General features: G+C 67.2%; 49 protein-coding genes (2 of these 49 running past the window's edge). 31 read left to right on the plus strand and 18 right to left on the minus strand.

Going from position 1 to position 57,671, the window contains the following annotated elements; all coding sequences use genetic code 11:
* From ACQ5DX_RS02975 to ACQ5DX_RS03040, 14 genes are all read left to right on the plus strand, one after another.
* On the plus strand, positions 1 to 1,384 hold the 3' portion of the coding sequence (locus tag ACQ5DX_RS02975) for an HAD-IC family P-type ATPase (RefSeq protein ID WP_430331202.1). 1,088 nt of this gene lie to the left of the window's left edge; the window shows 1,384 of its 2,472 coding nt (coding positions 1,089-2,472); its start codon lies off the left edge, out of view; it ends in the stop codon at positions 1,382 to 1,384.
* A 170-nt stretch (positions 1,385 to 1,554) separates the two neighbouring features.
* Positions 1,555 to 2,706: a globin domain-containing protein gene (locus ACQ5DX_RS02980; RefSeq protein WP_430331203.1), complete on the plus strand. Its 1,152-nt coding sequence runs from the start codon at positions 1,555 to 1,557 to the stop codon at positions 2,704 to 2,706.
* Between the two features lie 121 nt (positions 2,707 to 2,827).
* Entirely contained in the window at positions 2,828 to 3,235 is a 408-nt protein-coding gene (locus ACQ5DX_RS02985) for a hypothetical protein (RefSeq protein WP_430331204.1), read from the plus strand.
* An 80-nt stretch (positions 3,236 to 3,315) separates the two neighbouring features.
* Positions 3,316 to 4,434: a globin domain-containing protein gene (locus ACQ5DX_RS02990; RefSeq protein WP_430331205.1), complete on the plus strand. Its 1,119-nt coding sequence runs from the start codon at positions 3,316 to 3,318 to the stop codon at positions 4,432 to 4,434.
* A gap of 43 nt (positions 4,435 to 4,477) precedes the next feature.
* On the plus strand, positions 4,478 to 5,131 hold the full coding sequence (locus ACQ5DX_RS02995; RefSeq protein ID WP_430331206.1) for a ScbR family autoregulator-binding transcription factor: 654 nt from the start codon (positions 4,478 to 4,480) through the stop codon (positions 5,129 to 5,131).
* A 66-nt stretch (positions 5,132 to 5,197) separates the two neighbouring features.
* Positions 5,198 to 5,884: a PaaI family thioesterase gene (locus tag ACQ5DX_RS03000; RefSeq protein ID WP_430331207.1), complete on the plus strand. Its 687-nt coding sequence runs from the start codon at positions 5,198 to 5,200 to the stop codon at positions 5,882 to 5,884.
* 101 nt (positions 5,885 to 5,985) lie between these two features.
* Entirely contained in the window at positions 5,986 to 6,177 is a 192-nt protein-coding gene (locus ACQ5DX_RS03005) for an antitoxin (protein ID WP_430335530.1), read from the plus strand.
* Between the two features lie 49 nt (positions 6,178 to 6,226).
* Positions 6,227 to 7,855 (plus strand): Na+/H+ antiporter, encoded by a 1,629-nt coding sequence (locus ACQ5DX_RS03010; protein ID WP_430331208.1) that lies wholly within the window; start codon positions 6,227 to 6,229, stop codon positions 7,853 to 7,855.
* Entirely contained in the window at positions 7,852 to 9,093 is a 1,242-nt protein-coding gene (locus ACQ5DX_RS03015; RefSeq protein WP_430331209.1) for a lipase family protein, read from the plus strand. Before ACQ5DX_RS03010 ends, ACQ5DX_RS03015 begins: the two co-directional genes overlap by 4 nt.
* A complete protein-coding gene (locus tag ACQ5DX_RS03020; protein WP_430331210.1) occupies positions 9,069 to 10,313 on the plus strand; it encodes a sensor histidine kinase in 1,245 nt (414 codons plus the stop codon). The genes ACQ5DX_RS03015 and ACQ5DX_RS03020 overlap by 25 nt, the downstream gene beginning before the upstream one ends.
* A 61-nt stretch (positions 10,314 to 10,374) precedes the next feature.
* Positions 10,375 to 11,172 carry a LytR/AlgR family response regulator transcription factor gene (locus tag ACQ5DX_RS03025; protein ID WP_430331211.1) on the plus strand — a complete coding sequence of 266 codons (798 nt, stop codon included), beginning with the start codon at positions 10,375 to 10,377 and terminating at the stop codon, positions 11,170 to 11,172.
* Positions 11,169 to 11,567, plus strand: a complete 399-nt coding sequence (locus ACQ5DX_RS03030; protein ID WP_430331212.1) for a hypothetical protein — start codon at positions 11,169 to 11,171, stop codon at positions 11,565 to 11,567. The genes ACQ5DX_RS03025 and ACQ5DX_RS03030 overlap by 4 nt, the downstream gene beginning before the upstream one ends.
* Before the next feature lie 25 nt (positions 11,568 to 11,592).
* On the plus strand, positions 11,593 to 13,347 hold the full coding sequence (locus ACQ5DX_RS03035) for a cation acetate symporter (RefSeq protein WP_430331213.1): 1,755 nt from the start codon (positions 11,593 to 11,595) through the stop codon (positions 13,345 to 13,347).
* A gap of 112 nt (positions 13,348 to 13,459) precedes the next feature.
* Positions 13,460 to 13,822: a Rieske 2Fe-2S domain-containing protein gene (locus ACQ5DX_RS03040; protein WP_430331214.1), complete on the plus strand. Its 363-nt coding sequence runs from the start codon at positions 13,460 to 13,462 to the stop codon at positions 13,820 to 13,822.
* Between the two features lie 30 nt (positions 13,823 to 13,852).
* Here the strand turns inward: ACQ5DX_RS03040 and ACQ5DX_RS03045 are convergent, their stop codons facing one another.
* Positions 13,853 to 15,589 carry an N-acyl-D-amino-acid deacylase family protein gene (locus tag ACQ5DX_RS03045; RefSeq protein ID WP_430331215.1) on the minus strand — a complete coding sequence of 579 codons (1,737 nt, stop codon included), beginning with the start codon at positions 15,587 to 15,589 and terminating at the stop codon, positions 13,853 to 13,855.
* Positions 15,590 to 15,880: 291 nt separating this feature from the next.
* On the opposite strand from ACQ5DX_RS03045, the gene ACQ5DX_RS03050 reads away from it, so the two are divergent.
* Both ACQ5DX_RS03050 and ACQ5DX_RS03055 read left to right on the plus strand, forming a co-directional pair.
* Positions 15,881 to 16,243 (plus strand): DUF485 domain-containing protein, encoded by a 363-nt coding sequence (locus tag ACQ5DX_RS03050; RefSeq protein WP_430331216.1) that lies wholly within the window; start codon positions 15,881 to 15,883, stop codon positions 16,241 to 16,243.
* Complete coding sequence (locus tag ACQ5DX_RS03055) at positions 16,240 to 17,883, plus strand: solute symporter family protein (protein ID WP_430331217.1); 1,644 nt, start codon at positions 16,240 to 16,242, stop codon at positions 17,881 to 17,883. Before ACQ5DX_RS03050 ends, ACQ5DX_RS03055 begins: the two co-directional genes overlap by 4 nt.
* Positions 17,884 to 18,130: 247 nt before the next feature.
* Here the strand turns inward: ACQ5DX_RS03055 and ACQ5DX_RS03060 are convergent, their stop codons facing one another.
* From ACQ5DX_RS03060 to ACQ5DX_RS03070, 3 genes are all read right to left on the minus strand, one after another.
* Positions 18,131 to 18,910, minus strand: coding sequence for a 3-hydroxyacyl-CoA dehydrogenase (locus ACQ5DX_RS03060; protein ID WP_430331218.1), 780 nt, complete (start codon positions 18,908 to 18,910; stop codon positions 18,131 to 18,133).
* Positions 18,911 to 18,938: 28 nt separating this feature from the next.
* Complete coding sequence (locus tag ACQ5DX_RS03065; protein ID WP_430335531.1) at positions 18,939 to 20,576, minus strand: acyl-CoA synthetase; 1,638 nt, start codon at positions 20,574 to 20,576, stop codon at positions 18,939 to 18,941.
* 216 nt (positions 20,577 to 20,792) lie between these two features.
* Entirely contained in the window at positions 20,793 to 21,653 is an 861-nt protein-coding gene (locus ACQ5DX_RS03070) for an SDR family NAD(P)-dependent oxidoreductase (protein ID WP_430331219.1), read from the minus strand.
* Between the two features lie 917 nt (positions 21,654 to 22,570).
* Between ACQ5DX_RS03070 and ACQ5DX_RS03075 the strand changes: the two genes are divergently transcribed.
* A complete protein-coding gene (locus ACQ5DX_RS03075; protein WP_430331220.1) occupies positions 22,571 to 23,377 on the plus strand; it encodes an IclR family transcriptional regulator in 807 nt (268 codons plus the stop codon).
* Positions 23,378 to 23,568: 191 nt separating this feature from the next.
* Here ACQ5DX_RS03075 and ACQ5DX_RS03080 read toward each other — a convergent pair whose 3' ends face one another.
* Genes ACQ5DX_RS03080 through ACQ5DX_RS03105 form a run of 6 tightly spaced genes read right to left on the minus strand, consistent with a single transcriptional unit; the run spans position 23,569 to position 30,981 of the window.
* Positions 23,569 to 25,179, minus strand: coding sequence for an ABC transporter substrate-binding protein (locus tag ACQ5DX_RS03080; RefSeq protein ID WP_430331221.1), 1,611 nt, complete (start codon positions 25,177 to 25,179; stop codon positions 23,569 to 23,571).
* 47 nt (positions 25,180 to 25,226) lie between these two features.
* Entirely contained in the window at positions 25,227 to 26,276 is a 1,050-nt protein-coding gene (locus ACQ5DX_RS03085) for a hypothetical protein (protein ID WP_430331222.1), read from the minus strand.
* A 47-nt stretch (positions 26,277 to 26,323) separates the two neighbouring features.
* Complete coding sequence (locus ACQ5DX_RS03090) at positions 26,324 to 27,469, minus strand: phosphotransferase family protein (RefSeq protein ID WP_430331223.1); 1,146 nt, start codon at positions 27,467 to 27,469, stop codon at positions 26,324 to 26,326.
* A gap of 53 nt (positions 27,470 to 27,522) precedes the next feature.
* Entirely contained in the window at positions 27,523 to 28,893 is a 1,371-nt protein-coding gene (locus ACQ5DX_RS03095) for an aldehyde dehydrogenase family protein (RefSeq protein WP_430331224.1), read from the minus strand.
* Positions 28,894 to 28,901: 8 nt separating this feature from the next.
* Complete coding sequence (locus ACQ5DX_RS03100) at positions 28,902 to 29,720, minus strand: SDR family oxidoreductase (RefSeq protein WP_430331225.1); 819 nt, start codon at positions 29,718 to 29,720, stop codon at positions 28,902 to 28,904.
* A gap of 25 nt (positions 29,721 to 29,745) precedes the next feature.
* The gene (locus ACQ5DX_RS03105) at positions 29,746 to 30,981 is read right to left on the minus strand and encodes a cytochrome P450 (protein WP_430331226.1); all 1,236 of its coding nucleotides are present in this window, start codon (positions 30,979 to 30,981) and stop codon (positions 29,746 to 29,748) included.
* 163 nt (positions 30,982 to 31,144) lie between these two features.
* Between ACQ5DX_RS03105 and ACQ5DX_RS03110 the strand changes: the two genes are divergently transcribed.
* Positions 31,145 to 31,804, plus strand: a complete 660-nt coding sequence (locus ACQ5DX_RS03110) for a TetR family transcriptional regulator (protein ID WP_430331227.1) — start codon at positions 31,145 to 31,147, stop codon at positions 31,802 to 31,804.
* A 174-nt stretch (positions 31,805 to 31,978) separates the two neighbouring features.
* Here ACQ5DX_RS03110 and ACQ5DX_RS03115 read toward each other — a convergent pair whose 3' ends face one another.
* On the minus strand, positions 31,979 to 32,944 hold the full coding sequence (locus ACQ5DX_RS03115) for an alpha/beta hydrolase fold domain-containing protein (protein WP_430331228.1): 966 nt from the start codon (positions 32,942 to 32,944) through the stop codon (positions 31,979 to 31,981).
* Positions 32,945 to 33,214: 270 nt separating this feature from the next.
* Positions 33,215 to 33,958: a class I SAM-dependent methyltransferase gene (locus ACQ5DX_RS03120; protein WP_430331229.1), complete on the minus strand. Its 744-nt coding sequence runs from the start codon at positions 33,956 to 33,958 to the stop codon at positions 33,215 to 33,217.
* A gap of 109 nt (positions 33,959 to 34,067) precedes the next feature.
* Here ACQ5DX_RS03120 and ACQ5DX_RS03125 point away from each other — a divergent pair, with 109 nt between their 5' ends.
* Together ACQ5DX_RS03125 and ACQ5DX_RS03130 are read left to right on the plus strand one after the other, a co-directional pair.
* Positions 34,068 to 34,499 carry a type II toxin-antitoxin system Rv0910 family toxin gene (locus ACQ5DX_RS03125; RefSeq protein WP_430331230.1) on the plus strand — a complete coding sequence of 144 codons (432 nt, stop codon included), beginning with the start codon at positions 34,068 to 34,070 and terminating at the stop codon, positions 34,497 to 34,499.
* A gap of 69 nt (positions 34,500 to 34,568) precedes the next feature.
* Positions 34,569 to 36,194 carry a substrate-binding domain-containing protein gene (locus ACQ5DX_RS03130; protein WP_430331231.1) on the plus strand — a complete coding sequence of 542 codons (1,626 nt, stop codon included), beginning with the start codon at positions 34,569 to 34,571 and terminating at the stop codon, positions 36,192 to 36,194.
* A gap of 59 nt (positions 36,195 to 36,253) precedes the next feature.
* Here the strand turns inward: ACQ5DX_RS03130 and ACQ5DX_RS03135 are convergent, their stop codons facing one another.
* From ACQ5DX_RS03135 to ACQ5DX_RS03150, 4 genes are all read right to left on the minus strand, one after another.
* Positions 36,254 to 36,901: a CoA transferase subunit B gene (locus ACQ5DX_RS03135; protein ID WP_430331232.1), complete on the minus strand. Its 648-nt coding sequence runs from the start codon at positions 36,899 to 36,901 to the stop codon at positions 36,254 to 36,256.
* Positions 36,898 to 37,662: a CoA transferase subunit A gene (locus ACQ5DX_RS03140; protein WP_430331233.1), complete on the minus strand. Its 765-nt coding sequence runs from the start codon at positions 37,660 to 37,662 to the stop codon at positions 36,898 to 36,900. The genes ACQ5DX_RS03135 and ACQ5DX_RS03140 overlap by 4 nt, the downstream gene beginning before the upstream one ends.
* Positions 37,663 to 37,701: 39 nt before the next feature.
* Positions 37,702 to 39,066: an MFS transporter gene (locus ACQ5DX_RS03145; protein WP_430331234.1), complete on the minus strand. Its 1,365-nt coding sequence runs from the start codon at positions 39,064 to 39,066 to the stop codon at positions 37,702 to 37,704.
* 158 nt (positions 39,067 to 39,224) lie between these two features.
* A complete protein-coding gene (locus tag ACQ5DX_RS03150; RefSeq protein ID WP_430331235.1) occupies positions 39,225 to 40,304 on the minus strand; it encodes an AraC family transcriptional regulator in 1,080 nt (359 codons plus the stop codon).
* 358 nt (positions 40,305 to 40,662) lie between these two features.
* On the opposite strand from ACQ5DX_RS03150, the gene ACQ5DX_RS03155 reads away from it, so the two are divergent.
* From ACQ5DX_RS03155 to ACQ5DX_RS03175, 5 genes are all read left to right on the plus strand, one after another.
* Positions 40,663 to 41,640 carry a quinone oxidoreductase family protein gene (locus ACQ5DX_RS03155; RefSeq protein WP_430331236.1) on the plus strand — a complete coding sequence of 326 codons (978 nt, stop codon included), beginning with the start codon at positions 40,663 to 40,665 and terminating at the stop codon, positions 41,638 to 41,640.
* Between the two features lie 95 nt (positions 41,641 to 41,735).
* The gene (locus ACQ5DX_RS03160; protein ID WP_430331237.1) at positions 41,736 to 42,629 is read left to right on the plus strand and encodes a TauD/TfdA dioxygenase family protein; all 894 of its coding nucleotides are present in this window, start codon (positions 41,736 to 41,738) and stop codon (positions 42,627 to 42,629) included.
* 52 nt (positions 42,630 to 42,681) lie between these two features.
* Positions 42,682 to 43,737 (plus strand): 3-keto-5-aminohexanoate cleavage protein, encoded by a 1,056-nt coding sequence (locus tag ACQ5DX_RS03165; protein WP_430331238.1) that lies wholly within the window; start codon positions 42,682 to 42,684, stop codon positions 43,735 to 43,737.
* A 95-nt stretch (positions 43,738 to 43,832) separates the two neighbouring features.
* Positions 43,833 to 44,426 (plus strand): RBBP9/YdeN family alpha/beta hydrolase, encoded by a 594-nt coding sequence (locus ACQ5DX_RS03170; RefSeq protein WP_430331239.1) that lies wholly within the window; start codon positions 43,833 to 43,835, stop codon positions 44,424 to 44,426.
* Positions 44,427 to 44,463: 37 nt separating this feature from the next.
* On the plus strand, positions 44,464 to 46,008 hold the full coding sequence (locus ACQ5DX_RS03175) for a long-chain-fatty-acid--CoA ligase (protein WP_430331240.1): 1,545 nt from the start codon (positions 44,464 to 44,466) through the stop codon (positions 46,006 to 46,008).
* 7 nt (positions 46,009 to 46,015) lie between these two features.
* Here the strand turns inward: ACQ5DX_RS03175 and ACQ5DX_RS03180 are convergent, their stop codons facing one another.
* On the minus strand, positions 46,016 to 48,754 hold the full coding sequence (locus ACQ5DX_RS03180; protein ID WP_430331241.1) for a cation-translocating P-type ATPase: 2,739 nt from the start codon (positions 48,752 to 48,754) through the stop codon (positions 46,016 to 46,018).
* Between the two features lie 250 nt (positions 48,755 to 49,004).
* Between ACQ5DX_RS03180 and ACQ5DX_RS03185 the strand changes: the two genes are divergently transcribed.
* The 5 genes from ACQ5DX_RS03185 (at position 49,005) to ACQ5DX_RS03205 (ending at position 56,777) form a co-directional block, all read left to right on the plus strand.
* Positions 49,005 to 50,465 carry a glycoside hydrolase family 5 protein gene (locus ACQ5DX_RS03185; protein WP_430331242.1) on the plus strand — a complete coding sequence of 487 codons (1,461 nt, stop codon included), beginning with the start codon at positions 49,005 to 49,007 and terminating at the stop codon, positions 50,463 to 50,465.
* A gap of 143 nt (positions 50,466 to 50,608) precedes the next feature.
* The gene (locus ACQ5DX_RS03190) at positions 50,609 to 52,090 is read left to right on the plus strand and encodes a class I adenylate-forming enzyme family protein (RefSeq protein ID WP_430331243.1); all 1,482 of its coding nucleotides are present in this window, start codon (positions 50,609 to 50,611) and stop codon (positions 52,088 to 52,090) included.
* A gap of 108 nt (positions 52,091 to 52,198) precedes the next feature.
* Positions 52,199 to 54,022, plus strand: a complete 1,824-nt coding sequence (locus ACQ5DX_RS03195; RefSeq protein ID WP_430331244.1) for a DUF3556 domain-containing protein — start codon at positions 52,199 to 52,201, stop codon at positions 54,020 to 54,022.
* Positions 54,019 to 55,452: a phytoene desaturase family protein gene (locus ACQ5DX_RS03200; RefSeq protein WP_430331245.1), complete on the plus strand. Its 1,434-nt coding sequence runs from the start codon at positions 54,019 to 54,021 to the stop codon at positions 55,450 to 55,452. The genes ACQ5DX_RS03195 and ACQ5DX_RS03200 overlap by 4 nt, the downstream gene beginning before the upstream one ends.
* A complete protein-coding gene (locus ACQ5DX_RS03205; RefSeq protein ID WP_430331246.1) occupies positions 55,449 to 56,777 on the plus strand; it encodes a PucR family transcriptional regulator in 1,329 nt (442 codons plus the stop codon). Before ACQ5DX_RS03200 ends, ACQ5DX_RS03205 begins: the two co-directional genes overlap by 4 nt.
* A gap of 33 nt (positions 56,778 to 56,810) precedes the next feature.
* On the opposite strand, the gene ACQ5DX_RS03210 is transcribed toward ACQ5DX_RS03205, so the two are convergent.
* Positions 56,811 to 57,434 (minus strand): TetR/AcrR family transcriptional regulator, encoded by a 624-nt coding sequence (locus tag ACQ5DX_RS03210; protein ID WP_430331247.1) that lies wholly within the window; start codon positions 57,432 to 57,434, stop codon positions 56,811 to 56,813.
* A 125-nt stretch (positions 57,435 to 57,559) separates the two neighbouring features.
* On the opposite strand from ACQ5DX_RS03210, the gene ACQ5DX_RS03215 reads away from it, so the two are divergent.
* Positions 57,560 to 57,671 carry the 5' end (the start) of an acyl-CoA dehydrogenase family protein gene (locus tag ACQ5DX_RS03215; protein ID WP_430331248.1) on the plus strand. 1,034 nt of this gene lie beyond the right edge of the window, so only the first 112 of its 1,146 coding nucleotides appear in the window; the start codon lies at positions 57,560 to 57,562; its stop codon lies beyond the right edge, outside the window.

The raw sequence follows: 57,671 nt of genomic DNA on the forward strand, positions 1-57,671 counted from the left end.
CGAGGCACTCCCCGACGATCCCGGTTGGGAGGCCACCGCGGTCGCCCCGTTCTCGTCGGCCAAGAAGTGGAGCGGCCAGTCGTACGGCGACAACGGCAACTGGCTACTCGGCGCCCCCGACGTCCTGCTCGACCCGGAAAGCGAGATGGCCCGCGAGGCCGAGGAGATCGGCGCGCAGGGGTTGCGGGTGTTGCTGCTCGGCAGCAGCGATCGTCCCGTCGACGCACCCGACGCCCCCGGCGTGGTGACGCCGCGCGCGCTGGTGGTTCTCGACCAGAAGGTGCGCCCCGACGCCCGCGAGACCCTCGAGTACTTCGCGAGCCAGAAGGTCCAGGTCAAGGTCATCTCCGGCGACAACGCCGTGTCGGTGGGCGCGGTCGCGACCTCGCTCGGCCTGCCCGGCGGCGACAACGCCGTCGACGCCCGCCAGCTGCCGGAGGATCCCGACAAGCTCGCCGACACCCTCGACGACGCCACCACGTTCGGCCGGGTCCGCCCCGATCAGAAGCGCGCGATGGTCGGTGCGCTGCAGTCGCGTGGTCACACGGTCGCGATGACCGGCGACGGCGTCAACGACGTCCTGGCGTTGAAGGACGCCGACATCGGAGTCGCGATGGGCTCGGGTAGCCCGGCGACCCGCGCGGTGGCGCAGATCGTCCTGCTGGACAACAAGTTCGCGACGCTGCCGTACGTCGTCGGCGAGGGCCGGCGGGTGATCGGCAACATCGAGCGGGTCTCCAACCTGTTCCTGACCAAGACCGTGTACTCGGTGCTGCTGGCGTTCCTCATCGGCGTCTCCGGTGTGGTCGCGCAGATCTTCGACCTCAATCCGCTGCCGTATCCGTTCCTGCCGCGACACGTGACGATCGCCGCATGGTTCACGATCGGCATCCCGGCGTTCATCCTGTCGCTGGCGCCCAACAACGAACGCGCCCGCTCCGGCTTCGTCGGGCGCGTGATGCGGCTGGCGATCCCGTCGGGCGTCATCATCGGCATCGCGACCTACGCGTCGTACCTGCTCGCGTACAAGGGGCCCGACGCCACCGAGCAGCAGGTGGAACAGGCCAGCACCACCGCGCTGATCACGCTGATCATGATCGCCCTGTGGGTGCTCGCGGTCGTCGCGCGGCCGTACACGTGGTGGAAGATCGTGCTGATCGTGTGCTCGGTGCTCGGCTACGTGGTCCTGTTCGGGTTCGATTTCACGCGCGAGTTCTTCAAGCTCGACCCGTCCAACGTCACCGCCACGACCGGGGCGTTCGCGATCGGTCTCGTCGGCGTCCTGGCGGTCGAGGTCGCGTGGTGGGTGACCGGGCGGATCCACGGTGAGCACCGGCGGCTGTTCGCGTCGAGCGACGACCTTCCGGGCGTGCACGGAGCCTGAGACGACGGTTCCCGAGCCCCGTCGGGAACCCCTCTGAACACCTGTCCGAAATACGTTGCGCAATCCCGACAAATTCGGTGATCTCGGTCTGTAGAGTCCAGTCGCGCATACACGACGGACCAATGGATTTCGGTCGGGATGAAGGGGAGAAGGCCATTACAGCGCAACTGTTGTCGGAGAAGCATGCCGAGGTGATTCGGGCGACCCTGCCCGTGGTGGGGGAGAACATCGGCGCCATCACCGGGCTGTTCTATACCAAGCTGTTCGACGCGGCACCGGTGCTCGAGCGCGACGTCTTCAACAGGAGCAACCAGGCTCGGGGCGAGCAACAGAAGGCGCTGGCCGGTTCGATCGCCAACTTCGCGACGCTCCTGATCTCGGACACGGACGAGGATCCTCGCGCGACGATCGGCCGGATCGCACACAAGCATGCGTCGCTCGGCGTCAGTGAAGCCCAGTACGACGTGGTGCACACGTTCCTGTTCGAAGCGATCGTGGACGTGCTCGGTGAGGCGGTGACGCCGGAGGTGGCCGAGGCGTGGGACGCCGTGTACTGGCTCCTGGCGAACGCACTGATCGACGCGGAGAAGCAGCTCTACCAGGATGCCGACGTCGACGCTGACACGGTGCTCCGGGACGTCCAGGTCCTGGAGGTCGTCCGGCGTACCGACGATGTGGTGTCGCTCGTCCTGGACGCCAGCGGGTTCCAGGAGCCCGTTCCCGGTCAGTACCTGTCGATCGGGGTCGAGCTCCCCGACGGCGCGCGGCAGATCCGCCAGTACTCGATCGTCGACTTCGGCAACGGCAGGATCGAGGTAGCGGTCAAGCGCGACAAGAGCGATCCGCTCGGCGAGGTGTCGAACTTCATCCACGACCATGTCGCTGCGGGAACCACGGTCGTCGCTTCACCGCCGTTCGGTGACGTCGCCCTCCCCGAGGGCGACGGCCGCGTGTTCCTCCTGTCCAAGGGCATCGGCAACGCTCCGTTCGTCGGCATCCTGGGCGGCATGGTCGCCCAGGGGCGAAAGAATCCGGTGGTCGTGATCCACGCCGATTCCGACGGCGCCTCCCACGCGTTCGCCGAGACGACCGTGGATCTGCTCGACAAGCTCGGCGGTGAACACGTCTTCTGTTACGGCGAGCCGGGAGAGGCGTTCGCCCGCGCGATCGACGAGCGCACCTTCGAGGACTCCGACAACGTCCTCATCTGTGGCTCGGTCGACTTCGTGGCGGCTACCCACAAGCTGCTCGACGTGGCCGGTGTCCCGGACTCCCGGATCCATTACGAGGTCTTCGGGCCGGACTCCTGGCTCCGGTCCTGACAACTCGATACGCATGAACACAGGGTGGGGCCATTCCTGAAATGGCCCCACCCATGTTCCGTTTCGGCACCTTTTTGCAGTCGCAGAAGCTCGTTGTGAAAAAGAATGAAGGACTAGAAGGATGACCCTGACCCGGCCCGGGGTGGGCCCGGAGTTCGATCATCGAGAATCTCTTCGATACGAACCGTTCACGGCAACCCGCGGGGCTCTCGCGCTGCTCGAGGATGCGGAATTTCGGGGCTCGTCGATGTCGGATCTCGATTCGTATCTCGAGTCCCTGGAGATTCAGTACTACCTCAAGGGGGTGCTGGTCGTATTCGGGGAGTCCGACGCCCTGTACCACCCGCACGCCTCGTCGGGTGCGGTGTCGGCACCGGTCGCTCGAATGGTCATCGCGCTTCAGGACAAGTTCGGTCCTCAATTTCATGATGACGTTTCCGATTCTTCCGTGCAGATCGCCTTTCATCAGGGGGTCAGCGATGCTCTATCCGCCGTTTTCGATTGGTCTCGAAAGGTCGTGACTATCTGATGTCCGAAGCTGTCGTTGCGCCGAATTCGTCGCTCCTTTCGCCTGCGTCCCTGCCCATCATCGAGGCAACTCTCCCGGTCGTGGGCGAGAATCTGGGCCAGATCAGCAGCATTTTCTACAAGTATCTTTTCGAGAGTCTCCCCACCCTGGAGAAGGATCTGTTCAACCAGACCAACCAGGAGAGCGGGGAGCAGCAGAAGGCGTTGGCCGGCGCGATCGCCGCCTTCGCCACCCTGCTGGTCACCGAGGACGCGCCGCCGGTCGATCACGTCATGTCCCGAATCGCCGCCAAGCATGCGTCGTTGGGCATCACCGCGGTGCACTACGACCTGGTGCACCGGGCCCTCTTCAAGGCCATCGTCGAGGTCCTCGGCGACGCTGTGACCGCGGACGTCGCGGCAGCGTGGGACGAGGTCTACTGGCTCATGGCGAACTCGCTCATCAAGCAGGAAGCCGCGGCGTACGAGAAGGCCGGAGTCCCCTCGGGCCAGATCTGGACCGCGCTCACGGTCGTCGGCCGCCGCGAGATCGCCCCGGACGTATGGACATTCACCATCGCCGGAGACCAGCAGTGCCCGATGAATCACTTCGAGGCCGGTCAGTACATCTCCGTTTCGGTGATCTACGAGGACGGCAGTCGCCAGATCCGCCAGTACACCGTGATGGCGGGCGCGGAGCCGGGCACGTGGGAGTTCACGGTCGGCGCGGTGCCGGGCGGGCGGGTGTCGAACAAGCTGATCGCCGAGGTCGGCGTCGGGTATCCCCTCATCGTGTCGATCCCGGCGGGGACGCCGTATCCGATCCCGGCCGACGGTCCGATCGTGCTGGGCTCGTCCGGTGTGGGTTCCGCGCTCACCGTCGCCGTCCTGCAGCGGATGGTCGCGGATCGCGATACACGCCCCGTGCACATCTTCCACGTCGACACCACCGAGGAGGCCTTCGGCCACCGCGGCCAGATCCGGGAACTGCTCGGCGCGTACGCGGGCAAGACGTCGATCGACACCTTCTACGTCGCCGACGTCGAGGAAGGTCTCGAGTTGCTGCGCAAACAGGACTGGGACCGCAAGGCCGACGTCTACCTCTGCGGATCGCCCCAGTTCATGCGGCAGGTCCGCAAGATCGCGGTGGTGAAGGGGGTCCGCCCGGAGAACATCCACTACGAGGTGTTCACCCCGGATTCCTGGTTGGGATTCGACTGACGGAAGGCATCGGCGGGTAGTCGGGCTTCGGGCGGAGGGGCAGGTGGCGCAGCAGGCTCGTGCGGTGGCGACCCGGCGGCAGATCGCGCTCTGCGGCGCGCAGGTCTTCGACCGGCTCGGCTACTACGGTGCGCGCGTCGAGGAGATCGTCGCCGGCGCGCGAATCACCAAGGGAGCGCTGTACTTCCACTTCGGATCCAAGGACGGTCTGGCGCAGTGGATCATTCGTGAACAGCGTGGCATGGCGGCGGCGTCGACCGCGGCGATCGCCGCAACGGACGCGTCTGCGCTCGAACAGGTCGTGATGCTGTGCCACGAGATGGTGCGCCAGATCGTCACCGACCCGATCGTGCGAGCCGGGATTCGGCTGACCGTCGAACTGGGCTGGTCGGGCACGGACGACGGTGGTCCGTCGGATCCGTACAACGCCTGGACGGCCGGTTGCACCCGCTTCGTCGAGCGCGCGATCGAGCAGGGGGACGTGGCCGACACCGTCTCCGCGCCGGTGCTCGCGCGCCATCTGATCTGTGCTGTCGCCGGGGCCCAGCTGGTCTCGCGAATGCGCACTTTTCTCGAGGACCTCGATCGGTATGTCGACGAGATGTGGGCGGTGCTGTTACCGGGGATCGTGCCCGCCGCCCGGCACGATCGGATCGGGTCGGTCAGTTCCGCCAGGTGGTGTGCCGCAGGGGTGTGAACCGCGATATGTAGTGTGCACGTCACGTGCATGATGCACATCGGGTTCTTGCGGGAGTGAGGCGTTGTGGCGGATTCGGTCGAGGAACAGCAGGTCCTCTACATGTTCGACGGTCTGACGGACGAGGAGATCGCGCGCGAAGCCGACGTCTTCGGGCCTCTGACCGCGAGCGTGCGGGATCTGATCGAGGTTTCACTGGCGACCGAGGTGGACAGTGACGACGTTCGTCGTGCGCAGGAGCACATCGAGGCCGCGAAGGCCCTGCTGGGCAAGCAGACCCGGCCGCACCCGTTCGGCGTGCGGTGGAGTGAGTCGGGAACGAAGCGCGCGTGGGGCAACGCGGTCGTGGGCCTGCGCAACGCGGTTGCGCCGCCGGTGGAGATCAACCGGGACCCCGACGGCCGCGTCTGGGCCGACTTCGAACTCGGCATGGCATACGAGGGTCCCGCGGGCCTCACGCACGGCGGTATCTCGGCGCTCGTGCTCGACCAGGTTCTGGGCGAGGCGGCCGAGCACGGTGGCGCTCCGGGAATGACCGCGACGCTCACCCTGCGCTACCGCCGGCCCACGCCGCTGGGAAAGCTGCACGCGGAGGCCCGCATCGACCGCGTCGAGGGCGTCAAGACGTTCGTCGTCGGTCATCTCGCCGGACCCGACGGCGTGTGCGTCGAGGCGGAGGGCATCTTCATCCTGCCGCGATGGGCGCGGTCCGCGGACGGGTCGGGCGCCGTCCCGGCTCCCGGATCGGCCTGAGCGGGGCCGGGACCACAGTGGCAGCCGCCGCGGCGTCGGTGTGAGACTTGGGGGCGACGGGCACGGCAGTCGTGCTCGACGTGGAGGAGGACGTCGCCATCATGGGCTTCATGGATTCGGTCAAGGGACTTGTGGACAAGGGCCAGGAGCTTGCAGCGGAGCATTCCGACAAGGTCCAGGAAGTGATCGACAAGGCCGCGGACCTCGCCGACGAGAAGACCGGCGGCAAGTACAGCGAGCACATCGACAAGGCCGCAGAGGCGGCGAAGAAGGTTGTGCCGCCGAAGGAGTAACGGCGCGGCACACGAGTGACCAGGGGCCGTTCGACGGCACAATCGTCATGTGAACGGAACCCTGGTACTGCTCGTCGTCATCGTGTCGATCGCGGTGACGAGCCTGGCGAAGCGCCGGGACCTGCAAGTACCCCTCGTCCTCGTCGCCGTCGGTTCGGCGGCCTCCTTCATTCCGGGAATGCCACGGCTCGAACTCGAGCCGGAGGTCATCCTCGGCCTCGTTCTTCCGCCGCTGCTGTATTCGGCCGCCGTGGACTTCTCGATGTCCAGCCTGCGGCGCAACATCGCTCCGATCCTGCGCCTGGGCGTCGGGCTGGTGTTGGTGACGGCGTTCGCAGTCGGATTCTTCGCGAACTGGATCGTGCCGGAGCTGACGCTCGGCGCGGCCTTCGTGCTCGGTGCGGTGGTGTCGCCGACCGACGCCGTCAGCGCGGTCACGGTGGGCCGCAAGCTCGGTCTGCCCCGACGGGTGCTCGCGATCCTCACCGGTGAGGGGCTCCTCAACGACGCGACCGCGCTGACCCTGTTCACGGTCGGTGTCTCGGCGGTCGCCGGAACCCGCGTCGTCGTCGAGCAGCCGGTGCTGTTCTTCCTGTACGAGGTGGTCGGCGGTGTCGCCGTCGGCGTCGCGATGGCCACGGTCGTGCGGCTCGTTCGCGCCCGCATGTACGACTCGCCGCTCGAGACCGTCCTCGGGCTGGTGCTGCCGTTCGCCGCCTACCTCGCAGCGGAGGAGATCCACACCTCCGGCGTGCTCGCGGTCGTCGTCGCCGGGTTCCTCATGGGACACCACGCCACCGACGTCTCGATCCCGACCCGGCTCCAGGAGCGGTCGCTGTGGGCGACGCTGGACATGCTGCTCGAGATGTTCGTCTTCGCGTACATGGGCTTGCAGCTGAAGTTCGTGATCGACGACGTCGCCGACGAGGGGCTGCCGGTCCACCACGTGTTCGCGTACGGGTTCGCGGTCCTGGCGGTGGTCATCCTGGTGCGGCCGCTGTGGGTGTTCCTCAACTGGGGACCACTGCGGCTGCGGTTCGCGGCGCGCCGCGCCGGCACCACCGGGCTCACCTGGAAGCAGCAGCTCGTCGTCTCGTGGGCGGGTATGCGAGGTGTCGTCACACTTGCCGCCGCCGGCGGTATCCCGGTCCTGACCGCGTCGGGCGATCCCTTCCCGGGCCGCGGCGTCATCCAGGCCATCGCGTTCGTCGTCGCGGTGGGCACGCTCCTGATCCAGGGGGCGACGATTCCGTTCCTCATCGACCGCCTCGACGTCGCGGATCCGGCGGAGGCCGAACGCGTGCGCGAGCAGACGGAGCTGGCGCGGCGCGTCGCCGCCGTGGCCGCCGACCGCGCGCTCGCCGAGGTCGCGGCCAGCCCGCCGCCCGGCGCCGACCCCGACGAATTCGTTCGTGCCCTCAACCGGGTGCGGGTGTCGGTCCGGGCGCAAGCGCAGGTCGAGGAGGCCGAGGGCGACAACGAGAGCGCCACCAGGCTGCGGAAGGCGGGGACGGTGTTCGATTCTGTGCGGCGCCGCGTGCTCCAGGCGCAGCGCAGCGCCCTGATCGAGGCCCGCGACGAGGGATTCCTCGACGACGAGGTACTGCGCGCGGAACTCGAATCCCGCGACATCGAGGAGGCGGCCGCCGAACAGCGCGTGCGTCGACGGCGCGGATGATCGGCTCGGCCCAGGCCACCCCGGACAGGCACAATCGATCCGTGACCCGAATCAGGACGGCGCTCGTCGCGCTCGCGTGCGCGGCGGTGGTCGCCGGCTGCGGGGCGACGGCCGGTGCGCCCGATGCCGGGACCACCTCGACCGCGACGACCACCACGGCGGTCGCGCAGCCGGCCCCGGCGGAGCGGGGCATCGTGAGCTCCGCCGAACCGTTCACCGGCACCGGGCTGGCCGGCCACCGGATCCTCTACCGGTCGACGTCGGGGATCGACGGCCACGGCACCGAGGTGTCGGGCACCGTGTTCGTGCCGCCCGGGCAGGCGCCGCCGGGCGGGTGGCCGATCGTCACGGTGGGGCATCCGACGACCGGGCTGCTCGACGAGTGCGCACCGTCCCGCGCTCCCGACCTGTTGGGATCGGCCGGGTTGGTCCGCGATCTCCTGGCCCGCGGCATGGTCGTCGCGGTCACCGACTACGAGGGCCTGGGCACCGGCGGGCCGCACCCGTACCTCGAGCCGATCACGGCCGCGCACAACTTGATCGACGCGGTCCGGGCCGCGCGGTTCCTCGTCCCGGACGCCTCGCCGCGATGGGCGGCGATCGGGGTTTCGCAGGGTGGGCAGGCGTCCTGGGCGGCGGCCGAGCAGGCCCCGGTGTACGGGGACGGTCTCGAGTTCGTGGGCGCCGCGAGCCTGTCGCCGCCCGCGGATCTCAGCCCGATCGTCTCCGACGGGCCGCCGACTCTGGATGTGCCGCAACAGATGTTCCTGCCGATGCTGCTCGACGGTCTGACGGTGAAGCATCCGGACCTGGACGCCGGCGCCTACATCCGGGGGCCGCTCACCGAGAACCGGGACGTGATCCGTTCGTGCACCGGCGCACTCGCGTCGCGGAAACTGTCGGTTGCACTGAGCATCACCCCGGCCGACACCATCCCGCGCAGCATGGACGACGTGGTCCGGATGCGGGAGTGGCTCGCGCAGGACGCGCTGCCGCAGCGCCGGACCGCGGCACCGATGCTGGTGGTGGTCGGTGGTCGCGACAATCTGATCCTTCCGGACTGGACCATCGCGGCAGTCGGCCGCGCGTGCGGGCTCGGCGATGCGATCGAGTTGCGGTACCGGGCAGACGACGTACACGCCGATTCGCGCGCGTTGCCCGGTGCGATCGACTGGGTCACCGAGCGGTTCACCGGTGCACCGATCGTGAACACGTGCGCCGGGCAGGCGGCCCCGTGAGCGCGGTGCTGTGGGTCGCGCTGGTGGTCGTGGTCGCGGTCGCGGCGACCGTCGTCGCGATGCGCACCCGGCGGGTGCTCACCACTCCCGCCGAGCGGGCCGTCCACGACACGCTGCATACCGCGTCGCTCGCCGCCCGGCCGCTGCGCCGCGGGCTCGACGAGGCGTCGGCCCGGGAGGCCGCGCCGCACCTGCGGCTGCTGACCGGCGCCGAATCCCTCGCGATCGCCGGGCCCGACGGCGCGCTGCTCGCGTGGACCGGCCCGCACGAGGCGCTGTCGGGGCAGTTCGTCGCGGCGGCGGCGCGGGCGATCGACGGTGGCCGCCGCGTGCCGGTGGGGCAGGGCGATCTGGGCCGCGCAGGTGAGCACGACGTGCGCGCCGTCGTCGCGCAGCCGCTGCTGATCGAGGACACCGGCGTCGTCGGTGTGCTGGGAGTGGTCACCACCTCGGAACCGGGGCCGGCGATGCTGGGCGCGCTCACCGAGGTGGCGCGGTACGCCTGCAGCCAGATCGAACTGGCCGAACTCGATGCCTCCCGTGCGCGCCTCGATCGCGCCGAGGTGCGCGCGCTGCGCGCCCAGATCAGCCCCCACTTCATCTACAACGCGCTCGGCACGATCGCGTCGTTCGTCCGAACCGACCCCGAGCGTGCGCGCGAACTCGTGCTCGACTTCGCCGACTTCACGCGCTACTCGTTCCGCGCGGCCGGCGAGTACACGGTGCTCGCGGACGAACTGCGCAACATCGACCGGTATCTCACGCTCGAACGGGCCCGGTTCGGCGACAACCTCGAGGTGCGACTGCAGATCGCCCCCGAGGTCCTCAACGTGGTGTTGCCCTTCCTGGCGTTGCAGCCCCTCGTGGAGAACGCCGTGCGGCACGGGCTGTCCGGCAAACCGGACGGCGGCACCGTCACGATCGTCGCGTCCGACGCGGGCCCGGACTGCATCATCAGCGTCGAGGACGACGGCGTCGGCATGGACCCCGAGTTGCTGCGGTCGGGGGAGCTGGACGCCGTGGTGTCGGGGGCTTCGGGGGCCGCCGGGTCCCGGGGGCCGAGCACGTCCGAGGCCGCGCACGTGGGCCTCGCGAACGTCGACGACCGGCTGCGGGCCGCGTTCGGCAACGACTACGGCCTGGTCGTCGAGACCGCGCCGGGCGCGGGCACGAAGGTGAGCATGCGGGTGCCGAAGTTCCGGCCCGGGATCCGCGCCTGATCCCGACCGTTCGGCCCGCCGGATCGGGGTCGCGGGCGTGACGTGGCACGATGGTTCCGTTGTGAACGAGACCCCCGACGGGCCCGCTGATGGCCTCCTGACCGTGCTGGCAGTCGACGACGAGCGACCTGCCCTCGACGAGCTCGCCTTCCTGTTGCGGGCCCGCACCGAGATCGGCGAGACCCGCACCGCCGGCGACGCGACGACCGCGCTGCGGATCCTGCGCGACGGCGGCGTCGACGCGGTGTTCCTCGACATCAACATGCCCGGACTCGACGGTCTCGAGCTGGCCGGCATCCTGACTCAGTTCGCGAACCCGCCGTCGGTGGTGTTCGTGACCGCGCACGAGGATCGCGCGGTGGCCGCGTTCGACCTCGGGGCCGTCGACTACCTGCTCAAGCCACTGCGGGAGGAACGCCTCGCGGAGTCGGTGCGCCGCATCGTCGAGCGGCGGCGCCGCACCCGCGTCGACGCCGTCGACGGGGCGTCGGCCGACGAGGTGATCCCCGTGGAACTCGGCGGTGTGACGACGCTGGTGCCGCGGTCGACGGTCAAGTGGGTGGAGGCCGACGGGGACTACGCCCGCCTGCACACGGCCACCGGGTCGCACCTGGTGCGGATCCCCATCTCGGCACTCGAGAGCCGCTGGTCCGACGCCGGGTTCCTGCGGGTGCACCGCTCGTACCTGGTGTCGCTCGGCGAGGTGACCGGCATCCGCAGCGTCGGATCCGGGCTGGTCGTGTGCCTGCGACCGCAGGGTGACGCGCCGGCCGTGGAATTGCCGGTCAGCCGCCGGCACACCCGCGAACTCAAGGACCGGTTGATCCGAGGGCCGCGCCAGAGCTGGACGTCGCGATGACCTCGCCGGACGCGGTGCCCCCGCCGTCCGGTCGGGCGACGCCGCCGCCGCGTGAACGGGTGGTTCTCGCGACCCGGCGCGGCGCCCGCATGGTGCGCACCCGCGTCGAGGTCCAGGAGCAGACCGAGGTCGGGGACGCGATGATCCGTGGGCTCGTGCGTGCCCAGCTGAGCCTGGCGTTGCGGGTCGCGCTCGCGGTCCTTCTGCTGTTCGCGGCGATCCCGTTGGTGCTGGTGGTGTTCCCGGGTGCGGGCGAGGTAGCGGTGCTCGGGATCCGCCTGCCGTGGCTGCTCGCGGTGTGCCTGCCGGTTCCGATCCTGTTGGCGGCTGGATGGTTCTACATCCGCGCCGCCGAACGCAACGAGCAGGACTTCACCGACCTGGTCGACGACTGATGATGTCGCCGACACGACGATGCCCATGACCGGACAGCCGATTCCCCTCATGACGGTGCTGGCCCTCGTCGTGGCAGCCGTGGCCACCGTCGGCATCGGGATCTACGGGGTTCGCTTGGCGCGCACCACATCCGACTTCCTCGTCGCGTCCCGCAGCGTCGGTCCGCGATGGAACGCGGCCGCGATATCTGGTGAATACCTCTCGGCCGCTTCGTTTCTGGGTGTGGCCGGGCTGATCGCCAAGTACGGCGCGGACGCGCTGTGGTACCCGATCGGATTCACCGCCGGCTACCTGGGCCTGCTGTTGTTCGTCGCGGCACCGCTGCGCCGGTCCGGCGCCTACACGGTGCCGGACTTCGCGGAGTTCCGGCTGGGCTCGGTGCGGGTGCGCCGGGTCGCGATGATCGTCGTGGCGCTGGTGTGCGCGCTGTACATGGTGCCGCAGCTGCAGGGCGCCGGGCTGACGCTGAACATCCTCCTGGGCCTGCCCGGGTGGGTGGGTGTCGTGGTCGTCGGCGCCATCGTGATCGGCAACGTAGTCGGCGGTGGCATGCGGTCGATCACGTTCGTGCAGGGCTTCCAGTACTGGCTCAAGCTCACGGCCGTCGCGGTCCCGGCAGTGGTGCTGGCGGTGCACTGGTTCGCCGACCAGAAGCCGGTCGGAGAGCCCGCACCGCCGACCGTCGCGGTGCAGACGTCGGTGGACGTGACCACCGACGTCGTCGTGCAGGTGGCGACGCCCACCGTGGTCACCGTCGACGGCGAACTGGACGGACGCGAGATGTCCGGGGCGGTGCAACTCGGCACCGGCAGGCACGAACTCGGCAAGGGCACGACGCTGGTGCTGCCCGCGGGATCGCCCGTTCCCGTCGTCGCGGGCGCCCCGGCCGACGGCGCCGGATGGGTCGCGCCCGGCGGCGGATTCGGCGGCTCGCACCCGCTCTACCAGGTGTACTCACTGATCCTCGCGACGTTCCTGGGCGCGATGGGGCTGCCGCACGTGCTGGTCCGCTTCTACACCAATCCGGACGGCCGCGCCGCGCGGCTGACGTCGCTCGTCGTGATCGGGTTGGTGGGGGTGTTCTACGTGTTCCCGGTGCTGCTGGGGGTGTTCGCGCGGCTGTACGTGCCCCAGCTGCTCATCACCGGCACCTCCGACGCGGCGGTCCTGCTGCTCCCGGGATCGGTGCTGTCGGGCTGGGGCGGGCAGTTGTTGGCCGCGTTGGTCGCGGCCGGCGCGATCGCGGCGTTCCTGTCGACGTCGTCGGGGCTGCTGGTGAGCATCGCCGGCGTGCTCAGCACCGACGTCCTGCGCGGGCGGGTGCGGGACTTCCGGGTGGCGGCGGTCCTCGCGGGCGCGGTGCCGCTGGTGCTGGCCCTGGGCGCCACGTCCTTCGACCTGTCCCGCTCGGTGGGTCTGGTGTTCGCGGTCGCGGCGTCCACACTGTGCCCGCTGCTGGTGCTCGGCATCTGGTGGCGCGGGCTCACGGCGGCCGGTGCGGCGGCGGGGTTGACGGTCGGCATCGTCACCGGCGGAGGAGCGGCGCTGCTGGCCGTCGTCGACGTGGTGTCCGACGACGTCTGGCACGGTTGGCCCGCCGTGCTGATCGGCTACCCGGCGGCGGTGAGCGTGCCGCTGTCGTTCGCGGCGATGGTGGTGGTGAGTCTCGCGACGCGGCGGCAGGCGCCGCGCGACGTCGGCCGGATCTTCACCCGCATGCACGCCCCCGAGCGACTGGGCATGGGCCGCGACCGCGAGGGCGACCTGCGGTCGATGTGAGCCGGGGTTCCGGTGGGCGGGTCTGGCGATTGACGTGGTTCGTCGGTATCGGCCACCGTGACCGGGCCCCCGCGTGTGCTTCCGGTGTACACGCCCGGAAAAAGGAGACCCCGTGTCGGATTGGCACTGCCTCGGAACGGCCGACGACTATCGCGACGGAAAACCGCACGCCGTCTGGGCATTCGACACCGACCTCGTCGTCTTCTCGGACCGGGCGGGCGTCATCCACATCCTCGACTCGCGCTGCCCGCACATGGGCGCCGATCTCAGCAAGGGGAGGGTCGTCGGCGACAACATCGACTGCCCGGCGCACCGCTGGCGTTGGAACGGTAAGGGACGCTGCGTCGGCGGTTCGCCCAAGCTCCTCCCGATCCGGTCGTGGACGTCGGAGGAGCGGGAGGGCCTGCTCTACCTGCAGGCCTCCGACGCTCCTCCGACGGGTCGACCGATCAGGGCCGCCAACGCCTGGTGGTGAACACCGCGGTGCTCACCACCAGGCGGGTGCTCACCGTGCTCCGCGGACCAGAGCGCCGGGCCGGGCGCCGGTGTCCTCGCCGTCGCGCAGCACCACCTGACCCGACACGATGGTGGCCCGGTACCCGTCGGCGCGTTGCAGCAGTCGCCGAGCCCCACCCGGCAGGTCGTGCACCATGGCCGGTGACTTCAATTGCAGCCGTTCGAAGTCGATGACGTTCAGGTCGGCCTTCTTACCTTCGGCGATCACCCCGCGATCGTTGAGCCCGTAGATGGTTGCCGTGTCGAGCGTCATCTTCCGTACCGCGGTCGCCAGCGGGATCTTCTCGCCGCGACTGCGATCGCGCGCCCAGTGAGTCAGCAGGAACGTGGTGTTGGACGCGTCGCAGATGGCGCCGACGTGCGCGCCGCCGTCGCCGAGTCCGATCGCGGTCGCGGGATGCATCAGCATCTCCCGGATCGGATCGAGCGTGAAGTTCGAGAAGCCCAGCAGTGGACGGAAGAACAGCGCGCGGCCTTCGTCCGAGAGCAGCAGGTCGTACATGTGCTCGAACGGATCCTTGCCGGCACGCTGGGCCTCGCGGGCGAGGTTGGTGACCGGATCGGGCTCGTACTGCGGCGGGTGACCGAGGCGGAACGTCCGGTCCAGTTTACTCAGGTAAGGCATCCGGTTGTCGGGCGAATCGGCCTCGTCGAGGATCGCGCGCCGGGTCGCCGGGTTGCGCAGTGCGGCCACCAGCGCGTCGAGGTCCCCACCCGCGCGTTCGGCGGCGGCGACGTAGCTGGGACGGGTGTTGAACGGATTGAACGTCTGCAGTCCGGTGAGCAGGCCCAGGGGGCGAGCGGATACCTGGGGGCGCAGCGGGATGCCGGACTCGTACACCGCTGCGGCCAGGTCCAGCAGCCGCTTCCAGTCGTCCGGTGCGCCGTCGTGCTGCAGCAGTCCGAAACACACTGTGCGACCGGTGAGCTCGGCCAGGCGCACCATCCAGTCGAGTTCGCGGTCGGGCGCGGCGAGGTCCTCGCCCATGATGCCGGCGGGTGCGAGTTCGAAGACGCCGGTGCCGGCATCGGCCAGTGCCCGACCGATCCCGAACAGTTCGTCCTCCGCGGCGAACGTGCCCGGGACGGGCTCGCCGTCGATCGCCCGGTGCACGATCGTGCGTGACGTCGAGAACCCGAGCGCGCCGGCCTCGATGCCCTCGCGCACCAGCTTGGCCATCAGCTCGATGTCCTCGGCGGAGGCGGGCTCGTTGCGTGCGCCCCGGGCCCCCATGACGTACGCGCGCAGGGCTCCGTGCGGCACGTGCGTTCCGACGTCGACGGCCAGCGGCAGTCGCTCGACGGCGTCGAGATACTGCGGGAACGACTCCCAGCCCCACCGGATCCCCGCGGACAGTGCGGCACCCGGGATGTCCTCGACGCCTTCCATCAGCCCGATCAGCCACTCGCGCTCGGTGTCGGCGACGGGCGCGAATCCCACACCGCAGTTGCCCATCACGGCGGTGGTGACGCCGTGCCAGCAGCTGGGAGTGAGCATCGGGTCCCAGGTGACCTGTCCGTCGTAGTGAGTGTGGATGTCCACGAACCCGGGGGTCACCACCAGCCCGGTGGCGTTGATGACCTCGGCGGCATCCGCGCCGCTCAGCTCGCCGCCCGGCACGACCGCGGCGATCCGGCCGTCCCGGACGCCGATGTCGGCGACGTACGGTTCGCCGCCGGTCCCGTCAATCACTGTCCCGTTGGAGATGACAAGAGAGAAACCCATATCCACTCCTCGCTGATCGTCGACCGGCGCGCCATCCGCACCGTGATGACGTTCCGAAGGTTAACTTGACACGGTGTCAGCGAGTGGTATTTCGGGGCGTTCGGGCGGCCGCGAGTGGCGCCGACGGCCGTACCGCTCATCGCGTCCGCGCGACCGTTCGGCGCACGTAACGACAGCTCGGCGTGTGACCGGCGACACATACTTTTCCTGTGACCTGGCTCTCACTAGCGTCGCATCGCACACCCCCGCACCAGCGACCGTGACGCGGTTGCCGATGTCCCAGGAGCCATCATGACCACCACCGACCTCGGTTCGGGCGCGCCGCCGCAGCGGCCGGCGCCCGACGCGCAGGCCTTCGTCGACATGCAGGCCAGTCCGCAGTTCCAGGAGTTGCGGCATCGCTTGCGGCGCTTCGTTTTCCCGATGACCGCGTTCTTCCTCACGTGGTACGCCGTCTACGTCCTGCTCGCGACGTACGCGCCGGAGTTCATGGCCACCGAGGTGTTCGGCCACGTCAATCTCGGGATCGTGCTCGGACTCGGCCAGTTCGTGACGACGTTCACGATCACCGCTCTGTACGTGAAGTTCGCGAACCGTGAGCTGGATCCGCGCTCGTCGGCGATCCGCGAGGAACTGGAAGGACCCGCCCAGTGATCACCACGCTCGCGCAGTCGGCGCCCGCCACCGACGTCGGCAACCCGCTGTTCAACATCGCGATCTTCGTCGCGTTCGTCGTCGGCACGATGACGCTGGTCATCCGGGCGAGCCGTTCGACGAAGAAGGCGTCCGACTTCTACACCGGTGGCGGCCAGTTCTCCGGTCCGCAGAACGGTTTCGCCATCGCCGGCGACTACCTGTCCGCAGCGTCGTTCCTCGGCATCGCCGGCGCCATCGCGGTGTACGGGTACGACGGCTTCCTGTACTCGATCGGGTTCCTCGTCGCGTGGCTGGTGGCGCTGCTGCTGGTGGCCGAATTGCTCCGCAACACAGGTCGATTCACGATGGCGGACGTGCTCAGCTTCCGGCTGAAGCAGCGTCCGGTGCGGATGGCCGCGGCGCTGTCGACCCTCGTTGTCTCGCTGTTCTACCTGCTCGCGCAGATGGCGGGCGCGGGCGGCCTGGTGGCGCTGCTGCTCAACATCAAGGACTTCGCCGGTCAGGCGATCGTCGTCGCCGTCGTCGGCGTGCTGATGATCGTGTACGTGCTGATCGGTGGCATGAAGGGCACCACCTACGTGCAGATGGTCAAGGCCGTGCTGCTGGTGGCCGGCGCCGCCATCATGTTCGTGCTGGTGCTGTTCGCGGTGAAGGGCAACTTCTCGCAGTTGCTGGCCGACGCGCAGAACATGGTGAACGGCTCGGCCAACGAGGCGGTCGCCGGCCGCGACGTGCTCGCACCGGGCGCCAAGTACGGCATCAGTGACGTGTCGCGACTCGACTTCGTCTCGCTCGGGATCGCCCTGGTTCTCGGCACCGCCGGTCTGCCGCACGTGCTGATGCGCTTCTACACGGTGCCCACCGCGAAGGAGGCACGGCGCTCGGTGACGTGGGCGATCGGACTGATCGGCGCCTTCTACCTGTTCACGCTCGTCCTCGGCTACGGTGCCGCAAAGATGGTCGGCCCGGACGCGATCCTCGCGGCCCCCGGCAAGGAGAACTCGGCGGCGCCGCTGCTGGCGTTCGAACTCGGCGGCACGATCTTCCTCGGCATCATCTCCGCGGTCGCGTTCGCGACGATCCTCGCGGTGGTCGCCGGCCTGGCCATCACGGCCTCGGCGTCGTTCGCCCACGACATCTATGCCAGCGTCATCAAGCGCGGCAAGGCGTCGGAGGAGGAGCAGGTCCGGGTCTCGCGGATCACCGTCGTCGTGATCGGCGTCGTCGCGATCGTCCTGGGCATCCTCGCGATGGGCCAGAACATCGCGTTCCTGGTCGCGCTCGCCTTCGCGGTGGCCGCGTCGGCGAACCTGCCGACGCTGCTGTACTCGCTGTTCTGGAAGAAGTTCAACACCACCGGCGCGCTGTTCAGCATCTACGGCGGTCTGATCAGCTGCCTTGTGCTGATCGTGTTCTCGCCCGCCGTCTCGGGCGCCAAGACATCGATGTTCCCGCATGCCGACTTCTCGTGGTTCCCGCTGGCCAACCCGGGCATCGTCTCGATCCCGCTCGCCTTCCTGCTCGGCATCGTCGGCACCTACGTCGGCCGGAACAAGCCGGAGGACCCGGTCAAGCAGGCCGAGATGGAGGTCCGCTCGCTCACCGGCGTCGGCGTCGAGAAGGCGGTCGCGCACTAGGTGGATGCGGGAGATCGGCACGACTCGTAGGTCGTGCCGATCTCGTCCGCTGTGGCCATTCGTCAGCGCAGACCACGAAGGTCTCCTGTCCGTGAAGCGGAGTCAGCTCCGCTGCGCGGCAGGAGACCTTCGTCGTTCGCGCCCCGACGTGACCCGCCGGTCCAGACTCTGAGCCTCTCCACGATCACCCGGTTCGAGTTCGACTCCCGCTGGTCACGTGCCGTGCCGTGCCGTCGGTGTTCCACGGTCAGCGCGGTGCCATGCGGATGGCACCGTCGAGGCGGATGACTTCGCCGTTGAGCATGGGGTTGGAGACGATGTGGGCGGCGAGCGAGCCGTACTCGGCGGGGTCGCCCAGGCGGGACGGGTGCGGGATCTGCTGGCCGAGTGCGGCCTGTGCGGCCTCGGGCAGTGTGCCGAGGAGTGGAGTCTTGAACAGGCCCGGCGCGATGGTGACGACGCGGATGAGCAGCGACGCGAGGTCGCGGGCGATCGGGAGCGTCATGCCGACGATGCCGCCCTTGGAGGCGGAGTAGGCGGCCTGGCCGATCTGGCCGTCGAATGCGGCCACGGAGGCGGTGTTGACGATGACGCCGCGTTCGCCGTCGATCGGGTCGGTCTTCGCGATCCGCTCGGCCGCCAGGCGGATCACGTTGAACGTGCCGACGAGGTTGACGTTGATGATCTTCGTGAAGTCGGCGAGCGGGAACGCGCCGCTGCGGCCGACGGTTTTGATGGCGTTGCCGATGCCGGCGCAGTTGACGGCGACGCGCAGCGGGCCGAGGGACTCGGCCAGGTCGAGGGACTCGGCCAGGTCGAGGGCTGCGGTGACCGAGGCCTCGTCGGTCACGTCGCCGGCGGCGAAGCGGGCGCGGTCGCCGAGGTCCTTGGCGATGGCCTCGCCGTTCGACGACGGCAGGTCGAGGATGACCACGCTGGCGCCCTGCTCGTGGAGGGCCTTGACGGTGGCCAGGCCGAGGCCCGAGGCGCCGCCGGTGACGAGTGCGACGCTGTCGTTGACGTTCATGCGGATTCCTTCCGGATGTGCTTGTGTTTCAGAGCCGTTCGATGATGGTGGCCTTTGGCTGGACAGAAGCCACTGAGGTGGCCCAGCGGTAGTCGGCCTTGCCGGCCGGGGTGCGCTTGACCTGGTCGACGAGCACGATCGCGCGGGGGATCTTGTAGCCGGCCAATGTCTTGCGGCAGTGTTCTTGGACCTCGTCGAGTGTGAGTTCCGGTGCGTCGGGGTAGGTCGCGATCACGGCGGCGACCTGCTGGCCCATGCGTTCGTCGGGTTTGGGGACGACGAGGGCGTCGGCGATCGACGGGTGTCCGTGCAGTGCGGCTTCGACTTCCTCGGCGAATACCTTCTCGCCGCCGGTGTTGATGCACTGCGAGCCGCGGCCGAGGAAGACGATGGTGCCGTCGGCCTCGACTCGGCCCATGTCGCCGAGGATCGAGATGCGGGTGCCGTCGGCGCGGGTGGGGAAGGTGCGGGCGGTCTTGTCCTCGTCCTTGTAGTAGCCGAGGGGGACGTTGCCGATGCGGGCGATGTATCCGATCTGGTCGGTGCCGGGCGCGATCTCCTCGAGGCTCTCGTCGACCAGGACCATGTTGGGGGAGGGTGGCATGCGGAGGTTGCCGTCCTCGTCGACGGTGAAGGCGCCGTCGTTGCCGGATTCCGAGGCGCCGAAGTTGTCGCGCAGCAACAGTTCCGGCTTGACGGCGAGCATTCGCTCGCGGACGCCGACCGACCAGATCGCGCCGCCCGAGGTGATCGAGAACAGTGAGCTGAGGTCGACCTCGCCGTTGCGTCGTTCCATCTCGTCCACCAGTGGCAGGCCCATGCCGTCGCCGACGATCAGGATCACCTGCAGTCGTTCCTTCTCGATGGCCTCGACGACCTTCTTGGGGTCGAAGTCGCGCATGAGGACCACGCGGGCGCCGAGTGTGAAGAAGGTGAACAGCGAGTACAGCGCGGCGCCGTGCATGAGGGGCGCGGCGATGAGGAACGCGAGGTCGGGGAATTCCTTTGCGGCAGCGGCGACCTCTGCGAGGTCCTGTCGGGCGTCGTCGCCGTAGGGGTTGCCGCCGGAGAGCGGTTTGCGGAAGAAGTCGTCGTGGCGCCACATGACGCCTTTCGGGTATCCGGTGGTTCCGCCGGTGTAGAGCACGTACACGTCGTCGCCGGAGCGGGCGGGGAACTCCGCGGTGGCCGGCAGGTCGCGGGCGTCGGAGAACGCCGCCACCGTGATCGATCGCGCGGCGGCGGCGGCGTGCAGCTCCTCGACCGGGTCGCCGATGACGATGACGGTTCGGATCAGGGGGCAGTTGTCGAGCAGTTCGGCCAGGGTGCGCTGATGCTCGGGTAGTTCGACGACCACCACCGCCGAGTCGGAGTTGGTGAAGATGTATTCGAGTTCGGATGGGGTGTACCGGTAGTTGACGTTGATCGGCACCGCGCGGATCTTGATCAGTCCCAGGACGGAGGTGACGTGTTCGATGCTGTTCTTGAGGAACAGGGAGACGTGGTCGCCCGGGCGGACACCGGCCCTTGTCAGCATGTGTGCGGTCCGGTTCGCCTCGGCGTTCAGGCTCGCGTAGGTGAGGTGCTGGTCCTCGTACGTCAGCGCGACGCGGTCCGGTACCGCCGCGGCGACCGATTCGAAGACATCGGCGAGGTTGAACTGCATCATGAATCCCTTCATAAGAAACTCCCCGTTTGCGGAGGCTGACCGTGAGAGGTTCACGGTTCATTCAATGGAACGCATCGCTGACGGATGGTCTGTCGTCTCGCACGGATGGCCTGCCCGTCATCGAGTTCGATCAGCCCACGTTCGACTCCTCGTCGTGGTCGGACCTGCAGAACTCGATGTCCGTGTCGATGATCGAGATGGCATCGTGGGGCGTCATGCGTTGTGCTCCTTCGCGATCGGCCTGCCGTCGAGGCCGTGGACCGTGACCTTCTCCCGTTCGAGGACGTCCAGGCTCGCCTCGATGTTCCCGGTGTAGTGGGGCATGCAGTCGCACTGCCACATCACCGCCTCGACCATCTCTTCGAGCGTCTCGGGAACGAACCACCGGGTGCCCACCATGTTCGACGCCGCTGTCAGTGCACCTGCCGTCGCGACCGCCGAGCGTGGGCGTACCGCGTTGACACGGATTCCGGTGCCGCTCAGTTCGGCGGCCAGACCCGCGGTCATTCGGTCCAGAGCGGCCTTGCTCGCTCCGTAGAGCGCGGTGCCGTGGATGTCGGCATCCAGGTCGGTGACACCCTCCGGAATAGGCTCGACAGGCCGGATCCGCGCGGTCCCACTGGTGATGTTGACGATCCACCACTCGCCGCGCTCCCGCATCCCCGGAACGACACGCTGCGCAAGATCAAGCGGCGCATGCACGTTCACCTCGAATGTCAGATGCGCGCGCTTCGAGGGATGGTCCCGCAGCGGCTGGAAGAACGCTGCCGCCGCGTTGTTCACGAGGATGTCGATCGTCCCGCCTAGCTCCTTCTGTGCGATCGGGACGATTCGTCGGCGCGACTCCGGATCCTCGAGTGCCGCCGGGACCATCACGGCCGTGCCGCCGGACGACCGGATCAGGCTCGCGATCTCGGTCAGTGTGCCCTCGAACCCGCGATCGGGTTCGTCGACGGTACGGGCCACGATTGCGACGGCCGCGCCCTCCGCGGCGAGTCTCTGCGCGATTCCCGCACCGATGCCACGGCTGGCACCGGTGACGATCGCCCGACGCCCCTGCAGTCGGCCCGTCATGCGCGGAGTTCCGTGTCGAACTGCCCGGCCCGAGACTCGTGCAACAGCGAGTCATTGGGTCTCTCGCTTTGCGTCTGCACCACCTCGGACGGAGTGGGGCTGCACTTCATGGGATCTCCTCGATTGATATCTCGGAAGGCGCCCGTGGGCGCCGATCAGCTACGGCAGAAGCCTCTGTGCACAACCCCTGTTCGAGCAGGAATCGACGAAATCGGCAGTAGGGGTTCATGCCCGTACGGGGTACCGCTTGCACACCTGAATCGAGTCCAGCGCGCCGCATCGCCTGTTCAGCATCAAATATAGAATCACGTTCTTAAGGAGTCAAGGTTGGGGGTCGCATCCTCGAAGTCGACGAATGCTGGAACATGACTCGTTCGAGTGCGTCGCAGCGAGTGGGCAAACGATGCCGCACGGTCGACCGCAAGTGTGCCAACGCCACTGCAGGCGATATGTGGCCAGGCGTATTTGGGGCAATCCGTGGATTGGGCCACTCGACATTGGGTGCTGAGGTGGCTGGAGTGGCGCGGACGCGCGGCCCGTTCCCCCGGTCTGCTCGGCGCTGACGAGGAACTGTTCGGCAGGGCTTGCGCTCATCCGTAGTCTTCTACTATCTCTAATAGAATTACGTTCTCATCCAAGATGGCAGCAATGCATTCTTCGAAGAAGGCGGCAAGGGGTCAGTCGGCGATCTCTCGCAATGCCGGGCTGTGGCTCGACGTGATCCCGTCACCATTCCGCGTGCAGGGGGGATCGACCTGACGAGCGGGCCTTTGGTCGACGTCCGGGAATTCTCGGATTCTGGTTGTTGGCCAGCCGAACTCTCTTCCCGGAGTGGGGACCTCCTATGCCGTCGGATGCTTCGTGATCGGGCGGCCACCTGGAGATGGGGAACGCGGAACAATCGTATGGAGGCTTGAATGGCAGTTGTCGATTCCGATGGGGATGTCGATATCGCGCGCAGCGACGAACTGCGGCAGTCGATGCTCGAGCGGATGACCCTGATTCTCGACACTTTCCAGGGCGGAAGTACGGCACTGACCAACGCGGAAATCGTTGGTCGAACTCAGCTACCTCGCTCGACCGTGCACCGCATCCTCGAGCAGCTGGTCCGCTCGGGCTGGGTCGTGCACACGTCGTTCGGCTACCGCCTCGGCAGCCGTGCCGGCCGTCTCGGTGGCGGTAGTAACAACGAGATACGCTCCGCGGCAGCACCTTTGCTTCACGACCTGCACCTGCGGACCGGAATGATTGTCCACTTGGCGGTCCTCGATGGATCTGACAGTCTCTGCCTCGACAAGGTGGGCGGCCGATTCGCGACGTCACTGCCTTCACGTGTAGGCGGCCGGAGTCCCGCGTACGCGACCGTCGACGGCAGATCGATGTTGGCGTGGCTCGCCCGCGAGAGCATCGACCGCCTGTTCCAGGACCGTCCGAGCTGCTGTACCGATCGTGCGATTCCCGATATCTCGGCACTACATCACCAGCTCGACCGCATCCGCCGGCATGGTGGTCTCGCCATCGACTGGGGCGAGTCGGTGCGCGGTGTCGCATGCGTCGGCGTGGCCGTTCGCGGAGCCGCCGGGCCGATCGCCGGGATCGCACTGTGCGGGGAGGCTCACACCGCTCAGCTCGAGCGTGTTGCCCCGCTCGTTGTCAGTGCGGCACAAGAAGTGTCGTGGTCACTGGCCCCCGAGCTCGGTAATGACGTCGGTAATGTCGACTGATCGAGGGTCGGCCTTCGAGTGCGTGGTGGGCGAACCGCTAGCGGTATGACGTGTTCATCGGCCAAGGTCCAGTTGAGGCGATGAGGGCCTCCCGGAACTCAGGGTGTGGACGTCAGGCATCTCCACTCTGAACCGGGAGGCACTCCTGTATGCCACGCCAGTATCGGTCTCAACCTGCTGGCGCAGTACATCTAGGACGCGGAACCGGAATCAAGCCAGGCATTTCCGAACAGCATGATGCCGTCGGCGCTGGGGGTGATGCCGTGGGCGTTCTTGCTCCACGGGATGAGGAACTTACCGGCGCCGACGGCCATCATCGGGTTGGTGTCGTTCACGAGGGTCTGGATGTCCTCGAGGACCTTGCGGCGGTCGTCGTCGCTCGGCGCGGTCTGCAGCTTGCCGAGCAGCGCGTCCATCTCGGGGTTCTTGTAGCCGAGGACGTTCGACGTCGACTCGCTGTAGAAGTTGCCGTACATACGCACGAACGGGGACTCGTCGAGGACGTTGAATCCCGACTCGCCGATGTCGTAGTCGTGCTGCACGTACATCGTCTTCACCAGATCGTTGATGCTTGTCGTGTATACGATGTCGACGGTGAAGCCGACGGCCTGCAGCATCGACTGGGCCGCGAGCGCGCGGCGTTGTGCAGCAGGTTCGTTCAAACCAACGTAGGTGAGCTTGCCGTTGTAGCCGTCGGCCTTGGCCTCGACAACCAGCTTCTTCGCGGCCTCCGGGTCGTAGCCCGTACCCGCGACGTCACCGTGCCACCGCGACCAGGTCTGGAACATGTCGCTGCCAGGCATGCCGAAACCGCCCTCGACGCGCTCGTTGAACGTGTTCGGATCGCACGCCGCGACAATGGCCTTCCGCACCCGTTCGTCGGACGCCGCCCGACCCTCACGCTGGTTCAAGACCTGCAGACTGCCCATGCTGACGGTGTAGACGTAGCCGACGTCGCCGGCCTCGAGTGCGTTGTGCACCACCTCGGCATTGCGGAGGTACGCCGCCTGCACCCCACCGGTGTGCAGCGCGTCGAGCTTGGCCTGCTCGCTCACGATCGCCGGGAACCGGAGCTTGTCCAGGTGCGGCTTGCCGCTCCAGTAGCCCGGATTCGCGGCGAGGACCAACTCGTCCTGCGAGGCGAACTTCTCGACGGTGAACGGGCCGGCCCCCACCGCCGCGAACTTGCCCGACGCCATCGACGACGGGGCCACGATCATGCCCGGGCCGGTGGTGAACAGGATCGGGAACTCGTTCCACGGCTGCTTCAGCGTGAACACCACGGTCGCCGGATCCGGCGAGGCGACGTCGGCAACCGACGCCTTCCACACCTGCGTGTGGGTGCCCTTCTTCTCGAGGTAGTGGTTGATGCTCCACTGCACCGCCGCCGCGTCGACAGGGGTGCCGTCGCTGAACTTCGCGCCCTCACGCAACGTCAACGTCCAGACGGTGTTGTCCCCGTCGGCCGTCAGCGACTTCGCCAACTGCGGCTGGTACTGCTTCGACTCCGGGTCGTAGCGCATCAACAGGTCGTAGATCGCCGCCATCTCGCTGCCACCGGTCGCGCCGCCGTCCTGCCGATCCGCCGGATCGAGGCTACTCACACCGTTGTACGTCGCATAGGACAGCGTGCCGCCCGAGGTCGGCTCGCCCCCATCGGACTGGTCACCGACCAGCCCCGTCGTGACCTCCGATGCATCTGTCGCCGAACCGGATCCGCCCGCGCACCCGGCCAACAACATCGTGGCGGTGGCCAGCGCGGTGAACACCGTGCCGGCCCGCACCAGTGACGATCGCCTCATTCGAACCTTCTTCCTTTCACGGACTGTCGAATCGATGTGAATGGCTACTACGGCGCCATCGCGTTTCCGTCATGGAACCCGGACGGGTCGTGCCGGCCGGCGACCATGTGCTCGAACATTCCCCAGCCCTCGGCACCGCCACACGTCGCGTGGGCGACGTGTTCGAGATTTCCGAACGGAATCCGAGGGGCGAGCGCGGGATCGGCGAGGTTGTAGCGCGTGGATGCACTCCAGCCGCGCCCACGCCATTGGCCATGGTTCCAGTCCGGGTCGCTGCCGTAGCCGGATCCGATCTGGAGCACCACGAAGCCGCGGAGTTCGATGTCGACCACGAGGGCCTCACCGGCGGGCGTGGTGAGATGGATTCGCACCGACTCCGGGATGCGCGTGCCGGTGCGGTAGGCGATCTCGAATCGCGGCCAGCCGAGCTGTTCGACGCGGCCGTCGGCGAAGATGCGTGTGGCATGGTTGAGCGATCGATGCCCGTCCGGGCCCTCCTGCGCGATGATCATCAACGCGAAGTCGTCGAAGCGCAGCGGCACATATGTCCACCAGAAGCCGCCCACAGGCTCATCGCCCATACGGCCGAGGGGTTCGCGCTCGCCGACAGCGCGGATACCCCACGAACGGTCGCGACTGCCCGTCCAGACGCCAGGCTCTACCGCGATGTCCGTACCGTCCACGGACAGGGTTCCCGACCAGCTGCCGACCTGAGCGAACCGAGTGGCGTCGAGTGAGGGACGCGGGCCGTCCATGAGGAGGTGGTGCTCCTCGAGAACGGCAGGGAAGGAGCCCTCCCACACCAGGTCTGCCGACAGATCGGGGTGATCGCAGATCACCCGGACAGTCTGCAGTGGCTTGATCACCTCGATGCGGTATCCGCCGACCGCGGGTTCGATCACGCGGGTGTCCAGCGCATCGGAGTACCGGACGGAGCGTTGCGCGTCGCCCCGGCGCACGCTGACGAATGCGTCGCGGACACCGAGGTTGGGGTACACGCCGAAGCCGCTGACGACAAAGATGTCGCCGGTGCGGTCGTGAGCGTTGAAGTAGTTGCGGTCGTAGAAGTTTCGGTCGCTGGTATCGACGCGTGCCATCGACAGGGGTGACTGGTGGATAGGGTATTCGTCGAGCGGATCGGGGTTCACTTTGTCTCCCAGTGGTAGTCGCCGTCGAGAAGGGTGCGGAGCATGTGGTGGTGCAGGATGTACTCGTCGGGGTTGTCCGGAGCCGGACTTCCGTCGAAGTGGATGGACCGGCGCTTTGATCGAGACATGATGATGCCGAAGCGGATTGCCGCGTAGACGAGGTAGAAGTCGAGGTCGTGTAGCTCCACCCCGGCAACCTCCTCGTACCGCGCGACAACGTCCGGGCGTCGGAGGATGCTGGGTAGCCCCGGTAGGCCGAACTGTTCCGCCATGTCCTGGAACATGCGGTGGAAGAAGATGAACCACGCGACATCGAGTTCGCGGGGTGCGACGGTTGCCATCTCCCAGTCGAGCACAGCGGCCGGCCTGAAGTCGTTGTACATGATGTTGCCGATGCGGGAATCGCCCCAGCACAGCACCGGTTCGGAAGGACGCTCGGGCCAGTGGTCCTCGAGCCAGTCGAAACCTCTCTCCAACAACGGGATGCGGAGTCCGTCCTCGATTCGCGTCCATTCGTAGTACGCGCGCTCCGTATCGACATGTCGGCGCAGGGCGTCGCCACGTCCCGCGCCGGCGAGTTCCGGCAGAAGCACGTGGGGGTCGGGAATCGCGTGGATCTGAGCCAACAGGTCGACCGAGGCGCGCTGGACGGCATCCAGCTGGTCAGACGTCGCTCCGTGCAGCCAGCTGCCGAAGACGTACGGGGGATTGTCGCCCGGAACCACGCCTTCGACCCGGTCCATGACGACGAACGGCCGCCCCAGGATCTCCGGCGATACTTCGACCCACCTGACCAGCGGCACGGGCACAGTGCTGTGGGTCGCGACGGTATGCATCACGGCGGCCTGAAGTTCGAGGTCGTACCCCGGGAAGAGCGGTAGATCGCTGTCACCGGGAGCGAGACGGGCCACGAGATCGGCCTGATGCTGTGCGCCGTCCTCGGTCCAGTCGACGGCGAACAGGATCGAAATGCTCGACATCCCGGATTCGGACGGCTTGCGCAGTTCGGAGATCACGGCCGTCGGGTCTGCGAGACGGGTACGGATCCACCCCTCGAGGCACTGGCGCAGATCGGACAGATCGGTTGTGACTGTCGTAATCTCGGTACTCACTTCCTGCGGTACTGCATCGTTCTGAGTCATCGTCCTCCCACCTGTTTCTCCCGTTCCGGGCTGGAAAGGGTTGTGTCGATCCGTCATTGCTTGATGTCGATCACTCGGGTCTGGAGGAAGTCCTCAATGCCCTGCATCCCACCTTCTCGACCGAATCCGCTGGACTTGACACCGCCGAACGGCAAGCCGACGTCGAGGGCGTTGTGTTGGTTCACCCATACGGTTCCTGCGTCGATGCGCAGGGCGACGTCGGTCGCGTTCTCGACATCGTTTCCCCATACCGAGGCACCGAGACCGAACTCCTGGTCGTCCAGGGTGGACAGGACGGCGTCGAGATCGTCGTAGGCGACGACTGGTAGTACCGGCCCGAACTGCTCGACAGCGACCAGCTCTGCTGAATCATCGATGTCACGCACAAGCGTCGGTGTGAGGAAGTGCCCGGGAAGATCGGTTCCGCGCTCGCCTCCCCGGACTACTGTCGCGCCCCCCGCGACCGCCTTCTCCAGGAGGTGCGAGACGATTTCCAGTTGCCGCATGTTGTGGAGTGGACCGACCCGTGTCGCCGGATCGAGTCCGTCGCCGACGGACAGATCGTCCATCCGGTCGGCGAAGGCGCGGCAGAATCTGTCGAGCAGGGAGGTCGGCGCGTACACCCGTTTCGGGGCGATGCAGATCTGCCCGGCATTGAGGAAGGCGCCTTGGGCCAGGGCGGTTGCGGCACGATCGATGTCGGCGTCAGCCAACAGGATCGCAGGGTCGTTGCCGCCGAGCTCGAGAGTCACCGGAGTGACGGTGTCAGCGGCCTGTCGCATGATCTGCTTGCCGACGGTGGTGGACCCCGTGAAGGACACCTTGCGAACCTTCGGGTGATTCATCAGGGCTCGACCGACGTCGGGGCCGCCGACCGCGGTACTGATCACGCCGGCGGGCAGTACTCCCGCGAGGACGTCGACGACCTTGCGAACCACGAGCGAGACTGATTCAGCTGGTTTGACTATCACCGTATTGCCGGCTGCCAGTGCGGCACTGATCTTGGCCGCCATGAGGAAGACGGGGAAGTTCCAGGGAACGATCGCTCCCACAACTCCGAGCGGACGACGTTCGATGAACGCGGTGCGCACGGGTGTGTGGGCGCCCAACAACTCGGGCTCCCACTGGGTGCGCGCTGCCTCTGCGAGGCTCTTGGCTGCGATCCACACCTCGCTCGCTGCCTCGGCCCGCGGCTTACCCTGTTCCGTCGTCAGTAGCGGGACGATGTCCTCGGCCTTGCGCATGAGCTCGTAGGAGCACGCGGCGAGTAGTCCTTTGCGCAGGTCGTGGTCTTGCCGCCACCCGTGGAAGGCATCGTGCGCGGACTCGATCATCGAATCGAGCTCCGCCGTGGTGGTGACGGCGATTCTTCCCACTTCAACGAGTGTCGCCGGGTTGTAGGAGATCAGTTCGGTTGTGTCCATCGAGGTTCCTATTCCTGACCGTCTGCACGACTGACGGCCGGCGCGACGAACGTGCGGAACACGAGCGATCCGTATCCGCCGTTGACCGGAAGATCGGCTCCACTGATCCAGGACGACTCGTCGGAGGCGAGGAAGAGGACGGCGTCGGCGATCTCCTCGGGCGTCGCATGACGGCCTGTCCAGGCCGCTGCGCCGTCGATGGCGGCCTCGCCCATGGTGGCGGTGAAGTCAGCGAGGAGCGGCGTTCCGACGGTGCCAGGCGAGACCGTGTTGGAGCGCAGCCCGATGTGCTTGCCGTCGACCGCGAGATTGCCCGAGTTGACGATCGCCGCCTCCTTCGACATCGAGTAGCAGATCGTGTCGATGTCCGACAGGTCGCTGACGGAGTCGAGGGCGTCGTCCCAGTCGTCGATTGCCAGGAAGTTGTCGGCGCGGGCAAAGTTCTGCTGCCACCGGAATCCTGCCTGGGACGCGGTGGTGACGACGACGGGCCGTCGGCCGAACTTGGGGAGAAGCAGGCGAGTGAGGTCGCGGGGAGCGAGGGCGTTGACGGCCAGAACCGTTCGCCACGGCTGGGTTGCTGCGACGCCTGCGTTGTTGATCAGCACGTCGATGGGACGGTCTATCGCGTCGGCGATGGCCCGGACGCCGTCAAACGTGGACAGGTCGCCGACAATGGTGAAGAAGGGACGCGGAGCAGATTCGCTGTCGGACCTGTCTACACCGATCACCAAGGCCCCCAGGTCGATCAGCTTCGCGGTGATTGCCGCACCGATACCCGAGGCGTGGCCTGTGACGACGACGGTCTTGCCTGTGAGGCTGTGCATGAGTGGTCTCCGGATCTGGCGTCGGTCAATGCGCGACGGGGCAGCGCCCGTAGTCGACTGGGAGTGCCTTGATGCTGTTGAGCCAGGCCGAGCGCATCCGGACGGGTGGCCCGAGGATTGTGATGTCGGGCAGGTGATCGGCGATGGCGTCGAACATCAATTCGATCTGGAGGCGCGCGAGGTTGGCGCCGAGGCAGTAGTGCACGCCGGTTCCGCCGAATGCCAGGTGCGGGTTGGGGGATCGGGTGATGTCGAACCGGTGCGGGTCGGTGAAGACGTTCTCGTCGTAGTTCGCCGATGCGTACAGCATCACGACGCGATCGCCCTTGCGGATCGTCTGGCCGCCGAGTTCGGTGTCGCAGAGCGCGGTCCGCTGGAATGACATGACCGGGCTTGCCCAGCGGATGATCTCGTCGACCGCCGTCGTGGGTCGTTCGCGCTTGTACAGGGCCCACTGGTCGGGGTTGTCGTGGAACGCGATCAGGCCGTGGGTGATGGAGTTCCGGGTGGTCTCGCTGCCCGCCACGACCAGCAGGATCACGAAGTACGCGAATTCCTCGGGGGTGAGTGCGCCGTCCTCCACCTGTGCCTGAACGAGTTTGGTGACGATGTCGTCGGCCGGACGTGCGCGACGTTCGGTGGCCATGGCGTACGCGTACGCCATGATCTCCCCGATCGCGACGAGCGGATCGTCGCCGGCGTCGAGTTCGTCGCCGCTGGTCATCCGGTTGGACCAGTCGAAGAGTTTGAGCCGATCCTCCTGCGGGACACCGAGAAGATCGGCGATCGCCTGCAGGGGCAGCTCGCACGCGGCCTGTTCGACGAAGTTTCCGTGGCCCAGGGAGGCCGCGGTCTGGGCGATTTCTCGGGCGCGCGCAGCCAGTGCCGAGCGCAGTCCGCCTATTGCTCGCGGGGTGAATCCGCGTGTGACGATGCGTCGAAGGACGGTGTGTTCGGGTTCGTCCTTGTTGAGCATGATCGCTCGTTGGACCTCGATCTGCTCGCGGGGTGCATCGTCCGCGTGGCGGACCATGGCGGTGTTCTGCCACGAGGAGAAGACATCGTTGCGACGGGAGACTTCCTGCACCAGTTCGTGCGTCGAGACGACCCAGAATCCGTCGTCGTCGTAGCCGGCGGCGCCCCGGCGCTGCGGGTTCCACCAGATCGGCGCCGAGCGCCGCAACTCCGCGAACAGATCGAGAGGGATCCCGTTCTCGAACATCGAAGCATCAGTGAAGTCGATTCCTTCAGGTAAAGCCATGGCGAATTCCTTCCGCGCTCCCAGCGAGGGCAGTCATGAGAGGGGCAATGTGCAGCTCGGGTCAAGGCCGCTACCAGGTCGTTGACCCGTCAGCCGGAACGGTTAACGGAGCCCGTTAACGGTGATGCGGAACACACTAGTCATGTTTGTTAGGCTGTCAAGCATGGAAGCGGAGATTCCCGCGAAAGAGAGATTGTTACGGGCGGGGGAGTACCTCTTCGCACGGGAGGGGATCGATCGAACCCGTCTCAGCGACATCAACAGGATCGCCGAGGTCCGAAACGACTCGGCGATCCACTACTACTTCGGCTCCCGCGAGGGTCTGCTCGAGGCGATCATCGTCAGTCACTTCGTCGACGTCAACAGTCGGATGGCAGAACTCGTCGACCGGCTCTGCACAGGCCGGGAACCGTCGCCGCAAGCTCTGCGCGACGCGATCGCCGCACAAGCGATTCCATTGGGGGAGAAGCTTCGCGACGAACGCGGACGCGATTTCATGCAGATCCTGGCGGAGGTTTACGACCGACGCGGTGGTATCACCGAAGGCCAGTATGCTTCGGCAAGCACAGAGGCCAGGAACCTCGTTCGGCAGTGTCTGACGGGGATGACCGACGCGCTCCGTGAGGAGCGGATGAGGTTGATGGCCAACTTCATCGTCTCGGCGCTGGCGGCCCGAGCCCGCGCATGCGACGACGAAGCCGAACTGCCGCTCGATCATGACGCTTTCGTCGCCAATCTGATCGAGATGACAACAGCAGCGGTGGCAGCTCGCCCGCCCAGTAGCGTGTCACCGCTACCGAATCACGCGCTCGACGTCGAATGACCTCTGATGCGTGACGCGAGGTCGGCACCCGTCGGTAGAGCCTGACTTCACTTGCACAGCAACGGACAACAGGCGTTGGAACCGTCGTGGACAACGGGTTACAGAGACATCGCACCGGGCAAGTCGCGGCAAGGGTCACGGCCTGCGCCGACGCGCCTCCGGGGCCGATCGAATTCAGAGCAGCCCAAGGTGCCGCCCGAGGTAGGTGAGGGTCGGGTCGAGTGCAGCGTCGGAATATGCCACAGCGTGTTTCGATCCGGGTATCACCCGGGTGTCAGCCTGGACGCCTACCGACCGCAGCTTTTCGGCGAAGGAGGTCATTTGCTCGACCGGGATCACCTCAGTTGCCGAATTGAACAGGAGGGCAGGCGGACTCCCGGCCGACACGTGCCGGATCGGGGATGCCTCCGCAGCTTGATCGGCGCACGAACCCGCACTGCCGCTCGAACCCACGCCGCTGCTCGAACCCGCAGCGACGGCGGAAATGGGATCGCAGCCGAGATAGACGCCGGCTGCGGCTATTGCGATCGCAGAATTCGCAGGCGTGCTGAAATTGCTCAAATCGTATGGACCTGACCACCCGACAACTGCCTCGAGCGGCACATGGTCCACGGTCACGGATTGCATGAGTAGATGGGCGCCGGCAGATGTCCCGAGGCCGCCGATTCGATCGGCGTCAATGCCGAAGTTATCGGCGTGTGAGTGGACATAGTCGACGGCAGCAGTTACCTGCTGGTACTGCCGTGGGCTCCGCGGAACGTCCACTGCGTAGTCGATGTTGAATACGACGAAACCCCTCAAGGCGGCCTCGCGAGCTTCGCTGTCGAGTAGCGCTCGCGACCCTCCCATCCACGCACCGCCGTGCACCATGACAATTGCCGGTGCTCTTGTGGGTGTGGACGGCCCCACCCCAGCCGGGAAGTAGACCGTCATAGCTTCCCGGCCTTGACTGGTCGGATAGTCCGTATCCACCGTCGTGACCGGTAGCAGCTGCGAATCCGATGGCATGACAGCGCCTTCGGTTCCCGCGATGGCAGTTCCCGTGGAGAGGGCTACCGCTGACGCCAGGAGGACGCTGGTCCCCGCGAGATTGCCGAGCCTCCAGGGGATTCCTCCCATGACGGCACGTCGCAGCTTCATGCAGCACCTCCCACATGGCGGTGGTCGATCCACCGAGCCGAGTTATCGAACAGAATGTAAGGGAAATGGGGGAGATTGTCGACCATGAGGGGCCGATTCGCGCAGTGGAACGTAGGCTGCCACTCGTGAACCCGGTGGGGAATAACATCACGCACTGCTGCTGCGTCCCCGCTGGCGGAGGCAAAAGGGCGGTGCGCCAGCTAGTTTCGACTGCCGAGGCACCGGTCGGTCGGCTGCCCCGCCGGCCGACCGGTGGCCCGTGTCCTGCAGTCAGTCGATGCGGGTGGCGTGGACTTGCCAGAAGGGAAGGTGGGCTATGCCGTCGGTCAGGAGGGGCTCGATGATTCGAAGCCGCTCGAGCAGTGGTTCGAAGTTCTCGGAGATGTCGGGGTTGGCGGCAGCCATGGCCTGGATGGCATCGACGCTGATATTGGATTGATAGGTGGTCGGTCCCAGGTAGGTGAGGTCCCAGCCGCCGGCAGGAAGGATCTCCCGGAAATTGTCCTCGGGTATCGCGAGCGGGAAGCTCAGACCGTTGACGTTGTGCGTGCTGAACTCGAACATGAACAGCCGCGCCCCGGGCTTGGTGGCCCGGTGCAGGGCCCGCAGATAGGACTTCTGCAACTCCGTGTCGGTGCTGAAGGTGTGGTAGAAGGCGCTGTCGACGACGGTGTCGAACCGATTCTCGAGTCCTTCGAGCACCGTCGCGTCGGCGACCTGGAAGTCCACCGATACCCCGGCGGCCTCCGCGTTCTGTCGGGCGCGCTGGATGGCGGTGGGCGACGCGTCGATACCGGTGGCGGAGTAGCCCTTCGACGCATAGTGAATGGCGTGATGCCCGGGACCCGTCCCGGGGTCGAGGACGTCGCCCTTGACCGCACCGAGCGCGACGAGCTGTCGAATCACCGGCTGCGGCCCACCGATATCCCAGGGTGTGGCCGTCGGCAATCCGTGCGCTGTCTGTTCATCGCGGTACATCTCTTCGAAACGTGATGGATCGACTGGCACGTTCATACTCTCGACGGTAATCCTCGATCCCCGGCTGCGGTATGCCCGGCGGAGGGTTGCCGCAAGAGCCGCAGCTGTCGTGTACGTCACGTTTGTCATTGGTTACGATCCGTCAATGGCCAAGCTGAAAGTGTCCGTCGACGTGCCGATGAGCCCCGACGACGCGTGGAACCGCGCGTCCGATCTGACGGGCTTCGACCAGTGGCTCAGCATCCACGAAGCGTGGCGTGGTGAGTTGCCCGCCGAGCTGAGCGCGGGCACCACGGTCAGCTCGGTGGTCACCGTCAAGGGTCTGCGCAACCGGGTGACCTGGACTCTGAAGCAGTACAACCCGCCGCGCAGTCTGGTGCTGAAGGGCGACGGCAAGGGCGGCGTCAAGCTCGGACTGGTCCTCAGCGTCGATCCCGCGGCCGACGGCGCGAGGGTCACCCTCGACATCGACCTCGGCGGCGCACCCCTTTTCGGCCCGATCGGGTCGGGCGTCGCCAGGGCGCTGCGCGGCGACATCGAAAGCTCCCTTCAGAAGTTCGTCACCTTATACGCCTGATTCGGGCGGAACCCGTCCGACCATCACCCCGCACCAGCGCTCCCTGCGCCTTCCCTGGAGGTCCACGCCATGGCCGGTCGCCACAGCGCACCGCGCGCGAAAACCGTCTCTCCTGTCGTCAAATACGGGGCGATCGGCCTAGCTGCCGTGGTGGTCGTGGGTGTGGGCGGGTACTTCGTCGTCGACAGCCTCACCGGTGGCGGCTGCGATGCGACCACCGAGTACACCGTGGCGGTCGACCCGTCGATCGCCCCGGTGCTCACCGAGGTCACCAGTGCGATGTCGACCGACGACCTGGGCTGCCGGAGTTTCACGATCCAGGCGGCGTCGGGCGTCGATCCATTGGGGGCACCGGGGGAGCAGGGCGGCCCGGATCTGTGGATCCCGGACGCGTCGCAGTGGATCGCCAAGGCCAGCAGCGGATCGGGCACCCTGTTCGATGTGGCCGCGCCGTCGGCCGCCTCCACGCCGATCGTGATCGCGGCGCGCGAGGGCGACATGCCGTACTTTGCGACATGGCTCAGCGCGCTGCAGTTGCACGGACTGCGGATCGGCGATCCGCTCACCAGCAGTGTCTCGGCCGCGCCGATCGTCGGCGCACTCGCCGAGGCAGACGCGGGCACCGTGCCCACCGACGCGGTCCCGGGCGCGCTCGTTCCGCTCGCCCAGGCGCAGGCCGCCAATCTGCACCAGGCCGACGTGCTCGCCCGACTCGACGCGGTGACCGCGGAAGGCGGCATCGCGATCGCGACCGAGGCTCAGGTGGCGGCGCGCAACCAGAGTGACCAGGCGAAGCTGGCGGTCACTGTCCCGAACACCGGTGCGGTGTTCCTCGACTACCCGGTGGTGGTGACCGCGGCGGGCTCCGAGCACGCTCCGGCGAAGGACGCCGGCGTCGCATTGGCAGAAGCGATGGGGACCGATGCCGGGCGTGCCGCGCTGTCGCGCAGTGGGTTCCGCGGTCCGGATCGTGGTTCCCTCGATGCCGGCCGCGGGGTCGGGGACGTCACGACCCTCACCCCGGCCGATCCCGCCGCGACGGCGCAGGTGCTCAAACGCTATGCCGTGCTGGCGCTGCCGTCCCGTGCGCTGGTGGTGGAGGACGTCTCGGGGTCGATGGCGGAGAAGGCCGGATCGGAATACCGGATTGCGTTGACGGTCCAGGCCAGCGAGACCGGCGCGAAGCTGTTCCCGGACAACGCGCAGCTCGGGTTGTGGGCGTTCTCGATCGGGCTGGGCGGCAACGGCAAGGACTACAAGGAACTCACGCCGATCCGGCCCATGGGTCAGGTGGTCGACGGTGTCAGTCACCGGCAACGACTGACGGAAGCGGTGCGCACCCTGCCGACCCTCGTCAAGGGCGGAACCGGACTGTACGACACCACGCTCGCCGCGTTCCGTAAGGTCAAGGAGGGCTACGACCCGGCTGCCATCAACAGCGTCATCCTGCTGACCGACGGTGCCAACGAGGATCCGTCGAGCATCTCGCTCGACGAACTGCTCGCGACGCTGAAGAAGGAGCAGGACCCCGCGCGCCCGGTCATCATCGTCACGATCGGCGTCACCGATGACGCCGATGCTGCTGTTCTGCAGAAGATCTCGGCCGCCACCGGCGGTACCAGCCACGTCGCCCGCACGCCCGCCGAGATCCCCGGAGTGTTCGTCGACGCGATGCGCAGCCGCGCCGCGAGCTGATCGGTCCGACGCAAACGGGGTGGGTGGCCGACCGGCCGCCCACCCCGTTTCGTGTCTCGTCAGAGCAGGGGCGCGCCGGTTGCGGCCCGCACCTGCTCCTCGGTCACTCCCGGAGCGCATTCCCGAAGCGCGAGACCGGCATCCGTCACGTCGATCACCGCGAGGTCGGTGATGATGCGGTGGACCACGCCGCGCCCGGTCAGCGGGAGCGTGCACTGCTCGACGACCTTGGAGGCACCGGACTTGTCTGTGTGTTCCATGAGCACGATGACGCGCCGCGCACCGTGAACCAGGTCCATCGCGCCGCCCATGCCCTTGACCATCTTGCCGGGCACCATCCAGTTCGCCAGGTCGCCGGTGGCGGAGACCTGCATGCCGCCGAGCACCGCGGTGTCGATGTGGCCGCCGCGGATCATGCCGAAGCTGGTGGCGGAGTCGAAGAACGATGCCCCGGCGTTGACCGTCACGGTCTCCTTGCCGGCATTGATCAGATCCGGGTCCACTTCGGCTTCGGTCGGGTACGGGCCCGTGCCGAGGATGCCGTTCTCGCTGTGCAGCGTGACCTCGACGCCTTCGGGCAGATGGTTCGGAATCATTGTGGGCAGCCCGATTCCGAGGTTGACGTACTCACCGGACCGGAGTTCCTGCGCTGCCCGTGCCGCCATCTGCTCGCGCGTCCAGCCGACGGTCTCGACCACCGCGGTCATCGTGTGCCCTCCTTCGCGGCCGAAACGGTCCGCTTCTCGATCTTCTTGTCCTGCTGTCCGATGTGCACGATCCGGTCGACGAAGATGCCCGGCAGATGGACCTGCTCCGGGTCGAGCTCGCCGGCCTCGACGATCACCTCGACCTGGGCCACGCACACCCGGCCGGCCATCGCGGCGAGCGGGTTGAAGTTCATTGCGGCCTTGTTGAACACGAGGTTGCCTTCGGTGTCGGCGACCATGGCGTGCACCAACGAGAAGTCGGCCCTGATCGCCTCCTCCAGGACGAAGTCGCGTCCACCGAACTCCCGGACTTCCTTCGGCGGGGACGCGAGCGCAACCGAACCGTCGGCGGCGTAGCGCCACGGCAGCCCGCCCTCGGAGATGGGGGTGCCGACTCCGGACGGGGTGAAGAATGCCGGGATGCCGGCCCCACCCGCGCGCATCTTCTCCGCGAGCGTGCCCTGCGGAGTCAACTCCACCTCGAGTTCACCCGACAGGTACTGACGTGCGAACTCCTTGTTCTCCCCGACATACGACGCCGTCACCCGGCGAATGCGCCTGTCCTCGAGCAGGATTCCCAGGCCGTGGCCGTCGGTGCCGCAGTTGTTCGAGAAGACCTCGAAGTCCGTTGCCGTGCCGGCAGCGAGGGCGGCGATCAGAACGTCCGGAATACCGCACAGTCCGAACCCGCCGACGGCCAGGGACGCCCCGGAGGGGATGTCGGCGACAGCGTCGGCCGCCGATGCGTAGATCTTGCTCATGAGTACCTTTCCGTCTCCGACTGTCTCGGTGGCGCTGGGTCAGGCGGACGCGGTGCTCTGCGATGCGAGCTTGCGCAGTCCGGCCGGGTAGACGCGCCTGCCGACGAGCAGTGCGACGATGGCAGCGATGTAGAAGAGCGGCGCGAGCTGGAGGGACTCGAGCAGTCCCAGTCGATCGGCGAGGATGCCGATGACGAAGGGGCCCAACGCCAATCCGAGAACATTGTTGGCGACGGTGAGTGTACCCAGTGCCGACGAGCGGACCGACTCGTGGGTGAGGCCGGCGACCATGGCTGCCGTCGGGCCCGAGCAGCCGCCGGAGAAGAAAGCGCCGATTCCGATCAGGATCAGCTGGGGCGCACCGGTGCCCATCCGGAATCCGATGCTGAGCGCCACGAGCGAGATCGCGCAGAACACGACGCCGGTCATCCACTTGCGCGCCGGATCGTTGCGGCTCACACGGTCGGTGACAATGCCGCACACGACCATTCCGGTGCCGACCATCAGGACGATGAGCGCGGCGGCCCCGGCCGCCTTGTCGGTGGCCATGTCGTAGTACCGGTTGAAGAAGCTGGGCGTCCACGACAGCAGGACGGCCGCGGTGAACATCTGGAATCCGCCGGCGAGGTAGGCGCACCACACGGCGGGATTGGTGAACAGGGTCGACACGCGGACGCGGATCACCGGGGCGGATGCGGTAGGGCCGTCGGACGGGGCGACGGGTTCGTCGTGCACGGCGTACTTTGCGAGCCGGGACTCGGTGACCACGGCGCGGAACAGTGCGGCGAGAATAAGTCCGAGCACAGCCATCGCAGTGAACGACCACCGCCAGCCGAGATTCACGGCGATGACGCCGCCGAGTGAGACACCGACCACGGAGCCGAAGGAACCGCCGGCCATGAAGGCGCCGCTCAACGACGAGTGCAGACGCGGCGCGAACACGCTCAGGACCACCGCGATGCCGACGCTGCCGTATGCGGCCTCACCGACTCCCACGAAGAACCGGGCGGCCAACATCTGCTCGTAGTTGGACGCGATCGCGCAGCCCAGTGTCGCGATGCTCCACACGACAGCCATGATGACCAGGCTTCGGACTCGGCCCCAGCGGTCGGCGAGCAGCGACAGCGGGAACGTCAGCAGTCCGACCATCAGGGCGACCACGCTGGTGAGTGAGGCGAGCCTGGAATCGGACAGCGCCCAGTCGGCCTTCAGCATCGGGAAGACGGCGCTGAGAACCTGCCGGGACATGTAGTCCGACAGCAGCAGCGCGAAGGCCAGAGCGGCCACGACCCACGGGTAGATCCGGGATCGAGGACGACGGGCAGCCGAGACGACGTCCTGCTCTGTGGGGATGGGTGCGGGGGCTGCGACCAGCTGTTCGGTCGGTGTGGGGGACAGTCCCATGGTGGCTCCTGGAGGCGGATGGGCTGGTGGGGAGAGCACGGCGATCGAGGGGGCGTCGACCGATGTCGCGACGGGAGGTCTGCCTGCGGGCTCCGAAGGCGGTGAGCTCGCAAGAAAACGTGGCGCACATCACGTTATATGGACGCCGTTCACGATAGTTACCTCTCCGGGACGTCATTCTGTGCATCTTGGGACACCTCTGTCCCGTAGGCACCGCCGGTTGCCGTGAGAACGCCCGCCGCTGCCTGCTTGCGCCACTCTCGCGGACTGGCCCCGAACTGCTGGTTGAACCAGCGGGAGAAGCTGCTCGGTGTGGAGAAGGCCAGCATCTCGGAGATCTCCGTGAACGAGTAGCGGCTCCCGCTGACCATCCGGTTGGCGAGTTCGGCCCGCGTGGTGTCGAGGACGGAGGTGAACGTCTGGCCGGATTTCGCCAGGTGGCGGTGGACCGTGCGGCGGTCGACGCCGAGGCTGCGGGCCACCTGGTCGATGGAACACCGACCGGTCGGCAGCAGGAGTTCGACGAGTTCGCGGACGCGCCCCTCGAGGGTGGGCTCCTCGGGTGTCGAGATCGTGTCGAGGAACTGCTTCGCGTACGACCGCAGCCCTGGATCCGACAGACGGTTCGGTTCGTTGAGGTCGTTCGTGTAGGTGACGATCCCGCTGAAGTCGTTGTCGAAGGTGAGGGGAGCGTCGAACATTCGGCGATGGCTGGAGTCGTCGGCGGGTCGTCCGTGCTCGAAGCAGACGGACACGGGGTGCCACCGATCGCCGAGCAGGTTGCGGAGAAGCTGGTAGACCACCGTCACGGCGAGCTCGATCGACTGACGAACCGGCATCGGTTCGCCGGGTTCGAAGCTGACTCGGATCGCGGACAATCCGTCCCGTTCGGTCATGCGGATGTGCAGGGCCTCGTTGTACATGTGCTGGTACCGGATCAGCATCTGGAAAGCGCTGCGGGCGTTGGGTTCCTCGCGGATGCTCACGCTGAGCGGGCCGAGCGTGGACAGTCGTCGGTGTTCGGCGAGCTTGAGTGCGAAGTCGGGTCGACCGGACACGGCCGCCGACAGTTCGAGCAGGCGCGCCACGGAGGCGGCGGGGACCCATCGGTCCTGGAGGTCCAGGCTCGCGGGATCGAGCCCGACGGCCCTCAGTAGCTGTACCGGATCGATGTCCAACATGCGGCTGACCTCGATGAATCCGGTCAGTGCCGCGTATCGCGCGAGGGGCTTGGCCACTCGTAATCACCCTCTCTGGGCTGGTCCCGCTGTCCCGTCAGGGTAAGTGTGTGCTCGGGCACATCGAACCACAGGTGTGGGGCATGGCATAACCCCCCAGGTGGGAACCCCTGTCCCGAAATGGAAAGAAATATGTCCCGTCAAGGTATGTGTGATGCGCCACAGCTCGATAGTGTCGTGTCAGCTGAGTCACACGGGAAGGTTCCCCGAGATTCATGTGCCGTTCTTCCCCGTTGCGAGTGCGCAACGCTGGCCTCGGTGAGGTTCGGTTTCGAAAGAGGTTGTTACGCAGAGTCCTTCGGGGTTCGCGGATATGGGTCGTCCTGCCCGGGGTCGATCCATGATGAAGGAGAGATCTATGGCAAAGGCGATTCGCTTCTACGAGACCGGCGGCCCGGAGGTCATGAAGTGGGAGTCCGTGGAGGTCGGTGAGCCCGGCCCGGGTGAGGTGCGAATCCGGCACGAGGCCGTGGGACTGAACTTCGCAGACACCTACTACCGAACCGGTCTGTATCCGGCCCCGTTGCCTGCGGGTATGGGCGTCGAGGCGGCCGGCGTCATCGAGGCGGTGGGTGCCGGAGTCGAGGGCTTCGCGGAGGGTGATCGGGTCACCTACACGGGCAGCCCCCTCGGCGCGTACAGCACCGAGCGTGTCATGCCTGCTGAGCACCTCATCGCCCTTCCGGACGGCATCGCGTTCGAGACCGCCGCGGCGATGACGATGCGTGGGCTCACCACGTCCTACCTGCTGCGCCGCATCTACCCGTCGTTGAAGGCGGGCGATACCGTGCTGCTGCACGCCGCCGCCGGCGGTGTCGGCCTGATCTTCTGTCAGTGGGCAAAGCTGCTGGGCGTCAACGTCATCGGAACCGTGTCGAGCGACGAGAAGGCCGAGGTCGCCCGCGCTCACGGATGCGCCGAGGTGATCGTGTACAAGCGCGAGAACGTGGCCGAGCGCGTGCGCGAGCTCACCGACGGCGCCGGTGTCCCGGTGGTCTACGACAGCATCGGCGCATCGACCTTCCAGTCGTCGATCGACTCGTTGGCGCGCCGTGGCCTGCTCGTGGCGTTCGGGACGGCGTCCGGCCCGATCCCGCCGATCAACGCGATGGAGCTCGCGGTCAAGGGATCGCTCTTCGTGACCCGCCCCGCGCTTGCCGACTACATCGCCGATCCGGCCGAGAAGGCCGAGCTCGCCGGTGAGCTGTTCGGGCACGTGGCCGCCGGCCGCATCAAGATCGAGATCAACCAGCACTACGCGCTCGAAGAGGCCGTGAAGGCACACAGCGACCTGGAGTCGGGCATCAGCATCGGTTCCTCGGTGTTCTCGTTCTGACCTGAATCATCCATTTGCGCAACGCCGTTCGAGATGTCGACACAGCATGTGACGGCGCTACGACGCACCACTTCCAGCTTGTACAGGAGAGTGTCATGACAACTGTCGAATTTGCACCCGGCCGGGCGACCGTCACGCCCATGGATGCCCGTCCCCTGACGTGCAGCATCGGTGCCGAACTCCACGGTGTCGACCTCGCCGACGTGTCCCGCGACGACGACCTCTTCACCGAACTGAAGTCGCTGCTGCTGAAGCACAAGGTGCTCTTCTTCCGCGACCAGGACATGAGCCGGGCCGAGCACGTCGCGCTGGCGGAGCGTTTCGGCTTGCTCGAGGACCATCCGGTGGTCGGCAGCGACCCCGAGCACCCGGGTCTCGTCCGGATCTACAAGGATCTCGACAGCCCGCGTGAGGCGTTCGAGAACGCCTACCACTGCGACGCGACGTGGCGCGTGAACCCCCCGATGGGGTGCGTGCTCCGGTGCGTCGAGGGTCCCGCCGTCGGCGGCGACACGATCTGGGTGAACATGGCGCTGGCGTACGAGCGGCTGCCCGAGCGGGTCAAGGAGCAGATCGAGGGGCTGCGCGCGCGGCACAGCATCGAGGCCTCGTTCGGGGCGCGGCTGCCGATCGAGAAGCGCCTCGAACTCAAGGAACGGTTCCCGGACGCGGAGCATCCGGTGGTGCGTACCCACCCCGAGACGGGCGAGAAGATCCTGTTCGTCAACAGCTTCACCACGCACCTCACGAACTACCACACCGAGGCGAACGTCCGGTGCGGGATCGACTACGCGCCGGGCGCCGGTGAGCTGCTGCGGTACCTGCAGACCCAGGCGACGATCCCGGAATACCAGGTGCGTTGGCGTTGGACCAAGAACAGCGTCGCGATCTGGGACAACCGGTCGACCCAGCACTACGCGGTCCAGGACTACTGGCCCGCGGTTCGAAAGATGGAGCGCGCCGGCATCATCGGCGACCGCCCCTTCTGAGTTTCCGCTCTCTTCCACATTTCTCACCTCTATTCAGAAACGGAGCTACACAATGCATTTCCACGACGATGCACTCTTCCCCGAGAACCAGGACAAGCTGGTCATCACCGTCGCGCCGTACGGCCCGGAGTGGGCGGTGGAGGACTTCCCCGAGGATCTGCCGCTGACGATGGACGAGCACGTCCAGCAGGCGGTGGACTGCTTCGAGGCGGGCGCGACCGTGCTGCACATCCACGTGCGCGAGGAGGACGGCAAGGGCTCCAAGCGCCTGTCGAAGTTCAACGAGCTCCTCGGCCGCCTGCGTGAGGCGGTGCCGGAGATGATCCTGCAGGTCGGTGGCTCGATCTCGTTCGCGCCGGAGGGTGATGGGGCGGACGCGAAGTGGCTGCCGGACAACGTCCGGCACATGCTCGCGGAGCTGGATCCGAAGCCGGACCAGGTGACGATCGCGATCAACACCAGCCAGATGAACATCATGGAGTTGATGACGCCGGGCGACATCAAGGGCACCTCGCTGGAGAACGCCGAGCTCGCCCACACCTACCGCGAGATGACCGTCCCGGCCGGCCCGGAGTGGGTCGAGGAGCACCTGCGCCGTCTGCAGGCCGCCGGGATCCAGCCGCACTTCCAGCTGTCGAGCATTCCGCAGCTCGAGACGGTGGAGCGGCTGATCCGTCGCGGCGTGTACACCGGTCCGTTGAACCTGACGTGGGTGGCGATCGGTGGCGGCTTCGACGGCCCGAACCCGTACAACATGATGCAGTTCATCAACCGGGTCCCGGACGGCGCCTGCCTGACCCTCGAGACTCTCATGCGGTCGGTGCTGCCGGTCAACACGATGGCGATCGCGATGGGCCTGCACCCGCGCTGCGGCAACGAGGACAACCTGTGGGCGCCGAGCGGCGAGGTCAAGATCACCTCCGCCGAGCAGGTGCGTCAGCTCGTGCGTGTCGCCAAGGAACTCGGCCGTGAGGTCGCCACGGCGAAGGAAGCCCGCGACATCTACAAGATCGGCACCACCTACAAGGACGCCGACGAGACCCTCGCCAAGCTCGGCTACGCGCCGAACCGCCGCCCCGGCCAGGTCGGTTTCACCCAGCACGCCTGACCCATCCGCGTCAGCACCGTCACGGCGGGGCGGGGACATCGACACCCCTGGTGTTCCCGCCCCGCCCATCTCTCTACCTTTGTGAAGGAAATGCCATGAGCAGCAGCGCATCCCCGACCGTCGTGATCGTTCCCGGCCTGCGGGACCACGTCGAGGACCACTGGCAGACGCTGTTGGCGGCGGGCCTGGACAAGGTCCGGATCGTCCCGCCGCTCGAGCACGACAAGCTCAGCCTCGACGCCCGCGTGGCCGCGCTCGACGCCGTCCTGGCCGACATCGACGGGCCCGTCGTGCTGGTCGCGCACAGCGCCGGCGTGATGATCACCGTGCACTGGGCTGCGCGGCACGACCGTCCGGTGGCGGGCGCGATCCTGGCCACCCCGTCGGACCTCTCCACCCCGCTGCCGGCCGGTTACCCGACGCTGGCGGACCTCGACGCGAACGGCTGGAACCCGATCCCGCGCACCGCGCTGCCGTTCCCGAGCATCGTCGCGGCCAGCACCAACGACCCGCTCGCCGAGTTCGCGGCCGTCGTCGATCTCGCGCACGCGTGGGGCAGCCGGCTGGTCGACCTGGGCGAGGTTGGTCACCTCAACCCCGCGTCGGGATACGGCGAATGGCCCCGCGCCACCGAACTTCTCGACGAACTGTTCGCCACGATCGGCGTTCCGACCGCGCCGAGCCACTGACACCTCCACGACTGCTGCCCCGAGAGAGAACGCCCCGATGCTCAATCTGTCCATGTTCCTGGAAGACTCGGCCCGCAAGTACCCGAGCCGCGACGCGCTGGTGCTGGGGGACGAGCGGTTCACCTATGCCGAGACCGACGGCTTCGCGAACCGGATCGCCAATCTCCTCGTCGCGTCCGGCATCGAGCCCGGTGACCGGGTAGCGCTCTCGTGCCCCAACCTGCCGTGGTTCCCGATCGTCTACTACGGGATCCTCAAGGCCGGCGCGGTGGTCGTTCCGCTGAACGTCCTGCTGAAGGGGCGGGAGATCGCCTACCACCTGCAGGATTGCGGAGCGAAGGCGTACCTCTGCTTCGAGGGCGGACCGGATCTGCCGATCGGGGAGTACGGGCGCGAGGGCTTCCGCGAGGTGCCGTCGTGTCACTCGATGTTCGTGATCGGTGCGGAGGAGGCGCGCGATGCGGACGGGATCACGGGGCTCTCGACGGTGCTGTCCGACCAGCCGGCGGCCTTCGAGACCGTGGTGCGCGAGGCAACCGACACCGCCGTCATCCTCTACACGAGTGGAACCACCGGTCAGCCGAAGGGCGCCGAGCTGAGCCAGTCGAACATGGTGATGAACGCGCTCGCCGCCAATCGACTGTTCGACAGCACCCCGAGCCGACCGGACACCCATCTGCTGACGCTGCCGCTGTTCCACTCGTTCGGGCAGACGATCAACATGAACGCCGGGTTCTCGATGGGCGCGACGCTGGTGCTGCTCCCGCGTTTCGAGGCCGGTGCCGCGCTGGAAATCATGGAGCGCGAATCGATCACGATGTTCGCGGGCGTGCCGACGATGTACTGGGGTCTGCTCGGCGCGGTGGACGACTCCGTCGACGTCGGCCGGATCGCGGCCAACCTCCGCAAAGCCATCTCCGGGGGAGCGGCACTGCCGGTGGAGATCCTCGAACGCTTCGCCAGGCGGTTCGGGGTCCAAATCCTGGAGGGCTACGGGCTGTCGGAGACGTCGCCGGTCGCCCTGTTCAGCGATCCGGAACAGGACCCGCGCGCCGGTTCGATCGGTGTGCCGCTGTGGGGTGTCGAGGTCCGTCTCGTCGACCGCGACTGGAACAGCGTCGAAGGCGCGGATGCCGTCGGCGAGATCGCGATCCGCGGCCACAACGTGATGAAGGGCTACTACGGCCGTCCCGATGCGACCGCAGAGGTGATGCAGAACGGATGGTTCCGCACCGGCGACCTCGCACGCCGGGACGCCGACGGCTTCTACTACATCGTCGACCGGGCGAAGGACATGATCGTGCGCGGCGGATTCAATGTCTATCCGCGCGAGATCGAGGAGGTCCTCATGACGCACGAGGCGGTTTCGCTGGCCGCGGTGATCGGCGTTCCGCACGAGAGCCACGGCGAGGAGGTGCGGGCGTACATCATCCCCGAGCCGGGCGCCGAGATCTCCGGCGACGAGTTGGTCGCGTGGGCCAAGGAGCAGATGGCGGGCTACAAGTACCCGCGCGAGGTCCGGATCGTCGAGAAGCTGCCGATGACCGCGACCGGGAAGATCCTCAAGCGCGAACTCGCCTGAGACGCAACTACGTCCGGGCGTGCATCGGTACGACGACGTCGGCGGTGGGGCTGGGAATCGGGGACTCGGCCCGCCGCCGGCGTCGTAGCGCCTTCTCGGCTTCGACGACGACCGGGACGATCAGCGACCACCCGATGCACGCCAGCCACTGACCGCCGGTCAGCGACGTGGTCATGAGTAGTTCCTGGAGGAACCCGATCTCGACCGCGAACACCGTGATGACGACGGCGATCGACAGGATCCGCACCGCGCCGACGATCGGCGGTGCCAGACCGGAATCCGGATCGCGCCGCATCACCAGACCGCCGAGGATCGAACCGAACGACAGCACCACGAACGTCATCGTCATGGGCACGTTCGGTTCGGTGGGGCTCATGTCGCCGGGGGCCGTGAGCATCGCCGCCAGGGCGACCACGAACTGGAGCACACCGTAGGCCAGCCATTGGCCGATCGACCGGGGATTGGCGATCGGCCGGCGCGGGTCACGCGGGGGCTTCTCCATGAGGTTCGGCGGCGCCGGGTCGGCCATGATGACGGCGACCGGGAACAGCGTGATGAAGAAGTGCTGGAACAGCACCATCAACGGTGTGAGCGCCACCCCCTCGTTGATGTTGAACACGCTCGCCGCGAGGAACAGCAGCACCAGTGAGAACAGCTTGGCCATCTGGTACCGGATGTACGAGACGATCTTGTCGTAGATGCTGCGGCCCAACCGGATTGCGGTGATCAGCGTGCCGAAGTTGTCGTCGGTGAGGATCATCCGGCCGGCCTGCTTGGTGACCTCGCTGCCGGATCCCATGGCGACACCGATGTCGGCCTTCTTCAGCGCCGCGGCGTCGTTGACGGCGTCACCGGTCATCGCCACGACCGCACCGCTGCGCTGCATGACGTCGGCCAGGCGGAGCTTGTCCTGCGGGGTGACGCGGCCGAACACGTGGAGGTTCGGCAGCGCTGCGGTCAGTTCGGCGTCGGTCATCGCCTGGAGTTCGGCGCTGCCGATCGCGCCCGGCCCGAGTCCGAGTTCGGCGCCGATCGCCGACGCCGTGATCGCGTGGTCGCCGGTGATCATCCGGACGTCGATGCCTGCATGCAGGGCGGTGCGCACGGCGCCGACCGCCTCGGGCCGGAGCGGGTCGATGATGCCGACCATCCCGACGAACGTGAGGTCCTCGACGAACGACATCGGGTCGCGCCCCACCGCCTCCTCCCGGCCGTCGAGCCGGCGCGCGGCGAAGGCCAGTACCCGGAGCCCCTTCTCGGACATGGTGCGGTACGCCGACACCAGATCGTCGCGGACCTCCTCGATCGGCACCGCGGTGCCATCCGGGCGGAAGACGGTCGCGGATCGATCGAGGACGACGTCGGGCGCGCCCTTGACCACCTCCAGGAACGAGGTGGTTCCGTCGATCGGGAGATGGTGGAACGTCGCCATGAACTTGTACGCGGAGTCGAACGGCACCTCGGCGACGCGGGGGTAGGTCCGTCGGGTGAGCGGTGCGTCGACGCCGATCTTCGCCGCCAGCACCACGAGCGCCGCCTCGGTGGGGTCGCCGACGATCTCCCCGTTGTCGGCGACGACGGCGTCGCTGTCGAGGCAGAGTCCGTACGCGAGCAGGGTGAAGTCCGGAACCGGTTCGCCCGCAACGTGCGTGATCGCACCGGACTTGTCGTAGCCCACGCCGTCGACGGTGTACCACCGGCCTCGGAAGTACAGCGACCGGACCGTCATCTGATTCATCGTCAGGGTGCCGGTCTTGTCGGAGTTGATCGCACTGGTGGCGCCGAGCGTCTCGACGTCGGTGAGGTTCTTGACGACGGCCTTGGCGTCGGCCAGTTGCCGCGCGCCGTAGGCCAGCATCGCCTGGACGAACGTCGGGAGGCCGGTCGGGATCGCGGACACCCCCATCGAGATGCCCAGCAGCAGCAGCGTCGTGAGGTCCTGTCCACGGATCACGCCGATGACGACGATGATCGCCACCGCCGTCCACGCGATCACACCGAGCACCTTGGTGAGCGAGTCCAGTTCACGTTGGAGCGGAGATCTGGTGGGCGCGACGGCCGACAGCATCGACGCGATCTGCCCCACCTGGGTCTGCATGCCCGTCTCGGTGACCACGACGGTGGCGGTGCCCCGGGTGACCGAGGTGTTCTGGAAGACCATGTTGCGGCGGTCGCCGAGCGGAACGTCGGCGGTGTCCAAGGTTCGGGCGTCCTTCGCGACGGGGGTGCTCTCGCCGGTGAGCGCCGCCTCCTGGACCTCCAGGGTCGTGGAGCCAACCAACCGGCCGTCCGCCGGGACGATGTCGCCGGCCTCGAGCGCGACCACGTCGCCCGGCACGAGTTCGGTCGCGTCGAGTCCGATGACCGCCCCGTCCCGGGTCACCCGGGCCTGCGGGGTCTGCATCTTCGCCAGGGCGTCGACGCTGGCCCGCGCCTTGACCTCCTGCCGCGTGCCCAGCACGACATTGAGGACGACGAGGACCCCGACCACGATTGCTGTCGGTACCTCGGAGATGAACAGGCTGACGACGACGACGGCCACCAGCATGAGGTTCATCGGATCCCGTAGCTGGCGCAGGGCGATGGCCCAGCGGGAGGGGCCGGGCGGGGACGCGATCACGTTGGGGCCGTAGCGGGCCTGGCGTTCCGTCGCCTCGTGGCCGGTCAGTCCGGCCTTCGGGTCGGTCGCGAGTTCGGACGCCACGACCTCGATGTCGTGGGCGTGCCAGGCGTCGGCAGACGTCATCGCGTGCCGATCGAGCGAGTCAGAGTTCCGTTCACGGGGACCTCCTGCACCGGTGCGCGCGTGCGAACAATGGCACCAAGTGGGGGTGGGCCGGGTCAAGCCCTTGCCTGGGTGAACTGTGGATCGCCGCAGGATCGGACAGTGCGCCGAAGGTTCGGATTTCCGGCGAATTCGATCGAATCGCCCTCCACGGCGGTGGATTCGGTCTAGGCTCGCGCCGAAGTTGGACGCTTGTACAGGAAGGCTCACGTTGCGCGCGCTGCTCTTGACTGCCCTGACCGTACTGACCCTGCAAGCCGCCGTCCCGGCGGCGGAAGCGGCCCCGGCCGAGGACGGCTGGACGCTACCGCAGCTGACCGTCGTCGACCGCACGATCAAGGACGTGGACGGGCGGACCGTGCTGCTGCGCGGCGCCAATATCAACCAGCTCAACGACTACGCGCCCAACGGAACCGGGCTGCCGACGGTCGCGCCGCTGGATCACACGGACTTCGAACGCATGGCGGCGCTCGGCTTCAACGTCGTGCGGTTGAACGTCGCCTGGTCGGCGCTGGAGCCGACCCCGGGTGCCTTCGACGCCGCGTATGTCGACCGGATCCGCCAGGCCGTGCAGGAGGCGAAGGACAACGGCATCTACACCGTCCTCGACATGCACCAGGACGCGTGGGGGCCCTACGTCGGGACCCCGGAAGGGCAGGACTGCCCGCCGCTCCTGCAGCGCGGGATCGGGTGGGACGGGGCTCCCGAGTGGGCGACGCTCACCGGCGGGTGGACCACGTGCAACATCGGCGGCCAGCGGGAGGCGTCGCCTGCGGTCGCCCGGGCCTTCCAGGCGTTCTACGACGACGAGCAGGGCGTGCAGGGCCATCTGGTGCAGACGTGGGCGCGGCTGGCTGCCGAGTTCAAGGACGAGCCCGCGGTGGTGGGCTACGACCTGCTCAACGAACCGAACCCGGGACTGCGGGACCCTTTCACCGCGGCCGACCAGATCGGGCGTTTCTACCAGCGCGCGATCGCGGCCATCCGGCAGGCCGAGGCAGGTGGCTTCCAGCATTTGGTGTTCTTCGAGCCCAGCGCGCTCTGGTCGGCACTCGGATTCGATGCGCTGCCGCCGCGTCAGTACGTAAGCGATCCGCTCGTCGTGTTCTCGCCGCACCTCTACAGCCAGTCCATCAACATCAGCAATGAATTCCCCTCGATCGAAGACGGGTTCCGGATCGCCGAGCAGGCCGCGGGCTGGTACGGCGCGCCGCTGTGGACCGGCGAGTGGGGCTGGTTCGGCGAGCCGGACGAGCAGGCCGGCGACGTCGGCCGGTTCGTCGACGCGATGAACACGCACCGCATCGGCGGGACGTGGTGGTCGTGGACCCAGGCGTGCGGCGACCCGCACGCGGTGAAGGACGGCAACACCCACAAGCCGCAGGGCAACCTCAATCGCATCGACTGCCCGTCGGGCAAAGCAGAGGGTCTCGTCGAGGGATTCGCGGAGCAACTCTCCCGCGCCTACCCGCGCGCGGTGCCCGGTCTCGCCGAGGTGACGTCACAGGGCTTCAGCGGCACGGGCAGCGGCCGTGTCGAGGCGTGGTACCCGGGCGCCGAGCAGCCGCGACTGGAGACCGCGAACCTCGCCGACGTGGAGCTCGACCGCGTTGACGGTGGCTGGCGTCTGACAGCTCACGCCGACGGGGCCTACTCGGTGGCGCTCGCCTGAGCGCGACTCGGACTCGCTGGTGCCCTCTCGGAAGTTGTGACCGTAGGCCAAACAACTGACGAAAGTTGAGCCTGCGAGGCCGTTTTGCTGCAGGCCGGACCTCCCTAGTGTCGTAGATCACACCACTAGGGAAGGGGTTCACCGTGTCGGACATCGGCTACTTCGCGTGGGATCTGGCGCAGGTTCACGCCGACGAACCGTGCATCCGCGACGACCGACTTGCATTGTCGTACCGACAATTCGCCGATCGCGCGGACGCGTTCGCGATGCAATTGCTCGAGCACGGCGTCGGTGCCGGGGACGTCGTGGCAATCATGCTGCCGAACCGTGCCGAACTTCTCGTCGCAGTGGCCGGTGCGTGGCGCATCGGCGCGATCGCCACTCCGATCAACCCGGATTTCACCGAGCCCGAAGCCCGCTACCAGATCGATGATTCCGACGCCGTGCTGGTGGTCAACGAAGGCCCGCACGCACCCGACGCCGGTCGTACGGCGATCACTGTCGACGAGATGGCCACCGTCACGACGGCCCACCTGTCCGGGGCGGACCGGCCCAGTGCGGAGGACACCGCGCTGCTGATCTACACGTCGGGATCGACAGGCCGGCCGAAGGGAGTCCAACTCACACACGCGAATCTGCAGTTCATGGCCGATTCGTTCCGGGTGCACCTGCGGCTCGGCGCGAACGATCACTGCCTGCTGATCCTGCCCCTCTTCCACGTCAACGCCATCTGTGTCAGCTTCCTCGCGCCGATGCTGGCAGGTGCGCAGCTGAGCATCACGGGCCGGTTCTCGCCGGCTCGGTTCCTCGACGACGTCGCACGTCTGCGCCCGACATACTTCTCGGCGGTGCCCACCGTCTACGCGCTGCTCGCGTCGCAGCGCGAGGACGCGACACTGGACACGACGTCGCTGCGATTCGCGGTCTGCGGTGCCGCACCGATCTCGAGGGAACTGCTCGATCGTGTGGAGCAGCGCTTCGCCCTGGTCGTCGTCGAGGGCTACGGGCTGACCGAAGGCACGTGTGCCTCGGCCTGCAACCCGGTGGACGGCGTGCGCAAGGTGGGCACTGTGGGCCCGGCGCTCCCCGGTCAGCGCATCGCGATCTCCGGGCCGTCCGGAGAACATCTGCCGGTCGGTGCCACCGGGGAAGTGATCATCAAGGGGCCCAACGTCATGCGTGGATACCTCGGACGCCCGGAAGAGACGGAGCGAACCGTCGTCGACGGCTGGCTGCACACCGGGGACGTCGGTCGCCTGGACGATGACGGCTACCTCACCCTCGTCGACCGGATCAAGGACATGATCATCCGAGGTGGAGAGAACCTGTACCCCAAGGAGATCGAGAACGCTCTCGCGTCTCACCCCGCTGTGCTCGAGTGCGCCGTCGTCGGTGCGCCGCACGCGATGTACGGAGAGGTTCCCGTCGCCTACGTGATGACCTATCCGGATCGAGATGTCGCAGCACCCGAGCTGCTCGCTCACGTTTCGGAACGACTGACGCGGGTCAAGGTGCCGGCAGAGATACACATCGTCGAGGCGTTGCCGCGCAACCCAGTCGGCAAGATCGACAAACCCGGACTGCGTCGCCGCCACCATCCGCGCCCGGAGACCGCGCCCGCCTGACGCGCGCGGCGAGCCGATCGTCCGAGCTTTCCCGAACCAACTCGGAGCACCTATCGCTCCCGGGGGCGATACCCCATGCCCCGGAACACCCACTGTCAGGAGTACGTCATGGGATTCAAGACCGGGAATTTTCCCGAAGTCGACCCCGCCACCTTCCGTGATCGCCCCTTCCTGGAACGCATCCGTGTGACCTCGACACACTGGGTGGACTACGGATTCGGCACCCCGAAGATGGTGCATACCATCTACATTCTCAAGCTGCTCGTCCTGTACATCGGAGTGGGCACGGCGCTCGCGACGCTGACATCCGGACTGTCCTGGCTCGACGTTGCGTCATGGTGGAATCAGCCCATCGTCTACCAGAAGCTGATTCTGTGGACGATGTTGGTCGAAGCACTCGGTGTCGGTGGTTCGTGGGGCCCGCTGGCCGGACACTTCAAGCCGATGACGGGTGGCTTCCACAACTGGCTGCGCCCCGAAACCCTCCGGATGCCACCGTGGCCGGACCGAGTCCCGGGCACTGCCGGCGATCGGCGAACCGTCTTCGATGTTCTGTTGTATGCAGCGCTGCTGGCGAATCTCGCTGTGGCGGTTGTGCTCCCCGGAGTGCATACCTCGTCGCTCGATGCTGTCTCGGCCGACAATGCCGGGTTGGTCCGGGCCGCGCTCATGTACCCGCTCATCGCTCTGCTGATCGTGATCGGGTTGCGGGACAAGGTCATATTCATCGCCGCGCGCAGCGAGCAGTACCTTCCCGCCGTCATCTTCTTCGGCTTTCTCCCGTTCGTCGACATGGTCATCGCGTTGAAACTGCTGATCGTGACGGTGTGGGTCGGGGCGGGCGTGTCGAAGTTCGGCCACCACTTCTCGATGGTGATCCCGCCGATGCTGTCGAACACTCCGTGGCTGACGTCGAAGCGGATCAAACGCTCCCACTATCGTGCCTTCCCGCACGATCTGCGACCGTCGAGGCTGGCCGGCGGGGTCGGGCACGTGCTCGGCACGCTCGTCGAGGTGGCGACTCCGCTCGTGCTGCTGTTCTCCACCAATCGAACGATCACCCTGCTGGCGATCGTGCTGATGGTGGCGTTCCATCTGTTCATCCTCTCGACGTTCCCGCTGGCGGTGCCGTTGGAGTGGAATCTCCTTTTCGCATATGCGTCGGTCTTCCTGTTCTGGGGATTCCCGAACTGGAACGGATACGGCGTGTTCGACATGTCCTCGCCCTGGTTGGCGATCGGGATCGTGGCGGCACTGTGCTTCTTCCCGGTGCTCGGCAACCTGCGCCCGGATCTTGTGTCGTTCCTGCCGTCGATGCGGCAGTATGCCGGGAACTGGGCGTCGGGTACGTGGGCGTTCGCGCCGGGAGCGGAGGAGAAACTGAATCAGCACATCGTGCGCGGAGCGAAGAACACCTACACGCAACTCCTCGAGACTTATCCTCGAGACGTGGCGGATGTCGTCATGCATCAACTCCTCGGTTGGCGATCGCTGCACAGCCAGGGGCGGGCACTGCTGTCCCTCATGGTGCGGCATCTGGGTGACGACATCGATCGGTACGACCTGCGGGAGGCCGAATTCTCGTGCAACTCGCTCGTCGCCTTCAACTTCGGTGACGGCCACCTGCACGATGAACGTCTCATCGCGGCCATCCAACGACGCTGCGACTTCGCTCCGGGAGAGTTCGTCGTCGCCTGGATCGAATCCCAGCCGATCCATCGGGGAATCCAGGAGTACAAGGTGATCGATGCTGCGCTGGGTGTCGTCGAGCGCGGAACGTACCGGGTGTCCGACGCCATCGCCGAGCAACCGTGGCTTCCCAACGGCCCCATTGCATTCGACGTGCAGTGGTCGCTGTCCGGAATCCCCGTCGAGTCGAACACGCACGACGCGGCCGCGCTGCCGGACGACAAGCCCCGGGCGCGATCGTGAGCACCGCAGTGGTGGTCGGCAGCGGGCCCAACGGGCTCGCTGCCGCGGTGCACCTCGCTCGCAACGGCGTCGACGTCGACGTCCTCGAGGCTGCCGACGAGATCGGCGGTGGCACCCGTTCCGGTGAATTGACCGTGCCCGGGTTGATCCACGATCACTGCTCGGCCTTTCATCCGATGGGCGCCGGCTCTCCGTTCCTGTCGACACTCGGACTCGAGCGGTACGGACTGCGCTGGCGGTGGCCGGACATCGACTGTGCGCATCCTCTGGACGACGGCACGGCGGCGCTGCTCCATCGGTCGCTCGACGCCACTGTGCAGGGCTTGGGCGAGGACGGTCCGCGATGGCGACGGATGTTCGCGGACCTGGCATCGGGATTCGACGACCTCGCGTCCGACCTCATGCGCCCCGTGCTCGGTGTGCCCAGGCATCCTCTGCGGTTGGCGATGTTCGGTCCGCGCGCGCTGCTTCCTGCGACGGTCGGGGCCCGATGGTTCCGAACGAGGATGGGGCGCGCCCTTTTCGGGGGCGTAGCGGCGCACACGTACAACCGACTGGACAGGCCTGCGAGCGCCGCAGTCGGACTGATGATCGCCGCCGCGGGCCACCGCTACGGGTGGCCCGTCGCCGAGGGCGGTTCCGCCGCGATCGCACGGGCGCTCACCGCACAACTGGCCGAGTACGGAGGCAACGTACACACCGGGGTGCGTGTGGGATCTGTGAAGGATCTGCCCGCGGCGGACACCGTGCTTCTCGATGTGGCCCCGACGGCCGCCCTGGATATTCTCGGCGATCGGGTGCCGACGAGGATTGCGAAGGCGTACAGGAGCTTCCGCCACGGACCCGCTGCGTTCAAGGTCGACTTCGCGATCGACGGCCCCGTTCCGTGGGCGGACCCGAACTGCGGCCGGGCCGGCACCGTGCACCTCGGTGGAGACTTCGCCGAGGTCGCATACAGCGAGCGCGAGATCGCTCTGGGACGCATGCCGGAACGGCCGTTCGTGCTCCTCGGCCAGCAGTACGTCGCCGACCCGACGCGATCGAGTGGCGGTCTCGATCCGCTGTACGCGTACGCGCACGTTCCGGCCGGATACTCGGGTGACGCGACGGAAGCGATCATCGGCCAGATCGAGCGTTTCGCGCCCGGGTTCCGGGACCGGATCGTCGCGCAGGCCGTGACGACGCCCTCCGACCTCGATCGCGCCAATCCGAACCAGGTGGCCGGGGACATCATCGGCGGGGCCAACGTCGGGACGCAGGTGGTGTTCCGACCCCGTTTCGCGCTCGATCCCTACGACACGGGCGTGCCTGGGGTGTTCCTCTGCTCGGCGTCCACTCCGCCGGGGGCCGGCGCGCACGGCATGTGTGGCCGCAATGCGGCCGAGTCGGCATTGCGGCATCTGCGTCGCGGCGGTAAGGATGGGCCATGACCAGCGCAGTATCCGGTGACCGCGGGGCAGTCGCGAGGCGGCGACTCGCCCGAGTGCCGGCCACGGCCGACGCGGAGGTCCTCGAGACGGTCGCCGGCATCGCACGCCGAATCGATGCGCGGCAATCCGAGATCATCCGATCGATGGCCGCGCTGCTCGCGCACGAGATCGACGAACTCGACGAGGATCCGCAACTCGTCGAACTTCTGGAAGCGAGTGTGCACGGCAACGTCTCGACGATCCTGCACGTGCTCGCCAACGACATCTCCGTCGAGCATCTGCAACCGACCACCGCGGCGGTGGAGTACGCGCTCCGGTTGGCGCAGCGCGACGTGTCCTCGCACTCGCTGGTTCGGGCCTACCACATGGGGCAGGACGACCTCATGAAGACGTGTTATGCGGAAGTCGAGGCCCTGAGATTGCCGGGCAGTCAGGCGATGGCGGTGCTCAAGCACATCTCGGACGTCGTCTACAGCTACATCGACTGGATCACCCTGTACGTGTTCGACGCCTACGAACAGGAACGGCGCCGGTGGATCGGGGCGCGCGGAAGCGTCCGCTCGTCCACGATCCACAACGTGCTCGGCGGGGGAGACACAACGAAGGAGGCGTTCGAATCCGAGACCGGCTATCGCCTCGAACAGACACATCTCGCGATGATCGTGTGGTCGCCGAAGTCCGACGGAGACGACCTGAGCCGACTCGATCGCGTCGTCCGATCGATAGCCCACCGATTGACGACGGACGCGGCACCTGTGATCACCGCGATCGACCGCAGCACGGTCTGGGCCTGGCTGCCGTTCGGGCGTCGGCCGCCGGGACTCGACACTTCGGCACTGAGCGACGTGATCCCGGCCGGCAGCGGCATCCGAGTCGTGTTCGGCTTGCCGGCGGCCGGCGTCGGTGGATTCCGCAGGTCACACCAGCAGGCGCGGGCCGCCTACGCGGTGACGAGCCTGCCGCACACCCCGGCGCGCCCGGTTGTCAGCTTCGGCGATCGCGGCGTCGCCGTGGTCACCCTGCTGGCCGAGAACCTGGACTCGACCCGGGCGTGGGTCTGGGAAGTTCTCGGATCGCTCGCCGAGGAGACCGACCAGGCGGCCACCCTCCGTGAGACCCTGAGCGCGTATTTCGACAATGGCGAGAGCCATCTGCACACGGCTCAACAGCTCCAACTCCACCGCAACACGGTCAAGTACCGAATCAACAAGACGCTCGGAGACGGCGCGACGGGGCTGTCCGACCACAGCAAGCTCGATCTCGCGCTTGCGTTGCAGGTCTGCGAGTTCCTCGGTCCGACCGTTCTGCGCCCGCCGCAAGTCTGAGCGATCGCTTAGTTCGGGGTCGTTGCGCTCCGCTCAGGTGGCCGCCTTCACCATCCGTTCGGCCAGTGCGGCGAAGGACGTGCCGACGGCCTCCGGGGTGTGCAGTTCCCGGGACGGGTACCAGCGCACCGTGTCGATGCACAGCGACAGCACGGCCAACGTCGTGACGTCGATGTCGGCCACGGCGAACTCGCCGACGCGCGTTCCCTCGGCGATGATGTCGCGCACCGTGGCCACGATGTCCCGGCGCAACTGCACGACCTGGGCGTGATTCTCCTCGTCCAGGGCGGACAGTTCGTGCTGGACCACCCGCCCCGTCGTGTGGTTCTCGGCGTGCCAGTGGGCGAACGCGTAGACAGTCGCACGCAGGCGTTTCGTGGGTGATCCGGCGGTCTCGGCGCCTGCGCGGATCGCGGTGAGCGCCGAGTGGTGTCCGGCGAAGCTCAACCGGGCGAGCACGTCCTGCTTGGAGCGGAAATGGATGTACATCGCCGCCGGGCTCATGCCGGCCCCCGCGGCGATCTCCCGGGTGCTCGTGCCGTGGTAGCCCTTCGCCGCGAACGCGTCGCGTGCCGCGTCCAGCAGACGTTGCTCCGCTTCCCCCGTCGGGCGCTCGGATTCCGTCGCCCCAGTTCGCGCCCCGGTTCGCGATGCCATATGTTCCGACCCTCCGCCGCATCCGCCGACCCGGTGTCGACGCCTCGCGTTGACATTCTCACATCGTAGCCGCAAACTAAGCGAGCGCTTAGCTGAACGTGGCTGGGTTGGAGATGAGGTGTGAAGTGAAGAGAGCTGTTTTCACCGACGATCACGAGCAGTTCCGTGCGTCGGTCCGTGACTTCCTGGCACGCGACGTGATGCCGAACGTCGAGTCCTACGCCGAGAACCGGCTGA

Origin of the sequence: Rhodococcus sp. ACT016 (genome assembly GCF_050477185.1) — a bacterium.
GTDB lineage: Bacteria > Actinomycetota > Actinomycetes > Mycobacteriales > Mycobacteriaceae > Prescottella.

Excerpts from the sequence above, each read along its gene's own strand:
- ACQ5DX_RS03195 (WP_430331244.1), top strand. The coding sequence starts at position 52,199 with ATGGGATTCAAGACCGGGAATTTTCCCGAAGTCGACCCCGCCACCTTC.
- ACQ5DX_RS03155 (WP_430331236.1), top strand. The coding sequence starts at position 40,663 with ATGGCAAAGGCGATTCGCTTCTACGAGACCGGCGGCCCGGAGGTCATG.
- ACQ5DX_RS03045 (WP_430331215.1), bottom strand. The coding sequence starts at position 15,589 with ATGGGTTTCTCTCTTGTCATCTCCAACGGGACAGTGATTGACGGGACC.
- ACQ5DX_RS03065 (WP_430335531.1), bottom strand. The coding sequence starts at position 20,576 with ATGCAGTTCAACCTCGCCGATGTCTTCGAATCGGTCGCCGCGGCGGTA.
- ACQ5DX_RS03205 (WP_430331246.1), top strand. The coding sequence starts at position 55,449 with ATGACCAGCGCAGTATCCGGTGACCGCGGGGCAGTCGCGAGGCGGCGA.
- ACQ5DX_RS03105 (WP_430331226.1), bottom strand. The coding sequence starts at position 30,981 with ATGGCTTTACCTGAAGGAATCGACTTCACTGATGCTTCGATGTTCGAG.
- ACQ5DX_RS03210 (WP_430331247.1), bottom strand. The coding sequence starts at position 57,434 with ATGGCATCGCGAACCGGGGCGCGAACTGGGGCGACGGAATCCGAGCGC.
- ACQ5DX_RS03015 (WP_430331209.1), top strand. The coding sequence starts at position 7,852 with ATGATCGGCTCGGCCCAGGCCACCCCGGACAGGCACAATCGATCCGTG.
- ACQ5DX_RS03125 (WP_430331230.1), top strand. The coding sequence starts at position 34,068 with ATGGCCAAGCTGAAAGTGTCCGTCGACGTGCCGATGAGCCCCGACGAC.
- ACQ5DX_RS03180 (WP_430331241.1), bottom strand. The coding sequence starts at position 48,754 with ATGACGTCTGCCGACGCCTGGCACGCCCACGACATCGAGGTCGTGGCG.
- ACQ5DX_RS02985 (WP_430331204.1), top strand. The coding sequence starts at position 2,828 with ATGACCCTGACCCGGCCCGGGGTGGGCCCGGAGTTCGATCATCGAGAA.
- ACQ5DX_RS03090 (WP_430331223.1), bottom strand. The coding sequence starts at position 27,469 with ATGACTCAGAACGATGCAGTACCGCAGGAAGTGAGTACCGAGATTACG.
- ACQ5DX_RS03030 (WP_430331212.1), top strand. The coding sequence starts at position 11,169 with ATGACCTCGCCGGACGCGGTGCCCCCGCCGTCCGGTCGGGCGACGCCG.
- ACQ5DX_RS03060 (WP_430331218.1), bottom strand. The coding sequence starts at position 18,910 with ATGAACGTCAACGACAGCGTCGCACTCGTCACCGGCGGCGCCTCGGGC.
- ACQ5DX_RS03165 (WP_430331238.1), top strand. The coding sequence starts at position 42,682 with ATGCATTTCCACGACGATGCACTCTTCCCCGAGAACCAGGACAAGCTG.
- ACQ5DX_RS03035 (WP_430331213.1), top strand. The coding sequence starts at position 11,593 with ATGACCGGACAGCCGATTCCCCTCATGACGGTGCTGGCCCTCGTCGTG.
- ACQ5DX_RS03050 (WP_430331216.1), top strand. The coding sequence starts at position 15,881 with ATGACCACCACCGACCTCGGTTCGGGCGCGCCGCCGCAGCGGCCGGCG.
- ACQ5DX_RS03120 (WP_430331229.1), bottom strand. The coding sequence starts at position 33,958 with ATGAACGTGCCAGTCGATCCATCACGTTTCGAAGAGATGTACCGCGAT.
- ACQ5DX_RS03170 (WP_430331239.1), top strand. The coding sequence starts at position 43,833 with ATGAGCAGCAGCGCATCCCCGACCGTCGTGATCGTTCCCGGCCTGCGG.
- ACQ5DX_RS03070 (WP_430331219.1), bottom strand. The coding sequence starts at position 21,653 with ATGACGGGCCGACTGCAGGGGCGTCGGGCGATCGTCACCGGTGCCAGC.
- ACQ5DX_RS03085 (WP_430331222.1), bottom strand. The coding sequence starts at position 26,276 with ATGGCACGCGTCGATACCAGCGACCGAAACTTCTACGACCGCAACTAC.
- ACQ5DX_RS03005 (WP_430335530.1), top strand. The coding sequence starts at position 5,986 with ATGGGCTTCATGGATTCGGTCAAGGGACTTGTGGACAAGGGCCAGGAG.
- ACQ5DX_RS03110 (WP_430331227.1), top strand. The coding sequence starts at position 31,145 with ATGGAAGCGGAGATTCCCGCGAAAGAGAGATTGTTACGGGCGGGGGAG.
- ACQ5DX_RS03130 (WP_430331231.1), top strand. The coding sequence starts at position 34,569 with ATGGCCGGTCGCCACAGCGCACCGCGCGCGAAAACCGTCTCTCCTGTC.
- ACQ5DX_RS03135 (WP_430331232.1), bottom strand. The coding sequence starts at position 36,901 with ATGACCGCGGTGGTCGAGACCGTCGGCTGGACGCGCGAGCAGATGGCG.
- ACQ5DX_RS03140 (WP_430331233.1), bottom strand. The coding sequence starts at position 37,662 with ATGAGCAAGATCTACGCATCGGCGGCCGACGCTGTCGCCGACATCCCC.
- ACQ5DX_RS03095 (WP_430331224.1), bottom strand. The coding sequence starts at position 28,893 with ATGGACACAACCGAACTGATCTCCTACAACCCGGCGACACTCGTTGAA.
- ACQ5DX_RS03115 (WP_430331228.1), bottom strand. The coding sequence starts at position 32,944 with ATGAAGCTGCGACGTGCCGTCATGGGAGGAATCCCCTGGAGGCTCGGC.
- ACQ5DX_RS03100 (WP_430331225.1), bottom strand. The coding sequence starts at position 29,720 with ATGCACAGCCTCACAGGCAAGACCGTCGTCGTCACAGGCCACGCCTCG.
- ACQ5DX_RS03145 (WP_430331234.1), bottom strand. The coding sequence starts at position 39,066 with ATGGGACTGTCCCCCACACCGACCGAACAGCTGGTCGCAGCCCCCGCA.
- ACQ5DX_RS03075 (WP_430331220.1), top strand. The coding sequence starts at position 22,571 with ATGGCAGTTGTCGATTCCGATGGGGATGTCGATATCGCGCGCAGCGAC.
- ACQ5DX_RS03080 (WP_430331221.1), bottom strand. The coding sequence starts at position 25,179 with ATGAGGCGATCGTCACTGGTGCGGGCCGGCACGGTGTTCACCGCGCTG.
- ACQ5DX_RS03160 (WP_430331237.1), top strand. The coding sequence starts at position 41,736 with ATGACAACTGTCGAATTTGCACCCGGCCGGGCGACCGTCACGCCCATG.
- ACQ5DX_RS03175 (WP_430331240.1), top strand. The coding sequence starts at position 44,464 with ATGCTCAATCTGTCCATGTTCCTGGAAGACTCGGCCCGCAAGTACCCG.